49 protein-coding genes, 1 tRNA gene and 4 pseudogenes (1 of these 54 cut by a window edge) are annotated in these 56,335 nt (G+C 65.1%); 32 read left to right on the forward strand and 22 right to left on the reverse strand.

All coding sequences use genetic code 11. The annotated features are described in order from the left end of the window. Positions 1 to 117: 117 nt before the first annotated feature. Positions 118 to 354 (reverse strand): hypothetical protein, encoded by a 237-nt coding sequence (locus tag IVB27_RS03745; RefSeq protein WP_007596614.1) that lies wholly within the window; start codon positions 352 to 354, stop codon positions 118 to 120. Positions 355 to 945: 591 nt separating this feature from the next. On the opposite strand from IVB27_RS03745, the gene IVB27_RS03750 reads away from it, so the two are divergent. Continuing rightward, a complete protein-coding gene (locus IVB27_RS03750) occupies positions 946 to 1,752 on the forward strand; it encodes a lytic murein transglycosylase (RefSeq protein WP_247441513.1) in 807 nt (268 codons plus the stop codon). Positions 1,753 to 1,815: 63 nt separating this feature from the next. On the opposite strand, the gene IVB27_RS03755 is transcribed toward IVB27_RS03750, so the two are convergent. Continuing rightward, positions 1,816 to 2,646: an SDR family NAD(P)-dependent oxidoreductase gene (locus tag IVB27_RS03755; RefSeq protein WP_247441515.1), complete on the reverse strand. Its 831-nt coding sequence runs from the start codon at positions 2,644 to 2,646 to the stop codon at positions 1,816 to 1,818. Positions 2,647 to 2,778: 132 nt separating this feature from the next. On the opposite strand from IVB27_RS03755, the gene IVB27_RS03760 reads away from it, so the two are divergent. From IVB27_RS03760 to IVB27_RS03775, 4 genes and pseudogenes are all read left to right on the forward strand, one after another. After that, on the forward strand, positions 2,779 to 3,153 hold the full coding sequence (locus IVB27_RS03760) for a response regulator (protein WP_247441517.1): 375 nt from the start codon (positions 2,779 to 2,781) through the stop codon (positions 3,151 to 3,153). 55 nt (positions 3,154 to 3,208) lie between these two features. Beyond that, complete coding sequence (locus IVB27_RS03765; protein WP_247441518.1) at positions 3,209 to 3,820, forward strand: LysE family translocator; 612 nt, start codon at positions 3,209 to 3,211, stop codon at positions 3,818 to 3,820. A 568-nt stretch (positions 3,821 to 4,388) separates the two neighbouring features. Then, the gene (locus tag IVB27_RS03770; protein WP_247339351.1) at positions 4,389 to 5,600 is read left to right on the forward strand and encodes a GGDEF domain-containing protein; all 1,212 of its coding nucleotides are present in this window, start codon (positions 4,389 to 4,391) and stop codon (positions 5,598 to 5,600) included. A 38-nt stretch (positions 5,601 to 5,638) separates the two neighbouring features. Further along, a pseudogene (locus IVB27_RS03775) lies at positions 5,639 to 6,259 on the forward strand (peptidoglycan recognition protein family protein); the annotation flags it as partial. 551 nt (positions 6,260 to 6,810) lie between these two features. On the opposite strand, the gene rpoH reads toward IVB27_RS03775, so the two are convergent. Together rpoH and IVB27_RS03785 are read right to left on the reverse strand one after the other, a co-directional pair. Next, positions 6,811 to 7,710, reverse strand: a complete 900-nt coding sequence (gene rpoH / locus IVB27_RS03780) for an RNA polymerase sigma factor RpoH (RefSeq protein ID WP_247339355.1) — start codon at positions 7,708 to 7,710, stop codon at positions 6,811 to 6,813. 219 nt (positions 7,711 to 7,929) lie between these two features. Next, a complete protein-coding gene (locus tag IVB27_RS03785) occupies positions 7,930 to 8,937 on the reverse strand; it encodes an RluA family pseudouridine synthase (protein ID WP_247441520.1) in 1,008 nt (335 codons plus the stop codon). Between IVB27_RS03785 and IVB27_RS03790 the strand changes: the two genes are divergently transcribed. Further along, positions 8,936 to 9,280 (forward strand): hypothetical protein, encoded by a 345-nt coding sequence (locus IVB27_RS03790; RefSeq protein WP_247441522.1) that lies wholly within the window; start codon positions 8,936 to 8,938, stop codon positions 9,278 to 9,280. The genes IVB27_RS03785 and IVB27_RS03790 overlap by 2 nt on opposite strands. A 57-nt stretch (positions 9,281 to 9,337) precedes the next feature. Beyond that, positions 9,338 to 9,412, forward strand: a tRNA-Glu gene (locus IVB27_RS03795). 96 nt (positions 9,413 to 9,508) lie between these two features. On the opposite strand, the gene IVB27_RS03800 is transcribed toward IVB27_RS03795, so the two are convergent. The 3 genes and pseudogenes from IVB27_RS03800 to IVB27_RS03810 all read right to left on the reverse strand — a co-directional run. Beyond that, on the reverse strand, positions 9,509 to 10,534 hold the full coding sequence (locus IVB27_RS03800) for an alpha/beta hydrolase (protein WP_247441524.1): 1,026 nt from the start codon (positions 10,532 to 10,534) through the stop codon (positions 9,509 to 9,511). Positions 10,535 to 10,786: 252 nt separating this feature from the next. Beyond that, positions 10,787 to 11,179, reverse strand: coding sequence for a hypothetical protein (locus tag IVB27_RS03805; RefSeq protein ID WP_247441673.1), 393 nt, complete (start codon positions 11,177 to 11,179; stop codon positions 10,787 to 10,789). Between the two features lie 96 nt (positions 11,180 to 11,275). Then, positions 11,276 to 11,350: pseudogene (locus tag IVB27_RS03810) on the reverse strand (SEC-C metal-binding domain-containing protein); the annotation flags it as partial. A gap of 911 nt (positions 11,351 to 12,261) precedes the next feature. Here IVB27_RS03810 and IVB27_RS03815 point away from each other — a divergent pair. Further along, entirely contained in the window at positions 12,262 to 13,752 is a 1,491-nt protein-coding gene (locus IVB27_RS03815) for an amidohydrolase family protein (RefSeq protein WP_247339361.1), read from the forward strand. Between the two features lie 3 nt (positions 13,753 to 13,755). Continuing rightward, positions 13,756 to 14,706, forward strand: coding sequence for a CobW family GTP-binding protein (locus IVB27_RS03820; RefSeq protein ID WP_247441526.1), 951 nt, complete (start codon positions 13,756 to 13,758; stop codon positions 14,704 to 14,706). Positions 14,707 to 14,716: 10 nt separating this feature from the next. Here the strand turns inward: IVB27_RS03820 and IVB27_RS03825 are convergent, their stop codons facing one another. Next, the gene (locus IVB27_RS03825) at positions 14,717 to 15,094 is read right to left on the reverse strand and encodes a tautomerase family protein (RefSeq protein WP_247339363.1); all 378 of its coding nucleotides are present in this window, start codon (positions 15,092 to 15,094) and stop codon (positions 14,717 to 14,719) included. 110 nt (positions 15,095 to 15,204) lie between these two features. Here IVB27_RS03825 and IVB27_RS03830 point away from each other — a divergent pair, with 110 nt between their 5' ends. The 5 genes from IVB27_RS03830 to IVB27_RS03850 all read left to right on the forward strand — a co-directional run bounded on the left by IVB27_RS03830 (position 15,205) and on the right by IVB27_RS03850 (position 23,897). Then, on the forward strand, positions 15,205 to 15,804 hold the full coding sequence (locus IVB27_RS03830) for a TetR/AcrR family transcriptional regulator (RefSeq protein ID WP_247441528.1): 600 nt from the start codon (positions 15,205 to 15,207) through the stop codon (positions 15,802 to 15,804). Between the two features lie 190 nt (positions 15,805 to 15,994). After that, the gene (locus IVB27_RS03835; RefSeq protein WP_247441530.1) at positions 15,995 to 19,300 is read left to right on the forward strand and encodes an acetyl-CoA carboxylase family protein; all 3,306 of its coding nucleotides are present in this window, start codon (positions 15,995 to 15,997) and stop codon (positions 19,298 to 19,300) included. A 108-nt stretch (positions 19,301 to 19,408) separates the two neighbouring features. Beyond that, positions 19,409 to 21,280, forward strand: coding sequence for a sigma-54-dependent Fis family transcriptional regulator (locus IVB27_RS03840; RefSeq protein ID WP_247441532.1), 1,872 nt, complete (start codon positions 19,409 to 19,411; stop codon positions 21,278 to 21,280). A gap of 122 nt (positions 21,281 to 21,402) precedes the next feature. Further along, complete coding sequence (locus IVB27_RS03845) at positions 21,403 to 22,290, forward strand: LysR family transcriptional regulator (RefSeq protein ID WP_247441534.1); 888 nt, start codon at positions 21,403 to 21,405, stop codon at positions 22,288 to 22,290. Between the two features lie 176 nt (positions 22,291 to 22,466). Next, complete coding sequence (locus IVB27_RS03850) at positions 22,467 to 23,897, forward strand: FAD-binding protein (protein ID WP_247441536.1); 1,431 nt, start codon at positions 22,467 to 22,469, stop codon at positions 23,895 to 23,897. 43 nt (positions 23,898 to 23,940) lie between these two features. On the opposite strand, the gene IVB27_RS03855 is transcribed toward IVB27_RS03850, so the two are convergent. Together IVB27_RS03855 and IVB27_RS03860 are read right to left on the reverse strand one after the other, a co-directional pair. Further along, positions 23,941 to 24,495, reverse strand: a complete 555-nt coding sequence (locus tag IVB27_RS03855; RefSeq protein WP_247339374.1) for a flavin reductase family protein — start codon at positions 24,493 to 24,495, stop codon at positions 23,941 to 23,943. A gap of 55 nt (positions 24,496 to 24,550) precedes the next feature. After that, positions 24,551 to 25,648: an LLM class flavin-dependent oxidoreductase gene (locus tag IVB27_RS03860; RefSeq protein WP_247339375.1), complete on the reverse strand. Its 1,098-nt coding sequence runs from the start codon at positions 25,646 to 25,648 to the stop codon at positions 24,551 to 24,553. 240 nt (positions 25,649 to 25,888) lie between these two features. Here IVB27_RS03860 and IVB27_RS03865 point away from each other — a divergent pair, with 240 nt between their 5' ends. The 3 genes from IVB27_RS03865 (at position 25,889) to poxB (ending at position 29,266) form a co-directional block, all read left to right on the forward strand. After that, positions 25,889 to 26,803: a 2-dehydro-3-deoxygalactonokinase gene (locus tag IVB27_RS03865; protein WP_247441537.1), complete on the forward strand. Its 915-nt coding sequence runs from the start codon at positions 25,889 to 25,891 to the stop codon at positions 26,801 to 26,803. Positions 26,804 to 26,816: 13 nt separating this feature from the next. Further along, positions 26,817 to 27,449: a 2-dehydro-3-deoxy-6-phosphogalactonate aldolase gene (locus tag IVB27_RS03870; protein ID WP_247339386.1), complete on the forward strand. Its 633-nt coding sequence runs from the start codon at positions 26,817 to 26,819 to the stop codon at positions 27,447 to 27,449. 80 nt (positions 27,450 to 27,529) lie between these two features. Next, positions 27,530 to 29,266 carry a ubiquinone-dependent pyruvate dehydrogenase gene (gene poxB / locus IVB27_RS03875; protein ID WP_247441538.1) on the forward strand — a complete coding sequence of 579 codons (1,737 nt, stop codon included), beginning with the start codon at positions 27,530 to 27,532 and terminating at the stop codon, positions 29,264 to 29,266. Here poxB and IVB27_RS03880 read toward each other — a convergent pair. Both IVB27_RS03880 and IVB27_RS03885 read right to left on the reverse strand, forming a co-directional pair. Next, the gene (locus IVB27_RS03880) at positions 29,263 to 29,628 is read right to left on the reverse strand and encodes a hypothetical protein (protein WP_247441540.1); all 366 of its coding nucleotides are present in this window, start codon (positions 29,626 to 29,628) and stop codon (positions 29,263 to 29,265) included. The two genes, poxB and IVB27_RS03880, sit on opposite strands and share 4 nt — an antisense overlap. Before the next feature lie 67 nt (positions 29,629 to 29,695). Then, positions 29,696 to 30,604, reverse strand: a complete 909-nt coding sequence (locus IVB27_RS03885; protein ID WP_247441541.1) for a PaaI family thioesterase — start codon at positions 30,602 to 30,604, stop codon at positions 29,696 to 29,698. A 144-nt stretch (positions 30,605 to 30,748) separates the two neighbouring features. Here IVB27_RS03885 and IVB27_RS03890 point away from each other — a divergent pair, with 144 nt between their 5' ends. Together IVB27_RS03890 and IVB27_RS03895 are read left to right on the forward strand one after the other, a co-directional pair. Beyond that, positions 30,749 to 31,066: a hypothetical protein gene (locus IVB27_RS03890; protein ID WP_247441543.1), complete on the forward strand. Its 318-nt coding sequence runs from the start codon at positions 30,749 to 30,751 to the stop codon at positions 31,064 to 31,066. A 182-nt stretch (positions 31,067 to 31,248) separates the two neighbouring features. Continuing rightward, entirely contained in the window at positions 31,249 to 32,475 is a 1,227-nt protein-coding gene (locus IVB27_RS03895; RefSeq protein ID WP_247441545.1) for an LON peptidase substrate-binding domain-containing protein, read from the forward strand. 40 nt (positions 32,476 to 32,515) lie between these two features. Here the strand turns inward: IVB27_RS03895 and IVB27_RS03900 are convergent, their stop codons facing one another. Beyond that, the gene (locus IVB27_RS03900) at positions 32,516 to 33,985 is read right to left on the reverse strand and encodes an amidase (protein ID WP_247441547.1); all 1,470 of its coding nucleotides are present in this window, start codon (positions 33,983 to 33,985) and stop codon (positions 32,516 to 32,518) included. A 132-nt stretch (positions 33,986 to 34,117) separates the two neighbouring features. Beyond that, positions 34,118 to 35,221, reverse strand: coding sequence for a cyanuric acid amidohydrolase (gene atzD / locus IVB27_RS03905; protein WP_247441550.1), 1,104 nt, complete (start codon positions 35,219 to 35,221; stop codon positions 34,118 to 34,120). A 298-nt stretch (positions 35,222 to 35,519) separates the two neighbouring features. Here atzD and IVB27_RS03910 point away from each other — a divergent pair, with 298 nt between their 5' ends. The 4 genes from IVB27_RS03910 (at position 35,520) to IVB27_RS03925 (ending at position 40,526) form a co-directional block, all read left to right on the forward strand. Next, positions 35,520 to 37,853 (forward strand): Tex family protein, encoded by a 2,334-nt coding sequence (locus IVB27_RS03910; RefSeq protein WP_247441551.1) that lies wholly within the window; start codon positions 35,520 to 35,522, stop codon positions 37,851 to 37,853. A 295-nt stretch (positions 37,854 to 38,148) separates the two neighbouring features. Then, positions 38,149 to 38,673 (forward strand): hypothetical protein, encoded by a 525-nt coding sequence (locus IVB27_RS03915; RefSeq protein ID WP_247441553.1) that lies wholly within the window; start codon positions 38,149 to 38,151, stop codon positions 38,671 to 38,673. Between the two features lie 97 nt (positions 38,674 to 38,770). Then, on the forward strand, positions 38,771 to 39,463 hold the full coding sequence (locus IVB27_RS03920) for a response regulator transcription factor (RefSeq protein WP_247339401.1): 693 nt from the start codon (positions 38,771 to 38,773) through the stop codon (positions 39,461 to 39,463). After that, positions 39,450 to 40,526: a sensor histidine kinase gene (locus IVB27_RS03925; protein ID WP_247441555.1), complete on the forward strand. Its 1,077-nt coding sequence runs from the start codon at positions 39,450 to 39,452 to the stop codon at positions 40,524 to 40,526. Before IVB27_RS03920 ends, IVB27_RS03925 begins: the two co-directional genes overlap by 14 nt. Positions 40,527 to 40,538: 12 nt before the next feature. Here the strand turns inward: IVB27_RS03925 and IVB27_RS03930 are convergent, their stop codons facing one another. Both IVB27_RS03930 and IVB27_RS03935 read right to left on the reverse strand, forming a co-directional pair. Then, positions 40,539 to 40,910: a response regulator transcription factor gene (locus tag IVB27_RS03930; RefSeq protein WP_247339405.1), complete on the reverse strand. Its 372-nt coding sequence runs from the start codon at positions 40,908 to 40,910 to the stop codon at positions 40,539 to 40,541. Beyond that, positions 40,907 to 41,773: a S1C family serine protease gene (locus IVB27_RS03935; protein WP_247339408.1), complete on the reverse strand. Its 867-nt coding sequence runs from the start codon at positions 41,771 to 41,773 to the stop codon at positions 40,907 to 40,909. Before IVB27_RS03935 ends, IVB27_RS03930 begins: the two co-directional genes overlap by 4 nt. A gap of 183 nt (positions 41,774 to 41,956) precedes the next feature. On the opposite strand from IVB27_RS03935, the pseudogene IVB27_RS03940 reads away from it, so the two are divergent. The 3 genes and pseudogenes from IVB27_RS03940 to IVB27_RS03950 form a co-directional block, all read left to right on the forward strand. Continuing rightward, a pseudogene (locus tag IVB27_RS03940) lies at positions 41,957 to 42,167 on the forward strand (VOC family protein); the annotation flags it as partial. A gap of 94 nt (positions 42,168 to 42,261) precedes the next feature. Beyond that, positions 42,262 to 43,137 (forward strand): dihydrodipicolinate synthase family protein, encoded by an 876-nt coding sequence (locus IVB27_RS03945; protein WP_247441557.1) that lies wholly within the window; start codon positions 42,262 to 42,264, stop codon positions 43,135 to 43,137. A 115-nt stretch (positions 43,138 to 43,252) separates the two neighbouring features. Then, positions 43,253 to 45,571, forward strand: a pseudogene (locus tag IVB27_RS03950) (xanthine dehydrogenase family protein molybdopterin-binding subunit); the annotation flags it as partial. Positions 45,572 to 45,685: 114 nt separating this feature from the next. Here the strand turns inward: IVB27_RS03950 and IVB27_RS03955 are convergent. From IVB27_RS03955 to IVB27_RS03965, 3 genes are read right to left on the reverse strand one after another with little or no spacing between them, the layout of a single operon-like run. Continuing rightward, positions 45,686 to 46,882 (reverse strand): acyl-CoA dehydrogenase family protein, encoded by a 1,197-nt coding sequence (locus tag IVB27_RS03955; protein ID WP_247441561.1) that lies wholly within the window; start codon positions 46,880 to 46,882, stop codon positions 45,686 to 45,688. Between the two features lie 15 nt (positions 46,883 to 46,897). Continuing rightward, positions 46,898 to 48,046, reverse strand: coding sequence for an acyl-CoA dehydrogenase family protein (locus tag IVB27_RS03960; protein WP_247441563.1), 1,149 nt, complete (start codon positions 48,044 to 48,046; stop codon positions 46,898 to 46,900). Positions 48,047 to 48,051: 5 nt separating this feature from the next. Further along, entirely contained in the window at positions 48,052 to 48,906 is an 855-nt protein-coding gene (locus IVB27_RS03965) for an enoyl-CoA hydratase (RefSeq protein ID WP_247441566.1), read from the reverse strand. 185 nt (positions 48,907 to 49,091) lie between these two features. On the opposite strand from IVB27_RS03965, the gene IVB27_RS03970 reads away from it, so the two are divergent. From IVB27_RS03970 to IVB27_RS03980, 3 genes are all read left to right on the forward strand, one after another. Continuing rightward, a complete protein-coding gene (locus IVB27_RS03970; protein ID WP_247441568.1) occupies positions 49,092 to 49,694 on the forward strand; it encodes a LemA family protein in 603 nt (200 codons plus the stop codon). 138 nt (positions 49,695 to 49,832) lie between these two features. Further along, the gene (locus IVB27_RS03975; RefSeq protein WP_247441570.1) at positions 49,833 to 50,735 is read left to right on the forward strand and encodes a TPM domain-containing protein; all 903 of its coding nucleotides are present in this window, start codon (positions 49,833 to 49,835) and stop codon (positions 50,733 to 50,735) included. A 3-nt stretch (positions 50,736 to 50,738) separates the two neighbouring features. Further along, positions 50,739 to 51,236, forward strand: a complete 498-nt coding sequence (locus IVB27_RS03980) for a TPM domain-containing protein (RefSeq protein ID WP_247441572.1) — start codon at positions 50,739 to 50,741, stop codon at positions 51,234 to 51,236. 155 nt (positions 51,237 to 51,391) lie between these two features. Here IVB27_RS03980 and IVB27_RS03985 read toward each other — a convergent pair whose 3' ends face one another. Together IVB27_RS03985 and IVB27_RS03990 are read right to left on the reverse strand one after the other, a co-directional pair. Further along, the gene (locus tag IVB27_RS03985; protein ID WP_247348749.1) at positions 51,392 to 52,204 is read right to left on the reverse strand and encodes an MBL fold metallo-hydrolase; all 813 of its coding nucleotides are present in this window, start codon (positions 52,202 to 52,204) and stop codon (positions 51,392 to 51,394) included. Further along, the gene (locus tag IVB27_RS03990) at positions 52,201 to 52,572 is read right to left on the reverse strand and encodes a Crp/Fnr family transcriptional regulator (RefSeq protein WP_247441574.1); all 372 of its coding nucleotides are present in this window, start codon (positions 52,570 to 52,572) and stop codon (positions 52,201 to 52,203) included. Before IVB27_RS03990 ends, IVB27_RS03985 begins: the two co-directional genes overlap by 4 nt. Before the next feature lie 289 nt (positions 52,573 to 52,861). On the opposite strand from IVB27_RS03990, the gene IVB27_RS03995 reads away from it, so the two are divergent. The 3 genes from IVB27_RS03995 (at position 52,862) to IVB27_RS04005 (ending at position 55,681) form a co-directional block, all read left to right on the forward strand. Beyond that, a complete protein-coding gene (locus IVB27_RS03995) occupies positions 52,862 to 53,845 on the forward strand; it encodes a hypothetical protein (protein WP_247441665.1) in 984 nt (327 codons plus the stop codon). A 93-nt stretch (positions 53,846 to 53,938) separates the two neighbouring features. After that, entirely contained in the window at positions 53,939 to 55,489 is a 1,551-nt protein-coding gene (locus IVB27_RS04000; RefSeq protein WP_247441576.1) for a hypothetical protein, read from the forward strand. Positions 55,490 to 55,516: 27 nt separating this feature from the next. Then, a complete protein-coding gene (locus IVB27_RS04005) occupies positions 55,517 to 55,681 on the forward strand; it encodes a hypothetical protein (RefSeq protein WP_247441577.1) in 165 nt (54 codons plus the stop codon). Positions 55,682 to 55,690: 9 nt separating this feature from the next. Here the strand turns inward: IVB27_RS04005 and IVB27_RS04010 are convergent, their stop codons facing one another. Further along, positions 55,691 to 56,335, reverse strand: partial view of a glutathione S-transferase family protein gene (locus IVB27_RS04010; RefSeq protein WP_247441579.1) — the 3' portion only. It continues 3 nt past the right edge of the window; the window shows 645 of its 648 coding nt (coding positions 4–648); the start codon falls outside the window, past its right edge; the stop codon is at positions 55,691 to 55,693.

Consider the following 56,335-nt stretch of genomic DNA (forward strand, 5'->3'; position numbering starts at 1 on the left):
ATCTTCGCCCATTGGGCGTCAGTCAAAACGAATCGGTCCATCCCAAGCTTGAATCACAACCAAGCCCCGATGAGAATCCTGAATCCCAACAGACCCTAGGTGTCGCGCGAGCGGAGCCTATTTCTTCTTCGCCCCGACCCGCTCGAGGTTCTTGATCTCAAGCGCGGGCCGGCCGGATTTTTCGGCGATCTCGCGGTCCTGCTCCATAATGAAGGCGCGTGCAGGCTCGTCGCCGTCGAGGCCGCCCAGCAATTCGGCGGGCACGCGCCGGTTGGACCGTTGAGAGCCGTCTTCATAGAAGACGTTGAAAAAGGCGAATTCGCCTTTGGGATTGGTTCCAGGTTTTTTGGCCATGGCGGCTTGTCGTCGATCAGGGCGCCGCAGTCAAATGGTGAATTGCCCGTATTCACGCGGAGCGGGGTGCCGCGCGCGAATGAAATCGTTTTGCCGGCGGGGCGCCGGGCGCCCTCTTGCCGTCTGCCGAGACCCTTCCTCAATAAACGGCGGGCCGCGAAGCCCGCCGTTTATTTTTGGTCTTCAGTGTCGCCCGGGGCTGGCGGGGCGACAACCTATAATAGAATGTTATAGGCTGCGCCACGCCATGGCAAGGCAAATCAGGGCGGTGTCGATGTCGCAGCCGGCGGATCAGACATGCGTCGGATTTCGACGCTCATGAGTTCCCAAACGAACTGCTTCGATGCTTCGATGAGCAAATGAGTTTGTCCATCTATGCGCTGCCGCAACGCAGCTAGCGTTGTGTGCACTATGTAGAAAGCGCGTTGGTCTGCGCGTCTTCCCGTCGATGCGCAGAAGTGGCGAGCGCATTTCATTTGTCGCAGCCAAGATGCGACCGGTTCTGGCGAGGTTTGCCGCTTTGACGCGAATCCGGTTCCCGGGCATGATCGCGTGCCGCTTTCGCGTTCATTCTTCAAAGGATTTTCCCGTATGTCGAGACCCGCTTTGGCCATCGCCTTCATTGCCTGTCTGGCCAGCGGATCGGCCCAGGCCGCGCGCTGCGGCGGTGACTTCAACAGCTTTGTCGCCAGCATGACCGCGGAAGCGCAAGGAGCCGGCGTCTCGGCGGGCGTGACCAGCGCGGCGCTCAGCGGGGTGGCCCAGGATGGCGCGGTGCTCGCCTTCGACCGGCGCCAGCGCTACACCTTCAATAAGAGCTTCGAGCAGTATGTCTCGACCCGGGTCGGCCCCGGCCGCATCAATGGCGGCAAGGCGCTGTTGCAGCGCCATGCCGCGCTGCTCTCGCGCATCGAGCAGCAATTCGGAGTGCCCCGCTATATCCTGGTCGCGATCTGGGGCTTGGAAAGCGATTTCGGCAAGGGCGACATCGGCAAGCTGCCCGTGATCCGCACGCTGGCGACGCTCGCGCATGACTGCCGCCGCACGGAGCTGTTCCAGGGCGAGCTGCTTGCGGCGCTGAAGATCGTGCAGCGCGGCGACCTGCCGCTGCGCGACCTGATCGGCGCCTATGCCGGCGAGATAGGCCAGACCCAATTCCTGCCGTCCTCCTACATCAAATACGGCGTCGATTTCGACGGCGACGGCCACGTCGATCTCCGCCACAGCGTCCCCGACGTGCTCGCGTCGACCGCGAACCTGCTCCACACCAGCGGCTTCAAGATGGGCCAGCCCTACGGCGAAGGCACCGCAAATTTCGAGGCGATGCGCGAATGGAACAGGGCGGTGATCTATCGCAAGACGATCGGGTATTTTGCCGATCGGCTGGCGGGGCAGTGAGGGGCGTGATGTCTCTCCGCCTTCGCCGGGACGACGTTGAAAGTGAGGCGGCGGACCACGCGGCTAGGTCCCCTTCGCCATCTTCTCCAGCTTGCGCTGCAACGGCGCCCAGTACGTCCCCGGACGGAAGCGCTGCAACAGATCCATGAAGCGGGCGTCGTTGCCGATCAGGATACGCGGCTCGTTTCTCTCGATGCCCTTGATGATGCGCAGCGCGGCGTCCGTCGGCGTGGTCTTTGCCGCGTTCTCGAACCGCTCGATCGATTGCGACCGACGCGCGTTGTCGGTGACGCCGACCCCGGTGCGCGAATTGCGCGCGATGGCGGTGGCGACGCCGCCGGGGTGCACGACCGACAACCTCACAGGGCTTCCCGCCATCGCAAGCTCGTGCCGCACGCTCTCGGAAAAGCCGCGCACCGCGAATTTAGCCGCGGCATAAGCCGACTGTCCCGGCGGCGCGATGATGCCGAAGATCGAGGAGAGGTTGACGATGTGCGCCTCGCCCATCGTCCTCAGATGTGGCAGGAAGGCGCGCGTGCCATGCACCACGCCCCAGAAATTGATGTCGAACAGCCAGTCCATCTGCGCCTGGTCGATCTCCTCGAACGAGCCCATCAGCGCCACGCCGGCATTGTTGACGACGATGCCGAGCGCGGGATGCGTTGTTGTCGCCTCGCTCGCGAACCGCGCGATGTCGTCGGGCTCGCCGACGTCGACGCGGTGCAGGCTGACCTTGCATGCGGCTCCGATCTCGGCCGCGAGCGTCTTCAGCCCGGCCTCGTCGCGATCGGCGAGCGCGAGATCGCAGCCGCGCCGCGCAAGCTCGATCGCCAGCGCGCGGCCGATGCCGCTGGCCGCTCCCGTGATGGCGGCGGCGCCGCGAATCGCAGTCATGAATCCCCCAATCAAGCCCGTCGTGCGGAACTATGATTTACATTTTTTCATAATGGAACTGAACCGCATGGCTGTTCCCACCTTAACCTACGTTACTTGATAGAGACAGACAGGCAGCATTGGGAGCCGCCAATGGGACAAGCAAAGCCATTTCGAGCAACCGCACTGATTGTGGAAGACGACCTCATGCAGAGGGAGATGCTCAGTCTTCTTCTCGAAGAAAGCGGCTACGACGTCATTCAATGCGAGAGCGCCGAAGCAGCCGAGCTTGTGCTCGACGAGAGCGCCGGCGCGCTCTGCTTGATGATGACGGACGTCCAGCTTGCCGGCCGCATGAACGGGGTCGAGCTCGCGCACGTCGCCAAGGACCGAAATCCGAAGCTCGACATCGTCGTCACCTCCGGCCGCCCCTTGATGCAGCCCTTGCCGAACGGCGCAAAGTTCTGGGCCAAGCCATGGGCGCCGCTCGACGTGCTCCGCGAGGCCGAGCTCGCGCAGCTGTCCTGACGGCGATCCCGCGGGCCGGCTTTCTTGCCCCGAGATGCGGTGATAGGGTCTGTGCATGACCTTGTCTTTCCTGCTGACCTCGCTGATCGTGGTCGCCTCGCCCGGCACCGGCGTGCTCTACACGCTGGCCGCCGCGCTGACACGCGGCTCGCGCGCGAGCATCGCGGCCGCCTTCGGTTGCACACTCGGAATCGTGCCGCACATGATTGCCGCGATGCTGGGGCTCGCCGCCGTGCTACACACCAGCGCGCTCGCCTTCGCCGCGCTGAAATTGTGCGGCGTCGCCTATCTGCTCTACATGTCCTGGCAGGCGCTACGCGAGACCGGCGCGCTGGCGGTCGACGGCGAGATTCGCGAGCGTTCGGTCGGCCGTGTGATCGTGACCGGCTTCCTGATCAACATCCTCAATCCAAAGCTGTCGATCTTTTTCCTCGCCTTCCTGCCGCAGTTCATCGCGGCGGACGAGGGTCATGTGCTGGCGCAGATGCTGGAATTGAGCGGCGCCTTCATGGCGATGACGTTTGCCGTGTTCGTGGTCTACGGCCTCTGCGCAGCCTCGGTGCGCGAGCGCGTCATCTCCCGTCCGCGCGTCATGGCCTGGCTGCGGCGGAGTTTTGCCGCCGGCTTCGCCGCACTTGGGGCCAAGCTCGCGTTCGCCGAGCGGTAGTTTTCTTCACCCCATAAAAAAGCGGGCCTCGCGCCCGCCGCCTTCAATCTCTCGCCTCTGCCGAAGCCCGGGCGGAGCGAACTCCACCCGGGCAAAAAATAAGAAGCCTCGTTACTTCTTCTTCGCTGCCTTCTTGGCCTTCTTCTTTGTCGCCTTCTTCGCCTTCTTCGCTTTCTTAGCCATAGGATCCTCTTCAGGGTTAATGGTGAAACGCGACACGAGGGATGCTCGGCGGAGGGCCAGCCTCGCAACATCCTCGACCACAAGCTCAGCAGATTCGCGCCCATATGCCCCGCGCTGTCACATCCGTGTCATCGCGTTATCCACAGCTCAGATGCATTTCCGGTGCTTTTGGTTCTTGAATCCGCATCGCGGCCGACATGCCTAACGATCCGACAACCGCGCCGGCCGTTCATGAATCCAAAACCAAAGGCATGCTTTTAAAGTTTGCAGTGAGACTCCGTTAAGCGCGACGGCCGCATTGTTGCCCGCAAGAAAACGGGGACGGGGTCATGGACGGACGGCTGCCAGGGACGGAGGGCACGACACTGCGCGTGCGGCACGCGCCATGCTGAACGTGCCGACACTCTGGACGGTGTTCGTCGTCAACTTTCTGGCGCTCGGCCTGATCTGGGCCTATGTGACGCGCTCTTATCCGAAATTCGCAGCCGCGCGGTTCTGGATGGCATCGTCCTTCATCGGTGCGACCGGCGCGATGACGGCCCTGATCCGCCTGTTCATCGCATCTCCGCTGCCGCTTCTGCTTGGCGCGGCCGGCGTCATCGCGGCGAGCTGCCTTGCCGCCATGGGCATCCAACGCTTCTATCACCGGCCGGTCTCGTGGCGCATGATGACGGCGGCGGGAGCGCTGAGCCTCGCCGGCGTCGTGTTCTTCATGGTCGGCTTCGAGCACATGCCGCTGCGCATGCTCTGCTACACGCTCGGTCAGGGCCTGCCGCTGGTGCTGTCGCTGCGTCTGTTGCTGGCGCCGCCGGAAGGCCGCGTCAGCCCGGGCGCCCGGTTGTCCGGCATCGTCATCCTCGTCATTATCGCGATCCTCGCGGTCCGCACGGCGGGCAATCTGCTCGGCGGCGATTTCTCGGCGAGCGCCGGCGGCCAGGCTCATGCGGTCATGGTGCTGGGGCTGCTGTTCCTGTCGATGACGCTCAATTTCGGCTTCCTGCTGATGGCGATGGACCGCTTGCGCAACGAGGTGGCCGACCTCGCGCTGCTCGACGATCTCACCGGTGTCGCCAACCGGCGGCATCTGTTGCAGCGGCTGGGTGAAGAATGCGCCCGCTCGGAGCGCAGCAGCGAGCCGTTCTCGCTGCTGGTGATCGATCTCGACGGGTTCAAGACCATCAACGACACCCATGGCCATGCCGCGGGCGATGCCTGCCTGCAGCACTTCACCCTGATGGCGCAAACGCGGCTGCGGCCGGGCGACATGCTCGCCCGCACCGGCGGCGACGAATTCTGCGTCGTGCTGCCGTCGTCGTCCTTGCGCGAGGCGGCCGCGATCGCCCGCCGCGTGCTCGAGGTCTGTCGTCAGGATGCCGTCAGCTGCACCGGGGGCGACATTCCGATCGCGATCTCGATCGGGCTGGCGCAGTGGGATCGCGGCATCGGCCAATTTCCGGACCGCCTGATCGCGCATGCCGACCACGCGCTCTATGCGGCCAAGAAGAACGGCAAAAACGACTTTGCCGTCTACGAGCCGGCGCCGCCGCTCCTGCCTGAGCCGATCGGTCCAGGCGAGGCCTTGCGCAAATTCGCGTAAGGGCGTGCTAATGTCTGGTCCCGCATTGGACCCGCACGATGATTTCCCGCCTGCTCGCGGCCGTACTCGCCGCTCTCATTCTGATCGCGCCCGCAGACGCAACCGACGCCGATCTGGCCAAACTCGCGCGCGCCTCCGGCACGCCCGACATTCCCGGCCTGAAAATCGTGTGGCTGGCGCCATGGGGCGATGTCGGTAACGCAAGACCATGGCGCAACATCATCGTGCACCAGACCGAGGGGCCGACGGGCTCGGCCCGCGGCGGCGCCGAGGCGCAATCGAAGAATCCCACGCGTCGCGGCGTCACATTGTGGGTCGAAACCGATGGCACGGTCTATTGGGCGGTGGCGGAGGATCTGGTGCCGACCCATGGCGACGGCGCCAACCGCAACGACAACAAGTACATCGACAACAAGCCGACCTATCGCCAGGTGGTGCGCGACAATTCGATCGGCGTCGAGTTCGCCGGCAACTATCCCGACGTCACGACCGGCCCGACCGCGGCGCAGGTCGCGGCGTGGAAGATCCTCGTCCAAATCCTGCGCGCGCGCTACGGCATCCCGCTCGACCACGTCTATGCGCACAACTGGATCGACTACAAGGACGCGCGCTATTGCGAAGGCTGCTGGCTCGCGACGCTGGCGAGGACTTGGGGAAAGAATTTAGGGGCGAGTGACGAGCTACACCGGCTCCGACATCCATCCAAAGAGCCGCCGCATCAATCCCGGCCGCCGCGGCAATTGCGGTGGTTCATCCGCCGCCAGCACGCGGTTGATGAAGTAATCCAGGAACACCATGTCGTTCGGCTCGGTGACGGCGAATTCTTCCTCGCCGAAGAAGACGCTATAATTGAAGAAGAACGGGCCCATGATCGGGATTGTCGCGGTCGAGGCGTAGTCCTTCGAGATCACGAACTCCGACGGCTCGAGGCCGTGGTCGCGCATCGCCTGCTCGACCAGCGGCAACTTGCGCATGAACTGGGCGGAAAACCCGCCCACGGTAGATTGCAAAATGATCGACACGGTGCGTGTCCGTTCTCTTGATGCTGTCGGTCCGATGTTTTTGGTCGGCCGACCGGCAGTGCGGGTTCAAGGTGCCTGGCCCCGCGTCTCCAAGAACATGCTGCACCTCACACACAAAAAAGCCGGCGTTGCCGCCGGCTTTCTGTCTCTTGTCGATCCGCCAATCTCTGGCGCCGGAGCAACCTCGCTTAGAGCGCGGCTTCCAGCGCGGCCTGTTCGGCCTTTGCGATCGTGCCCTTGACCGCGGCCTGCACCTTTTCAAAAGCGCGGACCTCGATCTGGCGGACGCGCTCGCGCGACACGCCGAACTCGGCGGCAAGGTCTTCCAGCGTCATCGGTTCATCGGCGAGGCGGCGGGCCTCGAAGATGCGGCGTTCGCGCGGGTTGAGCACGCCCATGGCGCCATTGAGGGCGTCACGGCGGTGATCATATTCCTCGTGCTCGGCCAGCATGGCTTCCTGGTTGGGCGAATTGTCGACCAGCCAGTCCTGCCATTCGCCGGCTTCGCCGTCGTCGCGGATCGGAGCGTTGAGCGACGCGTCGCCACCGAGGCGGCGGTTCATGTCGACCACGTCCTGAGCCGTGACGCCGAGACGCTTGGCAATGATTGCCACCTGGTCGGGGCGCAGATCGCCTTCGTCCAGCGCGGAAATCTTGCTCTTCGCCTTGCGCAGGTTGAAGAACAGCTTCTTCTGGTTCGCGGTGGTACCCATCTTCACGAGCGACCAGGAACGCAGAATGTACTCTTGTATCGACGCCTTGATCCACCACATGGCGTAGGTGGCGAGACGGAAGCCCTTCTCGGGTTCGAACCGCTTCACCGCCTGCATCAAGCCGACGTTGCCTTCCGAGACGACCTCGGAGATCGGCAGGCCGTAGCCGCGATAGCCCATGGCGATCTTGGCCACGAGCCGGAGATGGCTGGTGACGAGTTGATGCGCGGCGTCGCGATCGTCGTGCTCGCGCCAGCGTTTGGCGAGCATGTATTCCTGCTGGGGTTCCAGCATCGGGAACTTGCGGATTTCGCCGAGGTAACGGGAAAGGCCGGATTCTCCATTAAGGACCGGCAGTGCAGCGGTACGGGCCATAGTTAAGCCCTCCAAAGGTTCAGGCCCCCGATAGCGGCGGGCCAGGCAGACGACCGCTTTGTTAAAGCCGGTCGTAGCTGCGATGTTCCGCGTTGGTCATTTCCAACGCAGACGCAATATACCCCATGGGGGGGCAAAAAGGGAAGGATTGCTGACGTCACGTCCCCGTGTGGCAGCTATAACTTTTTGTAAGGTAAGGGCTTTCTGAAACTGCCTGCGTCATAGCGCCGCTTTCAAAGCCCCCTGGAGGAGAACCAAATCCTCCGGCAGCGGCGTCTCCCAGTGGAGTAATTCTCCAGTCCTCGGGTGCTCCAATACCAGCAAATAAGCATGCAGGGCTTGCCGTCCGAGCGCGGCCAGCGCTGCTTGCGACTCGGGGCCGAGCTGGTTCGCCTTGGTCTTGAAGTGCGGGCCGTAGACGCCGTCGCCCAGCAGGGGATGGCCGATATGGGCGAGGTGGACGCGGATCTGGTGAGTGCGCCCGGTCTCGAGCTCGCAGGCGAGCAGGCCCGCGATCGGCTTGCGGTCCCGCCCGGCAAAGCTCTCCAGAAGCTCCCAATGCGTCACGGCCTCGCGGCCGCCCTGGCGCACCGCCATCTTCTCGCGCGCATGCGGGTGGCGGTCGATCGGCGCATCAACGGTGCCGCGATGGCGGCCGGGCAGCCCCCACGCGAACGCCATGTAGCCGCGCCGCATCGGCCCGGTGCGGCCGTGATCGGCGAATTGCGCGGTGAGCGAGGCATGCGCGAGGTCGTTCTTGGCGACCACCATCAGCCCCGTGGTGTCCTTGTCCAGCCGGTGCACGATGCCGGGCCGGCGCACGCCACCGATGCCCGACAGCGAGCCTCCGCAATGGGCGATCAGCGCGTTCACCAGCGTGCCGGTCTCGTGGCCCGCCGCGGGGTGCACCACCAGCCCCCTGGGCTTGTTGAGGACGACGATGTCGTCGTCCTCGAACACGATGTCGAGGGCGATATCCTCGCCTTTCGGCTCCGGCGAGACTGCTTCCGGCACGTCGATTGTGATCGTATCGCCGGATGCGACGTGATAAGCGGGGTCGCGGATCGCGGCGTCCTTGAGGCTCACCGCGCCCGCCAGGATCAGGGCTTTCAGCCTCGATCGCGACAGGTCGGCGAGGTGCGCCGCCAGCACGCGGTCGAGCCGGGTCGAGTCCTCGTCGCCGGTGACGACAACCTCCAACCTTTGCGCAGAGCCTGAATTTTCCATGACGACGTCTGATACCGCTGTTCCCGAACCGAGCCCCGAGCAAGCCGCGATTTTCGCGCGGGTGCGGCGGATGATGCTGATCGCGGGGTTGACCACGGCGCTGGCAATCTGCGCCGTGCTGATCGCGGTGGGCTACCGCCTTTTCAAGTCGGAGGGAAGGGCACCCGAGCCGGCAGGCGACGTCACCGCCACCCTGCCGAAGGGCGCCAGAATCGTCTCGACCGGGGTTGCCGGCGACCGCCTCGTGGTCACGCTCGATGTCGGCGGGGTCACCGAGATCCGCACCTTCGACGCCCACACCTTGAAGCCGGCCGGAAAGCTGAAATTTGCCAATGAGCCGTAAAAGGCCCGTTCGGGTCCTTGCGGCGGACAAATTTCGAGGTTATTGGCTAACCCTCACGCTCCCTTCGTCTAGCGGTTAGGACGCGGCCCTCTCAAGGCTGAAACAGGGGTTCGATTCCCCTAGGGAGCGCCATTCGCGTACGAGACTGGGCAGTCCAAACCCGGCCGTTTTGCCGCCTGAAGTCGCAACGAGCGTACGCAGGAACAAGCTCGGCGCGGGCGCGCCCTCTCACGCGGTCGTGCCGTCGATCGAGCGGCGGATCACCCGCTGCACTTCCGCATTCGACAGAAACAGATCATGGTTGATGAGGCCCCAGCCTTCCTGCGAGGCATCGACCACGCGCACACCGAGCTGCGCGATGGCGGCCTTTTCGGCGGCGCCGACCCTGGTCATTCCACCTGCGATTTGTCCCGACAGCGCAAGGGCGCGATCGTTCGTCGCGGCGATCACGGTGATCTTGCCGGCAAGCGGACCGATGCGGTGGATCGCCGACGAGAACACGTCCATGTCGATATCGGGCGCGGCAAACACCACCGCGCCGATCTTGCCCGTCACCGTGTCGCCGTAGCGCGCATAGAGCTGACGCAGGCTTTCGAGCGCCAGCATGGTTCCCATGCTGTGCGCAACGATGTGCACGCGGCCGGCGCCTGGAGCCGACACCAGCGCAGAGAGCACGCGCTCGAAATCGTCGCGGGACCACATCGCGCTGTCGCGGTCATAGGCATAATCGAACAGCCCTGCCTTGGACGGCCAGGCAAACACCATGGTCCGGCCGCGGAACTTGATCCCGTCGGAGAGATGTGCGGCATCGAGCACCGCCGTCTCGAATGTCTGCTTGAAGCCGTGCACATAGATCAGCACGTCGCCGCCGCCGGCCTGCGCAACGAGATCGCCAACGTCGACCGACACCGGTTCGACCCGGTCGAGGCGCCAATCGCCAAGTCCGACCGAGGCGAGAGAAAGTCGGCTCTCGTCCGGCGCCACCAGCTTCGCCCGCGCGACCGTCATGTTGGTCGCGCGCTCCGGGCCGAACCAGGGTTTCGTGCGAGCGCCGTTCGCGGGCTTGCGCGTGGTCGCGACGAGCAATGTGGGGTCAACGGAGAGCGACGATGCGTCGAAACGCGCCCCGGCCGCACCCAGGCCGGCGCATCCGCCGAGCGCGAGGGCACTTCCCGCCGACACAAATCCGCCGAGCAGAGCGCGGCGCGAAACAGAATGACCGGAGTCGCGTTGCAGGAGACGTTGGATGATCACACGGAACCTTTTGGGAACTTCGCCCACCGTAACGCCGCCCCGCCAATTCCCTGGATGACAATGGGGGCGAGAAGACGGCGGAGCCGCTTCGCGGTCGGTTGCACGGTCTCTTACCGCTCCGTTGGATCTGATTTTCCTCATCAGTGGTGCGAGCACTCTCGGCCGTTTCGAGGTCGAAGCGCAGCGTCTGGATGGGACTCACTGACGTCCGGCAGGGAGCGCCATTCCAGCCCGACTGTATTGACGGGCTGATCAGCCGGACTGAAGCCAATCGTCCGCGGTCAGAGCTTCCAGCTCGGCGAAATACGCCTCGTTCGGATCGGACCTCGTGTCGGGGTCGCTGCCCGATTCGGCTCCGTGGATCAGATCGTGCATGTGAGCGGCAAGCACCGAGCCGATCGCATGAATGGCTTCGTGGCGGTCGAGCCCTTCGGACATCAGCCGCTCGGCCGTGCCGCGCACCGGCAGCTCGGCATCGGCAATCTGGCGCTCGACGATGGCGTGAAAGATGGCGTGCGCTTGCTCGCGCGGAAAGCGGATCCCGGCGCGCCGGTGGTACGCGACGACGAGATCAATCTGTTCCTGCTCGTCCAGCGCAAGCCACTGATCCGGGTCCGGCTCCACGAATGGATCATACTCCAGCATCGCTTCATCTTCCTGCGGCCACCCGGCAACGTCCGGGGCCTGCGCATCGACTTGGGGCAATCCGGATGACGGCTCGTCCAGCCTTTGCGAGATGAGGCAGCACTTCTTGAACTTCTTGCCGCTGCCGCAGGGGCAGGGATCGTTTCGTCCCACCTTGTTTGAATTCATCATTACGAACACCAGCGACCGGGTCGACCGTAAAAATGCTCTGCCGAGCGAAGAGACAATATGCGCGCCGGCGGCGAGCTGAGCAACTCCCCGGCCGATCGCGCAGCAGCCACGCGGCCGCCATTGCGCGGTTGTGATCACGGGACGCTGCCGTCCTGTTCTCCAGGCGCCAACTGCCTTACGGGCAAAACACTCCGATCGCCGTCAACCCCTTCCGCAGAAATATTCTGCTTTACCTAAATTCGGATTTAGCGTATCTCTCGCCGATCCCAGCCCAGCAAAGGGGCGGTCGTACGTCGTCACGAACGCGGGCTGGAGTGCGGTGGACGCGGGCGGCGTTAAAGGCGGGCTTGTGCGTGCAGGGCGAGATGAACCTCGTGAGCATGGTACGAGCCGCGATAGACGGACGGCGCTCAAGTCTTGCGGACCCTTTGGCGACGCAAGGCAGCTCGCGTACGGCGAAACCGTGTGGTCCTGGCCGTCGTTGCTACGGTCAAGCCTTTGCGAAGGCGTTATCGCGTCAACCGGCGCGTTGCCCTGGATTTCGCGGGAGTGACGGAGGCAAGAAGGAACTCGTCTCCGGGGAGAGCGCGGCATAGGCCGTCAAACCATCGCGCAGGGAAGGCCTGGTCTCGGCTGCCCTGTGGCTCCCCTGTGCATTGCGTGTGCAATCAGTTCGCATGGGGGTTTTTATGGGTGCCAGCCGGCGCCCGGTCTTCCCTGCGCCCTTTCTTTGCGAAGGGGTGAAGCGAGAAGCATAGCTCGGGCAAAACATGCCGCGAGACTGCGAGCGCGTGTCTGCGACGCGCATGTGAATAGATCTCCCTTGCGAGCATGATGCGTCGGCATCGGTGGAGGTGGTCGGACCTCCCGGAATCTGCCTTGATGCGAATTCAGGATGCGGGAGTGACGATATGAGCGGCTTGGTGATCTCTGGCGGCCGGGTGGTGGATCCCGCCAGCGGAATGGACGCCATCGGGGATGTGGCGGTGGTGGACGGCAAGGTCGCCGCGGTCGGCTCCTCGCTCGGCGGCGCCGAGCGGGTGATTGACGCGACCGGGCTCGTGGTCGCACCTGGCTTCATCGATCTGCACGCACATGGCCAGTCGATCCCGGCCGACCGCATGCAGGCGTTCGACGGCGTGACGACGACGCTCGATCTCGAAGCAGGCGTGCTGCCGGTCGGGTCCTGGTATGAGCGCCAGGCGCGGAAGGGACGCGTGCTGAATTATGGCGCCGCCGCCAACTGGGCCTTTGCGCGCATCGGCGCGATGACCGGCTCCAACGCGGAAAGCTCGCTGGAGGCGTTCGGCAACGCCATGCGCGATCGTCGCTGGATCGACAACGTGGCGAGCGATGCGGAGGTCGCCGGCATCCTCGAGCGCCTCGCACGCGGCCTGAACGAGGGCGGCATCGGTATCGGCATCCTCAACGCCTACGCGCCGGGCGCCGGCGTGCAGGAGCTGACCGCGGTCTGCCAGCTCGCGGCTGCGCAGGACGTGCCGACCTTCACCCACGTCGCCTACATGTCGCGCGTCGACCCCGAGAGCGCGGCGGAAGCCTACATTCGCCTGATCGGCTATGCCGGCGCCACCGGCGCGCATATGCACATCTGCCATTTCAACTCGTCGAGCAAGACCGATGTCGAGCGCTGCCGCGTGCTGATCGCGAAAGCGCAGGCGCAGGGCCTGCCCATCACGGTCGAGGCCTATCCGTACGGCACCGGCTCGACCGTGCTGGCGGCTGCCTTCTTCAGCGACCCCGAATTCGTCGAGCGCAACGGCACCGGCTACGATTCCGTGCAGCGGGTCACCGACGGCCATCGCTTTAGCGATCGCGAGGAGCTCTTGAAGGCGCAGGCCGAAGAACCGTCTTCACTGGTGCTGTGGCACATCCTCGACACCGAGAACAACGCGCATCATCGCGACCTCCTCGACATGTCGGTGCTCTATCCCGGCGGCGCGATCGCCTCCGACGCGATGCCGTGGACGACCTCGGACGGCAAGACCTACACCGGCGATGCCTGGCCGCTGCCGGATGACGCCACCTCGCATCCGCGTTCGGCCGGCTGCTTCACGAGATTCATCCGCGAATGGGTGCGCGAGCGCAAGACCGTGTCGCTGCTGGAAGGCGTGCGCAAATGCGCGCTGATCCCGGCGGAGATCCTGTCGCAGAGCACGCCGGCGATGCGCGCCAAGGGCAGGCTTGCGAAGGACGCCGATGCCGACATCGTCGTGTTCGACTACGAGAAGCTCAGCGACCGCGCCACGTTCACGGCGATGAACCGTCCCTCGGAAGGTGTGCGGCATCTGATCGTCAGCGGCCAGCCGCTGATCACAGATGGTGTGCTGGACGTGGCCGCGCGGCCCGGCCGGCCCGTGCGCCGCACCGTTGTCGAGGGCTGACCCATGCCGGTCCCCATTCTTCTGGTGACAGGCTTTTTGGGAGCGGGCAAGACGACTGTCGTCAACCATCTGCTGGCGCATGCGGAGGGGCGGCGGATCGCCGCAATCGTCAACGATTTCGGGGCGATCAACATCGATGCCGAGCTGATCGCCGGCGCGAGCGACGGCGTGGTCAGCCTCGCCAATGGCTGCATCTGCTGCTCGCTCCAAGGCGACCTCCTGCGCACGCTCTCGACGCTGCTGCGGCGTGATCCGAAACCGGAATACATCGTCATCGAGACCAGCGGCGTCGCCGATCCCGCCGACATCGTCCGTAACCTGATGGATCCCGTGATCCTGCGCGAGGCGCCGCTCGAAACGGTGCTCTGCGTGATGGATGCGGCGACACCGCTGGCCGCCCTGGACGATGCGCTTCAGCGTTCGCAATTGCGCGTTGCCGACATCGTGGCGTTGAACAAGCTGGATCTGGCGGACGAGGGCGCGGGCGGGCGGATGCGCGAGGCCATCCGCGCGCAGCGCGTCCCCGCCGTGGTGGTCGACGCGCCGCACGGCGAGATTCCGTCCGCGCTGCTGTTCCCCGCGACCGTCGATCGCGCGTCCGCGCCGCGCGATCCCGGGCCGCGCCGGCCGGCAGAAGAGCGCTTCGAAACGCTGAGCTGGACCTCGGACCAACCGCTCTCGCTGCCGCGCTTGCAAAAGGCGATCGGCAAGCTGGCGCCAAAACTCGCGCGGGCAAAAGGGCTGTTCGAGACCGTCGAGCAGCCCGGGCGCCAGATGCTGTTTCAATTCGCCGCCGGCCGCGCCACGCTCGTCCCTGGCGATGCCGCGCTCGCCCCCTGCGATGCGCCGGCCGAAGGCGTGCCGCGCGCGCGGATCGTCTTCATCGCCGAACTCGGGGTGCTCTCGAAAGCGGAGCTCGATGGAATCATGGAGACGTGCGTTGCGGATCGGTGAAGCTGGCGCTTCAAGCGAATTGCGCGACGCCGTGGCCGACGGACCAGTTCTCTGCCGGCGCATCGAGCACGTTGACGAACACGTCTTCGGGACGGATGCCCGGATTTTCGCCGAGCAGGTCCGCGATCCGCCGGTACAGGGCCTTCTTCTGCTCAGGAGTGCGCGAGGCGAATACGGTGATCTGGATCAGCACGGCGTCGTCGCTGCGCTTGACGTCGTAGGCATTGCCGCAGCGGAAGTTTGCGGCGGCATGTTCGCTGATGGTCATGAACTCGTCGCCTTCCGGCACGTTCAGCGCCTCGCGCATGGCGCGGTAAAGGCCGTCGAGGATCGCCTGCCGGTAAGCTTCCGGCTTTCCGGCGCGCATCGAGATATGAAGGAGAGGCATCGCGAGTTCCTCATTGACGAAAGGGGGCGTCGGCCCCAATTTGTTTTTGACGCAGCGTCTAGAATGCATGTTTTTGACACCGTGTCAAATATACCGGACAGGAGCGAAGCTTGAGGCCGCGCGAGTTCAACCACGACGATGTCCTGCGCATCGCGTTCGATCAGTTCTGGCGCAAGGGCGTGCGCGGCACTTCGCTGTCGGACATCGCGCGCGACGCCGGTGTCCAGCGCGGTAGCCTCTACAACGCCTTCGGCAGCAAGGAGGCGCTGTTCCTCCTGGCCTATGAGCGCTATGCGGGCGACTATCTCATCGCCTTGCAAAAGGAGCTCGGTGCGGGCTCATTGCGAAAGCGTCTCACCGCGTTCTTTGACTTGACCATCACCAATTTCCGCTCCGGCTCACCGCCGCGGGGATGCCCGACCACGCGCGGATTGATGGAGCTCGGCGCGGCCGAAGGCGAGGGGCTGGATGAGGACGCGCGCCAGGCCTTCGCGAACCTCATCTCGCGCATCACTGCTCTGGTTCAGGATGCGTTGTCGGCGGGCGCAGAGCGCGGAGAATTCAGCGGCAACCCCGCAGCCGCAGCGCTGCACGTCATCACCGTGACGCGTGGCCTCGCCGTGATCGAACGTGCCTTCGGTGACGAGCCGCAGCTGCGCAAGATCGCCGCCCACACCATCGATCTTGTGCTCGACAAAAGGGGCCGCTAGGTGTCAGCAGAAGGCGAGCGCGATGCAGCAGGCCGTGCAAGGCAGCGCGCGCGACCAACTGATATTCCGGCTCGCGGGAACGGGCATCGCGACCGGCGTCCTCCACCCTTGACGGCCTCGGCTAAAGTGACGAAGCAGAACGATCGGACCTGCCGACCCGCGCTTGGGCACGCGGGCATGGAGACGCTGCATGTCGTTCAAAAAACTCCTGATCGCCAACCGCGGCGAGATCGCCATCCGCATCGCGCGCGCGGCGGCTGATGCCGGCATCGCGACGGTCGCGATCTACCCGGCCGACGACGCGCTGTCGCTGCATGTGCGGGTTGCCGATGAGGCGACCGAAATCCCCGGCCGCGGCGCGCGGGCCTATCTCGACATCGAGGCCGTGGTGAAGGCGGCGAAGAGCGGAGGCTGCGATGCTGTGCATCCCGGCTATGGCTTCCTCAGCGAGAACGCTGCGTTTGCGAAGGCCTGCGCCGATGCAGGCATCGCCTTCGTCGGACCGAAGGCTGCGGCGCTCGAACTGTTCGGCGACAAGGTCGCGGCGCGGCAATTGGCAAGACGTTGCGGCGTGCCGATCATCGCCGGCACCAGCGGGCCGTCCTCGCTGGAGGATATCGCGGCGTTCTTCACCTCGCTCGGCAGCAACGCGGCGATCGTGATCAAGGCAATGGCCGGTGGCGGCGGCCGCGGCATGCGCGTGGTCGAGAACGCATCCGATCTCGCGGAGGCCTATGCGCGCTGCCAGTCCGAGGCGAAGGCCGCGTTTGGCTTCGACGGCGTCTATGCCGAGCGCCTGATCCGGCAGGCGCGCCATATCGAGGTGCAGATCATCGGCGACCGCCACGGCGCAATCTCTCATCTCTGGGAGCGCGAATGCACCATCCAGCGCCGGCACCAGAAGCTGATAGAGGTAGCGCCGAGCCCGTCGCTCGGCGACGGCTTGCGTGGCCGTATCATCGAGGCAGCGAAGCAACTCGCCGCAGCCGCGTCTTACGACAGTCTCGGCACGTTCGAGTTCCTGGTCGACGGCACCGCCGAAGACAGTTTTGCCTTCATCGAAGCCAATCCGCGGCTGCAGGTCGAGCACACCGTGACGGAAGAGGTGCTCGGCCTCGATCTCGTCCGCTCTCAGCTCGCGGTCGCCGCCGGCACCTCGCTTACCTCGCTTGGCCTGGCGCAAGGTTCGATCCCGAAGCCGCGCGGCTATGCCATGCAGCTCCGCGTCAACATGGAGACGCTGGACGAGCTAGGCGCGACTCATCCGACCGGCGGCGTGCTTGCCGTGTTCGAACCGCCGTCGGGCCCCGGCGTCCGCGTCGATAGTTTTGGTTATGCCGGCTACAAGACCAGCGCCGCCTTCGACTCGCTCCTGGCGAAGGTCATCGTGCATACGCCGGGAGAGGCTTGGCACGACGTGGTTGCAAAAGCCTCGCGGGCGTTGCGCGAATTTCGGATCGACGGCGTCGTTACCAACATCGCCTTCCTTCAGGCGGTGCTGGCGCATCCCGATTTCAGGACCAACCGCATCGCGACCGACTTCATCGACCGCAATATCCCGAAGCTCGTGGAGGCCGCCGATGGCGCTGCAAAGCCGCTCTATTTTGCGGCGACGGAGCGAAGCGGCGGCCACGGCACCGCGGCGCATACCGCACAGATCGTGCCGGAAGGCGCGGTAATGGTCGCGGCTCCCTTGCAGGGGACCATCGTCGCCATCCAGGTCAAGGAAGGCGAGATCGTGCGCCCCGGCCAGCAGCTCGCCGTGATCGAGTCCATGAAGATGGAGCATCTCGTGATGGCCGAGCAGGGCGGTCGGGTCATGAAGCTCGTCGCCGGCGACGGTGTCACGCTGATGCATGGCGAGGCGATTCTCTACCTCGAGCCGCTCGACGTCGCCGCCGATCATTCGGCGCAGGAAGCGGATATCGATCTCGACCACATCCGTCCCGATCTCGCCGAAATGATCGCGCGCCAGGCCAACACGCTCGACGAAAATCGCCCGGCCTCGGTCGAGCGCCGCCGCAACACCAACCAGCGCACTGCACGCGAAAACGTCGCGCAGCTCGTCGACGACGGCTCGTTCATGGAGTACGGCAGCCTTGCGATTGCGGCGCAGCGGCGCCGGCGCAAGCTCGACGATCTCGTCAAGAACACACCGGCCGACGGCCTCGTCATGGGTGTCGCGACCGTCAACGCCGAGAAGTTCGGCCCTGAGGGCGGGCGCTGCATCGTCGTGGCCTACGACTACACGGTGCTCGCGGGCACGCAGGGCCACATGAACCACAAGAAGATCGACCGCATGCTGACGCTCGCGGAAGACTGGCGCGTGCCTCTGGTGTTCTACGCCGAAGGCGGCGGCGGCCGGCCCGGCGATACCGACCGGCTCGGCATGACCGGCCTCGACGGTCCGTCGTTCGTGCAGTTCGCAAGGCTCTCCGGCCTCGTGCCGGTCGTCGGAATCGTCTCCGGCTATTGTTTCGCCGGCAATGCCGCGATGCTCGGTTGCTGCGACGTGATCATCGCCACCAAGAACGCCTCGATCGGCATGGGCGGCCCGGCCATGATCGAGGGCGGCGGGCTCGGCGTCTATCACCCGGCCGAAGTCGGCCCGGTCTCGTTCCAGTCGCCGAATGGCGTCATCGACATCCTCGTCGAGGACGAGGAGGAGGCGACGCGCATTGCGCAAAAATACCTGTCCTATTTCCAGGGTGCGGTGACGGAGTGGCAGGCCGCCGACCAGCGGCTGCTGCGCCGCGCGATCCCCGAGAACCGCCTGCGGGTCTACGACATCCGCAGCGTGATCGACCTCGTCGCGGACAAGGATACCGTGCTGGAGCTGCGCCGCGACTATGGTGTCGGCATGATCACCGCGTTGATCCGCATCGAGGGCAGGCCGTTCGGCCTGATCGCCAACAATCCGCGCCATCTCGGCGGCGCGATCGACGCCGATGCCGGCGACAAGGCCGCGCGCTTCCTCCAGCTCTGCGACGCGTTCGACCTGGCGATCGTCTCGCTGTGCGACACGCCCGGCTTCATGGTCGGCCCGGAAGCCGAGAAGACCGCGATCGTGCGCCACGTCTCGCGCATGTTCGTGACAGGTGCGAGCCTCACCGTGCCGTTGTTCGGCATCGTGCTGCGCAAGGGCTACGGGCTCGGGGCGCAGTCGATGATCGGCGGCGGCTTCCATGCCTCGTTCTTCACCGCGGCCTGGCCGACCGGCGAATTCGGCGGCATGGGCCTGGAGGGTTATGTCCGCCTCGGCTTCCGCAAGGAAATGGAGGCGATCGCCGACCCCGCCGAGCGCGAAACCTATTATCGCAACAAGGTCGCTGAGCTCTATGCCAACGGCAAGGCGGTCTCGATCGCATCCGTGTTCGAAATCGACAACGTCATCGACCCCTCCGAGACGCGACGCTGGATCATGGCGGGTCTGCGGTCGGTGCCGAAGCCGCCTGCGAGGACGGGCAAGAAGCGGCCGTGCATCGATACGTGGTGAGGGCGGTGCAGCAATCTTGATTGCGGCACGACCGTTTCCGGTTCCCGATTGACATCCCCGCCTGCGGTGCCAGACTTTGCACAATAATACAGGGTGGAGACGTCCGCGATGGCCAGCCTTTCGGCCTCGAACCATGTCGCCCGTGTCTTGTCCGTCGCCAATCACGTGGCCGAGGTCGATGCCTCGTCGCGCATTGCCGATTCCTGGCGGCGCTGCCTGATCAGCCACAAGCTCGATCCCGCCCGTCAGGGCCCGCCGCAGACGCTGACCGAGGCGGAGGTCCGGCATGTCGCCGAGCCGATGGAGCAGCTGATCCGGCTTGCAACGCCGGAGCTGGAAGATCTCGCCCGCGTGCTGCGCCAGACCGGCTATTGCGTCAATCTCGCCGATCCCAGCGCCACGATGCTGTGGAGCCGGGTGCCCGGCGCGGCCGATGCCGAGATCTTCATGCGCTGGAAGGTCTATACCGGCTCGAATTTTTCCGAGGCCTTCGAAGGCACCAACGGGCTCGGCACCGCGCTTGCGGAGCAGAAGCCGATCCTGGTGCATCGCGACGAGCATTTTCGCGCGCAGTGGCACATGTTCTCGTGTGCCGTGGCGCCGCTGTTCGACCAGGCCGGTCGCCTCGCCGGTGCGGTGAACATCACCTCCTGCCGCGAGGACCTCGAACGCACCGCGCATCAGCTTGCGCTCGCGGTGACGATGGAGGCGACGCGGCGCATGGAGGGTGCGATCTTCCGCGGTCATTTCCGCAACGCCTGGATCGCGACCGTGCCGGGTGACGGCGGCAGCGGCCTGCTCGCCTATGACGACGATCGCCGCATCGTCGGTGCCTGCCGTTCGGCGCGCGCACTGCTGGGTCTCACCGACGGCTTGATCGCATCCGGCATCGATCTGTCGCGCTACGTCAAGTTCGATCATCCCGCCGCGCGCAACGCAGACGACACCGTCGAGCTGCGCCGGGCCGATGGCAGTCCGTTGGGGCATGGCCATGTCGCGCCGCCGCTGCGGGCGAGGTCATCGACCCGTCCGCTCGCGCCGCGCCGCGATGCACCTGCCGATCGCTTCGACGCGCTGCACCGGCTCGCCGGCCGCGACCCCGGCTTGATCAAGAGCGTGAAGCGGCTCAGGAGCATCGGCGATCACAATCTGCCGGTGCTGCTGCACGGCGAGACCGGCGTCGGCAAGGATGTGTTCGCGCGCGCCATTCACGCGGCCGGTAATCGCGCGCGCCACAACTATGTCGCGCTGAACTGCGCGGCGATGCCGGAAAGCCTGATCGATGCCGAGCTGTTCGGCTACGAGGCCGGCGCCTTCACCGGCGCGCGCCGCGACGGCTCGAAGGGCCTGATCGTGCAGGCCGACGGCGGCACGCTGTTCCTCGACGAGATCGGCGACATGCCGATCGCGCTGCAGACGCGGCTCTTGCGCGTGCTGGAGAATCGCGAAGTCTGGCCGCTCGGCGCGCCGAAGCCCGTGCCGGTCGACATTCGCCTGATCAGCGCCACCCATCGCGACCTCGGGCGCATGGCCGAGCAGGGCGCCTTCCGCGCCGATCTCTATTTCCGTCTGCGCGGCATGGAAGTGCGGCTGCCGGCCTTGCGCGAGCGCGCCGACCGCGACGACGTCATCCGCCAGATCGCGCGCGAGGAAGCGCCGAACTGCCGGCTCTCGGACGAGGCGTGGTCGCAGCTCGCGGCCTACCCCTATCCCGGCAACATGCGCCAGCTCCGGCATGTCCTGCGGCTCGCCGGCTGCACGGCGGAGGACGGCGTCATCACCGACGCCGACCTCGATCTGCCGCCGTTTGGTGGACGGGCGGCGGAGCCGGACCTCCAGGCGGCTGAGCGTGCGACGATCGTCGAGGCGCTGCGCAAGCATGGTGGTCGTGTGACTGAAGCGGCGCGCGCGCTAAAACTCAGCCGCGCCACGCTCTATCGCAAGATCAAGCAGTTGAAGATCGACTCGGGTTCATACTAGACCGGTTCGACATCCCGGCTCCGCCGAAAGCAGTCGGAAAATGCTGGCGCGCCTGGGTCTTCGCGCGGCGGACACGCCCTCGCGGACGTGCATTTCCAGAAATTGCGAAAGGAGAGGATTCGATGGAGGAGATCGAAGTCTTTCTGGCTGTCGTCGAGGCCGGCAGCCAGACCGCGGCCGCGCGACAATTGGGACGGTCGCTGCAGTCCGTCAACCGGGCATTGGCGGCGCTGGAACGCAACGTCGGTGTCGAGCTGGTGCGGCGGACCACGCGGCGATCGCTGGCGACGGAAGCGGGACTTGCGTTCTATCATCGCGTCAAGCCGGCCTTTGCCGAAATCAGCGAGGCGCGCCTGGAAGCGGCCAACCGCCGCGTCGAGCCGTCGGGTCTTCTCAGGGTCGCCGCGCCCGTCCTGTTCGGATCGACCCACGTCGTACCGGCGATTGCGGATTTCATGGCGCGCTTTCCGCGGATCGAAACCGATCTCCATGTCTCCGATCGGCCCATCGACGTCGTCGCCGATGGATTCGATCTGGCCGTGCGGATCAGGGAATTGCCGGATTCCTCGCTCAAGGCGCGGCGGCTCGGCGAGCTTCGCACGGTTGTCTACGGCGCACCCGGCTATTTCGCGCGCCATGGGCGTCCGCATCATCCCGACGACCTGACAGACCATCAATGTATTCTGCGCAGGACCGGCCCGGGTGACACGGAAGCGTGGCGGTTTCAGATCGGCGGCGAGGTGAAGATGGTGCAGGTGAACGGCCGCTTCCGGACCGATAATACGACGGCGGCGCAGGCGGCTGCCTGCCATGGCATCGGCGTCGGCTACGCGCCGTTCTGGCAGATACGCGATCGCGTCGATGATGGAGCGCTGGAGATCGTGCTGGAGGATTTCGAGGCACCGCGCATGCCGGTGTACGCCGTAGTCCCGCCGAGCGCGGCGCCGCCGGCCAAGACGCGCCTGTTCGTCGATCTGCTGGCGGGGCGATTGAAGCGCGAGCGGCTCTGAGAGCCCCGGCTCTCTTACCCGTTGGCCACGTGCATCGCCGGCGTGCGTTCCGTCCGCATTCTCCCGGTTTGCGGGAATGTGTATCCCGCGATGTGCCGGTTGTTCGGAGGCGCGGGCGATCGCAGTTTGCGGGCCACGGGCACTTATCCGCCCGGTCCGGCGTGAAGGACCGCACCATGACCCCCAATCGACGCGCGCTGCTGCATGCAGGTGTCAGCGCCACCGCGACGCTAGCTTCCCTCGCTCTTGCCGGCCCGTCGCGCGGCCCGGCCGATGGACCATTTGCCAGTGCCGCATCGAACTGCAACCCGGAAGCTTGCGCGGCCGCGGGTGAGGATTTCGGTCACATCATCCACAAGCAGCCGCGTGCCGTGTTCAGGCCGACGACGATTCCCGGGATCGCGGGGATTCTGCGATGGGCCGCGGAGCAAGGGCTGACGGTTGCCGCGCGCGGGCAGGGCCATAGCATCTATGGTCGTGTCATGACGGAAGGCGGCATTGTGATCGACCTCGGCGCGCTGGCCACCATCCATCGGATCGAGCCGGACCGTGTCGTGGTCGATGCAGGTGCGACCTGGCACGCGGTGCTGGAAGCGACCTTAGCCAAAGGGCTGGTTCCGCCGGTCCTGACCAACTACCTCGGCCTGTCCGTGGGCGGTACCCTCGCCATCGGCGGAATCGGCGGATCGTCGTCGCGACATGGCCTGCTGACGGACAAGGCTATCGAGCTCGATGTGGTGACGGGCGAGGGCCGGCAATTGACCTGCTCGCCAACGTCCAACGCCGAGCTCTATGATGCCGTTCGGGCCGGGCTTGCCCAATGCGCGATCATCACGAGGGCGACGCTTCGGCTGGTGCGTGCGCCCGAACGGGTCCGACGCTTCCAACTCTCTTACCCGGATCTCCCCTCGCTGACGGCCGATCAGCGCCGTGTCCTGGCGGAGGCGCGCTTCGATCAGCTGCAGGGAGCCGTCGTGCCAGAGGCGGCCGGTGGCTGGCGATACCTGCTGGAAGCAGGCGTGTTCCATGACGGCGATTCTCATCCCGACGACGAGGCGCTGCTTGCAGGTCTGTCGGATCGCCGCGGGAGCGCCGTCGTCACCGACTTTGCCTTCCGCGACGACGCCAATGCGTTTGCAAAGCTGGAAGCGCTTCTGAGGGCGAACGGTCAATGGTTCAATCCGCATCCATGGCTTCTCGTGTTCCTGCGCGGCAGCAACGCGCTGGAGATCGCGAGCGAGGTCGTTGCCGGGATGAAGAGTGAGGACATCGGTCCGTTCGGACGGATCACCTGCTATCCCATGATCACGGATGAATGCCGCACGCCACTGGTCCGGTTGCCCGACGAGCGGATCGTGTTCGTGTTCAATCTGATCCGTATCCCGGTATCGGCAGACAAGACGAATGCCGAACGGCTGGTCGCGCAGAACCGCGAGCTGTACGACCGTATTCGCGGCGCCGGCGGCGTGTTGTACCCGGCGAGCGCGTTTCCCATGTCGTCCCAGGATTGGGCCGATCATTTCGGGGTGCAGTGGCCGTTGCTGCGCGATGCCAAGCGGCGCCACGATCCAGGCAACCACCTCACGCCCGGCTACAATCTGCTCTAGCGGGAACGGATCCCGGCGGCCGCATTCGCATGGCGTCGCGAATTCAGGAGAAATCGCTCCAGCTCAGATGTCGCGAATCGAGGTCGCCGACTGAAACTGTGCCGCGGATTTCGTGCGGTACGTGGAAACTGCTGCGGAGATACACGAGCGCTGCGGCTGCGTCGGAATGCGACACGTAGCGCACCTCGCCGACGAAGATCGAGTGCGTCTTCGTTTCAAATTCCTGCGCCAGTACGCAGTCGAATGCGGCGACCGCATCGCTCAGCACCGGCGCGCCGGTCTCGCCGCGCTTCCATTGGCCGAACGCAAAACGGTCGTCGCCGTTGATGCCCTTCTGGCCGCTGAAGGTGAGCGCCAGCAGTGCATGGTCCTCGTGCAGGAAATTGATCGCGAAGGCGCCTTCCTCGCGGATGCGGGCATGCGCGCTGGCGTTGCGGTTGACGCAGACGATTAGCGACGGCGGTGAGTCCGATAGCGAGCAGGCCGAGGTCACCGTCAACCCCGTGCGCTTGCCGTGCTCGGCGCCGACCGTCACCAGCGCGACGGCGCCGGCGCATTGGCGCATGGCCTGCTTGAAATCCTTTGCGTCCACGCTCAAGCGATAATCTCCAGAAAGAACGGGTGCGGCACGATGGCGCCGCACCCGCATCGGGTCAAGCCGCCTTCATCGCGGAGCCGAGATGCTTCAGGCGCGGCATCACCTCGTTCCTCAGCAACGACAGCGAGTGATGCCAGGCTTCAGCCTTGTGCTTGTAGTCGAAGCCGAACACCAGCAGCACGCCGAAGCCGCCGACTTCGTCGTAGATCTTCTCGATCTTCTCGGCGACGGTCGCGGGCGAACCGACGATCCAGTTCCGCTTGGCGCAATATTCGACGGTGACGTCGCTATCGGGCACGTCGGGCGCGTGCTTCAGATAGTCCTTGAAGCCGAAATGGCCGAGCAGCGGCAGGAAGTACTCGCCCATCATCCGGCCCATCATGTCGCCGGTCGAGAGCTTCCAGGCCTCCTCGTCGGTGTCGGCGACGAACACCTCGCGAACCAGCCGCCAATCCGCGCGGTTCGGCTTGCGTCCGGTCTTGGCGGCACCTGCTACGACCGAATCCCAATGGCTGCCGACATAGGCCGGGTTGAGGTTGAGGCTCATCGGGATGAAGCCGCGCTCGCCGGCGAGCTTCAGCGTGTCCGAGTTCTTCGAGAGCCCGGCGACGCCGATCGGCGGATGCGGTGTCTGCAACGGCTTGATGTGAGGCTTGAGGAAGTCGAACATCGTGTCCGGCTTGGTCACCGTCCAGAATTTACCCTTGTAGGTCCAGGGCGCGGGATCGCTCCACATCTTCAGAATGATCTCCAGCGCCTCGCGGGTCATGTCGCGGTTCTGCCCGCTCATGCCGTCGACGTTGAACATCGCCCAGTCGCTCGGCAGGCCGCTGGCCGCGACCCCGAAATTGAGCCGGCCCTCGGAGAGATGATCGAGCATCGCGACGCGGTTGGCGAGCTCGGCCGGGTGGTGATAGGGCAGCAGGAAGCCGCCCGGTCCGATGCGCAGGCGCTTGGTCTGCATCAGCGCCTGTGCGATCAGCAGATCGGGCGTGGGATTGGGCTCCCAGGGCGCGGTGTGGTGCTCGCCGACCCAGGCCTCCTGATAGCCGAGTTCGTCGAGCCAGCGCATGACTTGCAGGTCCCAGTCGTTCCCTTCCTTCAGGCCGCACTCCGGCGGGTGCGAAGGCATCGTGAAATAGCCGATCTCCATGGGGTTCCTCATCTGATGTTGACGCGTCTTGTTGCGCGGTTCACGGACGTGAGCGGGGACACTTTAGCAAGCGGTGTGCCACCTCTTCGCAAGCCGTGTGCCAGCGCGAGCGGCACCTCAGACCCGCGAGAAAACGCTGGTTTGCAGCCGCAATAGCCGATATCCCGGGGCAGATTTGCGAGGCCTCGTCTCATTGTCGCGAGACGGCGTCTTGGCGGTGAGACGAGGATACGAATTGAGATGACCGAACCTGCCTATGTCGCGGTGGACTGGGGCACCAGCAGCTTCCGGCTCTGGTTGATCGACCGCGCCGGCAAGGTGCTGACTGAGCGCCGCAGCGACGAGGGCATGCTGGCGGCGGCGAAGGCCGGCTTTCCCGCCGTGCTGCAATCGCATCTTGCGGCGGTCGAGGCCCCGGATCATCTGCCGGTTCTCGTCTGCGGCATGGCCGGGGCGCGTACCGGCTGGGTCGAGGCCGGTTATGTCGACACGCCGGCGCCGCTCTCCGCCGTTCTGAAGCAGGCTGCGCGGGTGCCGGGCGAGACGCGCGATATCCGCATCCTGCCGGGCATCGCGCAGCGCGATACAAAAGCGCCGGAGGTGATGCGCGGCGAAGAGACCCAACTGCTCGGCGCGCTCGGTCTCGATACCGCCGGCGAGGCGCTGGTCTGTATGCCCGGCACACATTCGAAATGGGTGCGGGTGAAGGACGGAACGGTCGCGCATTTCTCCACCTTCATGACCGGTGAGCTGTACAGCGTCGTGTCGCGCGAGACGATTTTATCGCTCGCGGTCGCAGGCGCCGATGACGCCGAAGATGTCGCGAGCTTCAAGGCGGCGGTGAAGGCCGCGTACGAAGCTCCGGCCTTCGCGGCCAATCTTCTGTTCACCGCGCGGTCGCGTCAGCTCCTGTTCGAGGGCACACCGGCCGCGGCGCGCGAAACGGTGTCGGGCACGTTGATTGGTGTCGAGCTGGCAGCAGGGCTCTCCGGCGTGGTGCCGAAAGCAGGCGTCACGCTGATCGCCTCGGGGCGGCTCGCGATGCTGTACAGGCTGGCTTTCGAGGCGCTGTCAGTGACAGCCATGCCGATCGATGCGGATGAAGCCGTTCGCCGCGGTTTGTCGATGGCCGCTGCCGCGATCTGGGCGAAATGAGAGGACTATTGAGATGAGCGTTCCCTTTCCGGCGATGAAGCGACCACTTGTCGCGATCCTGCGCGGCGTGAAGCTTGAGGAGATCCAGGCCATCGTCGGCGTGCTGATCGAAGCCGGCATGACCGCAATCGAGATCCCCCTGAACTCGCCGGATCCGTTCCGTTCGATCGCCACGGCGGTGAAGCAAGCGCCCGCCGGCGTGCTGATCGGCGCCGGCACCGTGCTGACGACGGCAGATGTCGATCGTCTCAACGACGTCGGCGGCAAGCTGATGGTCTCGCCGAACGTCGACACCCAGGTGCTGGCACGCGCGCATCAGTACGGCATGATCACGATGCCCGGCGTGTTCTCGCCGACCGAAGCTCTGCTCGCGGCGCGATCGGGGGCATCGGGCCTCAAATTCTTTCCGGCCAGCGTGCTCGGTGCGTCCGGCATTGCCGCGATTCGCGCCGTGCTTCCGGCCGGCGTAACGATCGCCGCCGTCGGCGGCGTGTCCGATCAGAATTTTGCCGAGTACATCAAGGGTGGCGTGACGGCGTTCGGGCTGGGCTCCAGCCTCTACAAGCCCGGCATGACGGCAACGGACGTTGCCGCTCGCGCAAAGTTGACGATCACGGCCTACGATCGGGCGATTGCGAAAGACTGAGCCCGCAATAAACAAGCCGTGATGCCGTCACGGTCGCGCGTTATCCTATCTTGCTGCACCAGCGAGATCAGGAGACCGACATGGCGATCAACAACGTAGCCGATCTGTTCGTGGCAACGCTCGAACAGGCCGGCGTCAAGCGCATCTACGGCATCGTCGGCGACAGCCTGAACGCGCTGACCGAAGCGCTGCGGCGGCGCGGCACGATCGAATGGATCCATGTCCGGCACGAGGAGGTCGCGGCCTTCGCCGCTGCCGGGGAAGCGGAGATGACGGGCAGCCTTGCGGTGTGCGCGGGCTCGTGTGGTCCCGGAAATCTGCATCTGATCAACGGCCTGTTCGACGCCCATCGCAGCCGCGTTCCCGTGCTGGCGATCGCCGCGCAAATCCCGACCGCCGAGATCGGCGGCGGCTATTTCCAGGAGACGCATCCGCAAAACCTGTTCCGCGAGTGCAGCCATTATTGCGAACTGGTCTCCGATCCGAGTCAGCTTCCTTACGTGCTGGAAAACGCCATCCGCGCGGCGGTCGGCATGCGCGGCGTCGCCGTCATAGCCATGCCCGGCGATGTCGCCTTCCGCAGCCCACCCAAGCGCGCGCTGTCGACGGCGCGTGGCCTTACGCTGTCGGCGCCAAAGGTGGTGCCGCACGCCGATGAACTGACGGCGCTCGCGGACCTCCTCAACGGCGCCGAGCGCATCACCTTGTTCTGCGGCCGCGGCTGCGCCGGCGCGCATGCGCCGTTGATGCAGCTTGCGGAGGCCTTGAAGAGCCCGATTGTGCATGCGCTCGGCGGCAAGGAGCATGTCGAATACGAAAATCCATACAACGTCGGCATGACCGGCTTCATCGGCTTCTCCTCGGGCTATGCCGCCATGCACGCCTGCGACGCGCTGGTGATGCTCGGCACTGATTTTCCCTACAAGCAATTCTTCCCGACTGATTGCCAGGTCGCGCAGATCGACGTTCGTCCGGAAAATCTCGGGCGGCGCTGCAAGATCGATCTCGGTCTCGTCGGCGACGTCAAGCTCACCATCGAGGCGCTGCTGCCGCTGCTCAAGGCCAAGACGCAGCGCAAGCATCTGGACGATGCGATCGCGCACTACAGGAAGGCGCGCGAAGGTCTGGATTCTCTCGCCAAAGGTACGCCGGGCAGCAAGCCGATCCATCCGCAATATCTCGCAAAGGTCATCAGCGACCATGCGTCTGACGATGCCGTCTTCACCGCCGATGTCGGCACGCCGACGGTGTGGGCCGCGCGCTATCTCGACATGAACGGCCGCCGCCGGCTGATCGGCTCCTTCGTGCACGGCTCGATGGCCAACGCCATGCCGCAGGCGATCGGCGCGCAGGCCGCGCAGCCCGGCCGCCAGGTGATCTCGCTTTCGGGCGACGGCGGCTTCACCATGCTGATGGGCGACCTGATCACGCTGACGCAGATGAAGCTGCCGGTGAAGGTAGTCATCTTCAACAATGGCGTGCTCGGCTTCGTCGCGCTGGAAATGAAGGCGGCCGGCTTCGTCGACACCAATGTCGATCTGGAAAACCCCGACTTCGCGGCGATGGCGCGCGCGATGGGTATCTTCGCGAGGCGCGTCGAGGATCCCGGCGAGCTTCCAGGCGCGGTGAAGGAGATGCTGGCTCACAACGGACCGGCGCTGCTCGACGCCGTCACCGCGAAGCAGGAGCTGTCGATGCCGCCGACCATCACGCCCGAGCAGATCAAGGGTTTCAGCCTGTGGGTGCTGCGCGCCGTGATGAACGGCCGCGGCGATGAGGTGCTCGATCTCGCCAAGACCAATCTGTTACCGCGCTAGCCCCGTTTGACCGACGGCACGGGCAGCCGCTCGTGGCGGCGCTGGAAGCGTTGCCAGTGCAGCACGATGCCGATCAGCAGCGCCGGCACGAAGCCGAGTGCGATCAGGAAATGCGGCAGCTGCGTCGGCGAGATGAACGCGATGCCGATATCGGAGATCAGCCACAATGCGGCGAACATCACCACGAAATCCAGGCGCGGGCAGCGCAGATAGTAGAACACGGCGGTAATGACGATGGCGGGTCCGATGGCGATGCCGATCATTACCGCCGTCAGCTCCTTCGGCGTCAGTGCGTCGAGCACCATCGATGCCAGCAGCCAGAGCGCGGCGAACATGGCGACGATGTCGAGCGGATGCCGCAACCCAATACCTCTCGCAGAATCGCGCTATCGTTGTGGCCCGGACCCCGGCCGTCAAGGGAAAATGCGCCTATTCCTCGTCGTTTCCGGGCGTCGGCCGCAGCATGAAATGGCCGAAGGCGGTGGCGATCGGCTTGTCCGCGTCGTCCTGCCAGGCACGCGCCTCGAAGGCGACGACGCGCCGGCCCTGCTTCACGATCGAAACGTTGGCGAACGTGTCGAGCGCGCGGCCGGAGCGCAGATAGTTGACGGTCAGTCCGATCGGCTTGGGCAATGCGGCCGCGCCGAGCTCGCGCGCCACTCCGAAGATCGCGGTGGTCTCGAGGAAGGCGCCGGTCATGCCGCCATGGATCGCGGGCAGGATCGGGTTGCCGATGATCTTTGGCGAGAACGGCATCATCAGTGTGCCGTCGTCATTGACGCGGATGCCGAGACAGCGCGCGAACGGGCTGTTGGCGAACGGGCCCGCCGGATCGTCCGGCGCTTCCAGCGACGGGATGCTGGGCGAATCCGTCCTGCGATCCGCGAGCATGTTGGTGCGGTTGGCGCCGATCATGAAGCAGGCGGTGGCGGTCGCGACCGGATCGTCCTCGGAATCCTGATAGGCGGTGGAGCGCACGAAGGCGATCGAACGCGTGGTGCGGTAGCAGACCGAATGCGCCTTGATGTCGAGGCCCGGCGTTGCCGGCTTCTGGTAGTCGATGCGCAGATCAAGCGTCGCGATGGCGCTGGTGCCGTCGAGCGCGAGCTGCACCGCCATGCCGCAGCTCTCGTCCAGCATCGCGGTGACGACGCCGCCATGCAGCACGCCGGTCTCGGTGTCGCCGACGAAGACGGGCCGGTAGGGGAGGCTGGACCAGGCCTCGCCAGGCGCGAAGCGGTCGAGCTGGAGCCCGCTGATATGTCCGTAATCGGAGCGGCGCCCCCGGATCGCCTCGGCGAGTTCCTCGAACGGAAGTGTGGTCGGTGAGCTGGACATGACGACGTTCTAGACCAGTGTCGGGTGCGGCGCAAAACCCCGAATGCGCGTCCACGGCAGGTGTGCCGGGTTTGGCCTCGACAGAGCGGGCCGAAGCAACGATGGTGGACGCTTCGTCCTATCGACTAGCCGTAAGGAGTGCCCATGGCCGATCCCGAAACGCCCGCCACCAGCCAGGGGCCCGTCATCATTTCGACCTCGAGCTCGGAGCGGGCGCCGATCATCTATTTCGACGGCGCATCCTGCTTCGGCCACCACAACGGCGCGATCCAGATCGAGCTTGCGGCGAACCTGTTGATGCCGGTCGGCGCCGCCGTCAGGGTTGACGTCGTTCAGACCGCGCATCTGCGCTGCAGCGTGGCCGCCGCGCTGGCGCTGCGCGAAGCGCTCGAAAAGGCGCTGGCGATGTATCAGCAGGGCCAGCAGCAGCCGACAGAGGAAATTCCGGCGGTGAAGAACTGAACGGCAATTGACTTGACGCACTGTTTGCGTCACCTTTCACGCAGGTTGATACGACCTGCCGGTTGCCCCCTCCGTGGAATGGTGAACGTATCGAGCCCTGATCGGCCTCCCTTTGCCCGAGCGACCGGGTCAGCAACGCAACCACCTGACACACCTGGATCGCTCATGCAGAGGACGAACCGATGCGCGATTTTCGCGATGCCAAGGTTATGGCGCAGACCCTGCGCGAATCCCTGATCACCAAGGCCGTCACCATCAGTCACAGCGAGAGCCTCGAACTGGTGTCGAGGATGCTCGGCGTTGCCGACTGGAACACGTTGTCGGCGCTGCTCCACGCCGAGCGCCGCGACACGACTGCACCGCCTCCACGGATCAAAACGACAACGGCGTTCTATCCAGCCATTCCCTTGCGCGATCTCGTTCCATTTCCGAACGCGACCTACCCGCTGTTCGTGGGACGCGAGAGGACCGTCCAGGCCCTGAACCAGGCGTTCGACGGCGGGCGGGAGGTCGTGGTGGCGATCCAGCGGGAGGCGGCCGTCGATGATCCCGGATTTTCCGATGTCTACGAGATCGGCATCCTGGCCCAGCTGCTCGAACTCGAAACGCTCGGCGATGGCACGCTCAGGGTGTTGACGCGCGGGCTTCGGCGGGTTGCGCTGCGCAGCTTTGCCGCGGAAATGGCTACGTATCAGGCCGAGGTCGCTGACGTCAGCGAGGGAGCGACCCGCGATGCCCGCGATCTGATACGAAGGATCTATCAGCGCTTTGAGGATTACACGGCGGCTCACGGAATTCTCGTGCCGGACATCTGGCTGTTCTTCGATCAAGCCCGTGATCCCGGACGGATCGCTGACACCGTCGCCGCGCGTATGAAATTGCCCGTCAGAGACAAGTATGAGCTTCTGGCGACGCTCGATCCCGTGAAACGGCTCGAGGCGATTGAAACGTTGCTCGACATGCCTGCACGCCCGGTGTTGGCAAATTACGCGGCCACGAAGCGTCGGGCGCTCGATCACGCTGATCGGCGTCACCATCAATACGCGACCCTCGAGCATCTTTCGCTTGCCTTGATCGAAGACACGGAAGCATCTGCCGTGATGCAGGCCTGCGACGCTGATCTCGGCAGCCTGAGGCAGCGCCTTACGCAATATCTCGACAACGAGCTCAAGCACACCGTGATCGAGGTCGGGAGCGCCGAGCCCACGCCCGCGTTCAAGCGCGTCGATCAACGTGCCGCACTCCACGCCCAGGAGGTGGGTTACGCCGCGGTGACCGGCGCCAACGCGCTCGTCGCCCTGTTCGCCGAAATGCGAAGCCCCGCGGCACGTCTGCTCGCGGAGCATGGCGTCTCGCGCGGGCGGGCCGATAAAGCGATCGCGCGAGGTGTTGGCCAGGGCGCGAAGTAGAGCAGAGATGGTCGCATCTCAACGCGATCGCCGACCCTCATCAGCCCACATGCACCTGCGGCTTCCTGCCTTCGTTCCACTTGCCGTCGAGCGCGCGCTCGATCTGGGCGGCGAGTTGCAGGAGGAGGCCGTCATTGGCCTGCTTCGCAATCGCCTGGATGCCGAGTGGCAGGCCGTGTTCCTGCGTGGCCATCGGCATCGATATCGCCGGCATGCCGCAGAGATTGGCGAGCGGCGTGAAGGCGAAGAAGCGCCAGAGATTGCCGAACCAGTCGAACACGTCAGGATTGTCGGAGATGGTGAGATATTCCCTGGTGCCGACCTTCGGCGTCGGCAGCGCGGTGATCGGCGTCAGAATCACGTCCCACTGCTCGAAGAAGGCGCCGAAGGCGCGTGAAGTCGTGTTGAACACGCCTTGCATCTTCGCACGCTCGGCAAAGCTCGTGTTCCGGCCGGCTTCCCAGATCCGGATATTCATGGGCTCGATGAGATCTACCGGCGGCTTTTCCAGCCCGCGTGCGGCGAGCATGTTGGAGATCACCACGGCAAAATTCGAGATGTAGCAGGTGGTCTGCGCTTCGAACGCGGCGCGGAAGTCGAGCTCGGGTAGGGCGTAATCGACGTGATGGCCGAGGCCTTCGAGGAAGCGGCCAGCTTTCTCAAGCTCGGCGGCGATCTCAGGCGTCGCGGTGTAATCGCCCCAGGTGTGCGACAGCGCGATGCGAAGTTTTGACGGATCGCGCTTGATCATCTCGGAATAGGGCTGTGCCGTGGTCCAGAACGGCATGAATTCACCCGGCGCCGCTCCCCTTGCATGATCGACGAAGGCGGCGGTGTCGCGCACGCTACGCGACTGGCAGCCCTGGATCGAGACCAGCCCGGTGAGGTCCGACATGTGCGGGGCGAGCGAGAACACGCCGCGCGAGACCTTAAGACCGATATTGCCGTTGACCCCGGCGGGAATGCGGATCGAACCGCCGCCATCGGTTGCATGTGCGATCGGCACCACGCCGGCCGCGACCATCGCGGCGCTCCCCGCGGACGAGCCGCAAGTGGTGTAATCGGTATCCCAGGGATTGCGCGTGACGTAGACGGCCGGATTGTCGGCCGAGCTGCATACGCCGAATTCCGGCGTCGTGGTGCGTCCGATCAGGTTCAGCCCGGCCTGGCGGAATTTGCCGGTCAGGAACGTATCGGCCGCGGCGCGATTGCCGCGCATCAACAGCGAGCCCATTTCCTGGAGCCGGCCCTTCATGGTCGGGCCGAGGTCCTTCATCAGGAAGGGCAGGCCGGCGAACGGCCCGGCGAGATTGGCGCCGTCCTTGGCCGGATCGGCGATCACGTCCTCGAACAGCTCGACCACGCCCGACAGTGCCGGATTGACCTTGGCGACGCCCGCAGCGGCTTGGCGGGCCAATTCCTTCGCCGTCAGCTCGCCCTTGCGGACGCGCGTCGCCAGTCCCACGCCGTCGTGCTGCGCCCATTCATTCCAGCTCATCGGGAAAGTCATGCGATCCAAACCTCTTCGTGCGGCGCCATCTTAGTTTCGCACAGGAGCACTTTAAACAACTGAGGCGACGCGAAGGGCAGGGTTGCGCCGGATGGAGAGGTCGGCTGCAAACCCGCATTGCATGCGGATACATCAATTCGAGAGCTTTGCGATCACCGCGACCGGCCCGCCGCCGGCCGGCCCCTGATGCTCGGCGCCGCCGGAGACATAGACCGCGCCGGTGCCGGCGAGGCCGGCAATCAGGCCGCCAACGGCGGCACGGGCGTGGCGCGTCGAGCTGATGTCGGTATCTTCCAGCATGGTGTGGCGGAAGCCGCGCACGCTGCCATCAGGCGAAGCCTCGGCCTTGGCAAAGATGTTGACGAGCTCGCGGCCCGTCGTCGCGACGTCCAGCCCGACGCTCCCCAGCGCGGCAAGCACGGCGGCGGCGTCGATGGCATCGCTCATCAAGGCATGCCCGATCTCGAATTCGCTCGTCGATGACATCGCGTTGCCGAACACGATGACGACGTTGTGCATCAGCTCGATCCCGGACGAAGTCGAGGCGACCCTCGAGAACAGATCGTAACGTTGCAGCACGTCGTCGTCGCGAATGTCGGAGGCGATCTCGCCGAGCGCGACCGCAACCCCGAGCGCGGAGGCGCCGCGCGAATAGGCCATCGAGCTGTAAGCGCTGGTCGTCACCGTCTTATTGCCGCGCGCGTTCGCCGCCTCGACGCGATCGCTGGTGAGCAGCGGGCACTTGATCTGCACGAAATGGATGTCGGTGGGGTCAGCAATGCCGGCATCCTCCATCGCGGCTTTCACGGCCTTGGCCGTCTCCGTGATCTGCGCGGAGCGGCCGAGCTCTTCGGGCAGGAAATCCCGGGTGTGCGCCATGCCGATGCTCAGGCGTTTGCCGGACAAGCCTGCCGGTCGCTGCGGGACGTCCTGGCGCGTGAACACGGTGATGTGTGGGCTGAGCACGCCCTCGGTGCCGCCGGACATCACGAAAGCGATGCGCTGCTCGACTTCCCGCGGCGACAGGCCGAGCTGCGGCGCCAGCGCCGCGCACAGCGCGGCAACGGCATATTCCCGGGTAAAATCGTTGACGCCGCCATTGCCCTCGGTCTTGCCGAGGATGGCCAGGATGGATGTCGGATCGATCGCGCCGGAGGCGATCATGTCCAGGAGGCCGGAGACGTCGCCGGGGCCCTTGGTGGCGATCCTGATGACGCCGACCGATGTCGTCCGCATTGCTCGTCCTCATGGGAGTTCGATGGTCCGGCTCGTGAAACAGCCGTTGAACCGGGGCGCCTGTCAAGGTGTCGAGGCTATCCTCCGACGTCGTCCTGAACGCCAGGAAAACGGCGGAATATGTGCGTCGTCTTCGACACCCCCACGATTGTGGCGAGATCGCATCGCGTCGACAAAAAATCCCTTGTCGACGGCCGCTCGCCGCACCTTGATGAATCAGCCCCGGTTGGTCCATAAGCGGCGTCCCGCAGCCGGTGGTTCGCCGCCGCATTGCGTGCTTGGATAGAGGGGTTCTCGCGTGGCAAACATCAACCAGAAAATTGCGCAGGAGCTTGGGGTTCGGGCGGAGCAGGTCGAGGCGACGGTGACGCTGCTCGACGGCGGCGCCACGGTTCCCTTCATCGCCCGATACCGCAAGGAAGCGACCGGCGCGCTCGACGACGCGCAATTGCGCACTCTGGAGGAGCGCCTGGGTTACCTGCGCGAGCTCGAAGACCGCCGCAAGGCCATCCTCGAATCGGTCCGCGAGCAGGGCAAGCTCGATGCCGCGCTCGAAGCCTCCATTCTCGCCGCCGACAGCAAGGCGCGCCTCGAAGACATCTATCTACCGTTCAAGCCGAAGCGCCGCACCAAGGCGGAGATCGCCAGGGAAGCCGGCCTCGAGCCGCTCGCCAATCAGCTCATGGCAGAGCCCACCAACGATCCGAAGGTGGTGGCGGAAACCTTCGTCAATGCCGAGAAGGGCGTTGCCGACGCCGCTGCGGCGCTCGACGGCGCCCGGGCCATCCTGGTCGAGCGTTTCGACGAAGACGCCGACCTGATCGGGAGCCTGCGCGAGGAGGTGTGGACCAATGCGCGCATGGCCTCCAAGGTGCGTGACGGCAAGAAAACCGAGGGCGAAAAGTTCGCCGACTATTTTGAGTTCTCCGAGCCGCTGACCAAGCTGCCCTCGCACCGCATTCTCGCGATGTTCCGCGGCGAAAAGGAAGAGATCCTCGATCTTCAGATTCAGGCCGAGGCCGAAGCATCGCCGCCGGGCGTGCCGAGTGCCTATGAGCTGAAGATCATGAAGCGGTTCGGCATCGCCGACCTCAAGCGCGTCGGCGACCGCTGGATGATCGACACCGTGCGCTGGGCCTGGCGCACCAAGATCCAGGTGCATCTCAACATCGACCTGCGCATGCGGCTGTGGAATGCGGCCGAGACCGAGGCCGTGCGCGTGTTCGCCTCCAATTTGCGCGATCTATTGCAGGCCGCGCCCGCCGGCACCCGCGTCACCATGGGGCTCGATCCCGGCTTCCGCACCGGCGTCAAGGTCGCCGTCACCGACGCGACCGGCAAGGTGGTCGATACCGCTGTGATCTATCCGCACGAGCCGCAGCGGCAGTGGAACGAGGCGCTGGCGATCCTCGGCAAGCTCGCGCTGAAACATCGCGTCGAGCTGATCGCGATCGGCAACGGCACCGCCTCGCGCGAGACCGACAAGCTCGCGGGCGATCTCGTCAAGGGCCTCGCCGAACTGAAGATGACCAAGATCGTGGTGTCGGAAGCCGGCGCCTCGGTCTATTCGGCGTCGGCTTTCGCGTCGGAGGAATTGCCGGATCTCGACGTCACCCTGCGCGGCGCGGTCTCGATCGGCCGCCGCCTTCAGGATCCGCTCGCCGAACTCGTCAAGATCGAGCCCAAGGCGATCGGTGTCGGCCAGTATCAGCACGATCTCGGCCAGGCCAAGCTCGCCAAATCGCTCGATGCAGTGGTCGAAGACTGCGTGAACGCGGTCGGTGTCGACGTCAATACCGCCTCGGCGCCGCTTCTTGCCCGCGTGTCGGGCGTGGGCTCCGGTCTCGCTTCGAGCATCGTGGCGTACCGTGACGCCAACGGCCCGTTCAAGTCGCGCAAGGCGCTGAAGGACGTGCCGCGGCTCGGCCCCAAGGCGTTCGAGCAGTGCGCGGGCTTCCTGCGCATCGTCGGCGGCGAGGATCCGCTCGATGCCTCTGGCGTGCATCCGGAAGCGTATCCGGTGGTGCGCCGGATTCTCAGCGCCACCAAGAGCGACATCAAGGCGTTGATCGGCAGCAGCGAGATCGTGCGCACGCTGAAGCCGAAGGATTTCGTCGACGAGACGTTTGGTCTGCCCACCGTGACCGACATCCTGCGCGAACTCGAAAAGCCCGGCCGCGATCCGCGTCCGGCGTTCAAGGCCGCGGTGTTCATGGACGGCGTCGAGGAAATCAAGCACCTCAAGAAGGGCATGATCCTCGAGGGCACCGTGACCAACGTCGCCGCGTTCGGCGCATTCGTCGACATCGGCGTGCACCAGGACGGCCTCGTGCACATCTCGGCGATGTCCAAGACCTACATCAAGGATCCGCGCGAGGTGGTGAAGCCCGGCGACATCGTCAAGGTGAAGGTGCTGGACTTCGAGGTCGCGCGCAAGCGCATCTCGCTGACCTTGCGTCTCGACGACGAGGTCGGCGCCAAGGAGGCGCCCGGCATGCAGCGCGACAACAGCTCGCGCAACCCCTCCCGCATGACCTCGTCCGCACCGCGCCAACAGGAATCTTCCGGCGGCGGCGCCCTCGCCGAAGCGCTACGCCGTGCCGCCGAGAAGAACGGCGGCAAGCGGGCGTGACGTCTTAACTTCTCTCCCCGTCCTTCTGCGGGAGAAGTGAGCCGCTCGACGTATGGCGAGCTCCATCCGTGTCGTCATTGCGAGCGAAGCGAAGCAATCCAGTCTGCCTGCGTGGAGGCACTCTGGATTGCTTCGTCGCGAGGGCTCCTCGCAATGACAAGGAGAGAGCGCGGGTCCGCCTTCCTAACTCCCGCGTCAGAATCTGGCGCATTTGTAAGTTGAAGATGAGGGCGGCTTTTCCTCATCTGAGCCTCCGGAGTGGCGAGACCATCGCCGCGACAAGGAGGATACTTAGATGAACAACAGGCTTCTCACAGGCATCGTCGCAGCGGCAGTTGCTGCGACGCTGGCGGTCGCCTCGCCCGTTCTCGCCCGCGGGGGCGGCGGTGGTGGCGGACATGGCGGTGGTGGTTTTGGCGGTGGCGGTTTTGGCGGCGGGCATTTTGGCGGCGGGGGGATGCACGCCGGCGGCATGGGCGGCGGTGGCATGCACTTCGGCGGCATGGGCGGTGCTCACTTCGGTGGCGCCCGCTTTGCTGGCTCGCCGATGGCGGCCCACGCTGCCTTTGGGCCGCGCTTTGCCGGTGCGCCACTAGCGACCCGCGCCGCCTTCGGGCCGCGTTTCGCCGGCGCCGGCTGGCACGGCAGGCCCTTCATCGGCCGCCACGCGTTTTTCTTCCGCCACCATCGCTTCCACCGGTTCGCCTTCGTTGGCGCCCCCTTCTACTACGCCAATTATTATGACGACGGTTGCTGGCGCAGGAACTGGACGCCCTATGGGCGGCAATGGGTCAATGTGTGCGGGGACTCTTGGTACTAGCATCGCCGTACCGCACCATTGTCGCGATCGTCATCGGGCGGTTCCGCTCAGCCCCGGAACGGGATAGTCTGATGGCGATCGTCGCGCGGAGTTTGTCATGACCGGAGGTCACCGCCGCATTCTGGTCGTCGAGGACGATGCGGAAACCGCAGGCCAGCTCGTCGAGGAGCTGACGATTTCTGGCTACGACGTCGATCTCGCCGCCACGGGGCGCGAAGCCCTCAGCCACGGCGCCGCGCGCGACTATGCCGTGATCACCATCGACCGCATGCTGCCCGACATCGACGGCATCACCGTGATGCGCCAATTGCGCGACGACGGCATCGCCGCGCCGATCCTGATCATCTCCGCGCTCGGCGAGGTCGACGACCGCGTGCGGGGCTTGCGCGCCGGCGGCGACGACTATCTCGTCAAGCCGTTCTCTTTCGTCGAGCTTCTGGCCCGGCTGGAGGCACTCGGCCGCCGCAGCGACACGGTCGCCAAGGAGACGATTTTGCGGGTCGGCGATCTCGCCATCGACCTGATCGCGCGCAACGCCAGCCGCCGCGGCCGGAAGATTCCGCTATTGCCGCGCGAGTTTCAGTTGCTCGAATATCTCGTCCGCAACGCGGGCCGAGTCGTTTCCCGCGCGATGCTGCTCCAGCATGTCTGGGATCTGCACTTCGATCCCTCCACCAACATCATTGACGTCTATGTCGGCCGCGTTCGCCGCAAGGTCGACGATGCCCAGGCCTATCCGCTGATCCACACCATTCGCGGCATCGGATATTGTCTCCGTGCTCCTGGTTAAAACGCTCCGCTCCTCGACCTTCCGCTTGGCACTGATCGCGATCGCGGCATTCGGGCTGATCGTCGCGGCGATCATGGCCTATGTCTATTTCGGCACGATCGCCTATGTGCAGAGCCGTGTCGGCGATGCCGGCGATCACAGCGGCTTCACCGCGATGATCGAGCTCGCAATGGCCGCTGTCGCCGTGCTGATGCTGGTGCTCGCCGGGCTCGCCGCGGTGCTGGTGACACGGCGCACGGTCGGGCGAATCGAGGAGATCAACGCCACCAGCCGCGCCATCATGATGTCCGGCCTCGATCAGCGCATTCCCTTGCGCGGCAGTCACGACGAGTGGGACCGCGTCGCCGAAAACCTCAACCAGATGCTCGACCGCATCGAGACGCTGATGGGCGAGGTCAAGCAGGTCAGCGACAACGTCGCCCATGATTTGCGCACGCCGCTGACGCGCATGCGGGGCCGGCTGGAAAAGGCCTATCACGCCCCTCGCAACGGCGAGGCCGACGCGGCGCTGATCGGTGACACCATCGCCGATCTCGACGCAGTGCTCGGCATGTTCGCCTCCATCACCCGCATTTCGGAGATCGAGACCCGCGCCCGCCGTCGCGCGTTTCGCACCCTCAATCTCGCCGGGATCGCCGGCGAGGTCGTCGAGCTCTACGATGCCGCCGCCGAACAGGTTGCGACCCGGCTCAGCCTGGATGGCGACCGCGAGGTGGCGATCACGGGCGATCGCGACCTGCTGTTCGACGCCATCGCCAATCTCGTCGACAACGCGATCAAGCACGGCTGCAAAGGCGGGCAGGTGAGCGTCACCTGCCGCAGCGCCGACGGCGGTGCGACGATCGCGATCGCCGACGATGGTCCGGGTATTCCCACTGAGGAGCGCGATCATGTGTTCAAGCGCTTCTACCGGCTCGAACAGAGCCGCTACACGCCGGGCAACGGCCTCGGCCTGAGTCTGGTCGCGGCAGTTGCCGGCCTCCATGGCGCCGAGATTGCGCTGCATGACAATGCGCCGGGCCTCACGGTCCGGCTAAGCTTCCCCAAGACGTCGGCGCAATGAAGCCCGATCGTGTCAAAGCTCGATCACGCCGCGCCGTGCCGCATGCGCGACCGCATCGGTGCGGCCGGTGGCATCGAGCTTGTCGAGCAGCGAGCCGACATGGAACTTCACGGTGTGCACGGAGATGTTGAGCTGACGCGCGATCATCTTGTTGGAGCCACCTTCCGCCATCAGCGCCAGCACGTCGAGCTCGCGCTGCGTCAGCGCGATATCGTCGGGCATGATACGCGCATCGCGGGTGACAATCGTCGCCGTGGCCTTCTCGCCGGGTCCGGCGAGGCGAACCCCGGCGATATTGCCGAGCAGAGCCGCCAGGCGATCGGCGAGGGCGGGATCGTCGATCTCCAGGGACAGCACGATCTCGGGCGCGATGTCCTCGCTCACGCCTCGGGCCTCTCGCCGACCGTGACCTTGAAGCTGACCGGCTCGCCGCCGCGGCGCGCGGCCACGTCGACCACCGCTCCGACGCTCGCCGGACCCAGTGTCCGCGACAGCGCACGTACGCCTGACAGTTTCTGGTCGTTGACGGCGACGATGACGTCGCCCTGGCGGATGCCGGCCGCGGCCGAAGGTCCGGCCTTGTCGACGTTCATCACCATCGCGCCGACGCCGTCGTCGAGCCGGACCGGCTGGAGCCCGAGGCCGAGATATCCGCGCGCGATGCGGCCGCGCGCCTCTAATTGTGCTGCGACCCGCTCGATCGTCGCTGTCGGGATCACCAGCACACGCCTCGGGCCGAGCACGGCCATGCCGAAGGCGTCGCCCGATGCATCGAGCGCGAGGCCGCCCTGCTGGCTGGCGCGCAGGCGGACGTCGAGCTCGATCCGCGCGTCGATATCGCCGCCGCGCAGGCTGCGCCAGCTCGTGCCGGACAGCGATACCATCCCCAGCGCGGCGCTCGGCGTATCGCGGTTGGTGGCGATGACGACCGACAGCGCGCCGAGGGGCGGGACCGTTGTGGCCAGCTTGACCGGGGCAAGCGCAGTATCGGCGCGCAGCAGTGCGATATCCGTCGTATGGTCGCGGCCGGCAATCGTGGCGGCCGTGGCGCTGCCGTCGGGGAGGCCGATCTCGACTTCGCCCTCGTCGGCCAGCGCCTCGTCGGCGGTGACGATCAGGCCGGGTTTCCAGACGAAGCCGGTGGCGCGGGCGCGATGCGAACGCACGGCGACGACGGACGGCGCGGTGCGCGCCACCACATCCGCGAGTGCGGACGACAGTGAAGACAGCGGAGTGGGGTCGGTCATGGCAGGCTCCTGTAAGCTGCCCTAATCTGGGATGTCGCGGCGGATTGTGAAACTGGCCGGATGGCCAGGAAAGCTGATCTGGAAAGCTGGTCCGTAAGACCACGGCCGACGAATATGTGACTGGGAGCCGCTCACGCGAACGTGTTGCAATCGCGAAATTGCGCCGCCTCCACGATTTTCAGCGAGCCACGCAACGCCGCCGGCCTTTACCACACCGCATTGCTGATGCCGACACGCAAGGACCTCGCGCGCTGGCTGGTGCACGCCGCCTCGTATCGGGTGCCGATGTCGGGCTTCGCCGATCACCTCGTCAGCGAGTCGGTCTATCTCGACGACCCCCGAGGGTAACGGCATCGAGGTCTATGCCGACCGCGTGGAGGCCGTCGATCCCTGGGGCACACGGGCGCGGCTGATCAGGGTTTGATCGCCGGCGCGAGCGTTGGTAAGACCGGTCAGGCGTTAGCCAGTTTCCGGGATTCACACCTGCCATGTCCGACTTTCACGGCGTCTTTCCCTATCTCGTCTCGCCTGTCGATGCCGATGGCGCGGTGCGGACGAACGTGCTCAGCAGGCTCTGCGACGATCTGATCGGCGTCGGCGTGCACGGCCTGACGCCGCTGGGCTCGACCGGCGAGTTCGCCTATCTCGACGCCGTGCAGCGCACGGCGATCGTGCGGACCACGATCGAGGCGGCGAAGGGACGTGTGCCGGTCGTCGCGGGCGTCGCCTCCACCTCGACGGCGGACGCGGTGGCGCAGGCGAAAGCGTATCAGAAGCTCGGCGCCGACGGCATTCTGGCGATCCTGGAAGCGTATTTCCCGCTCGCCGATGCGCAGATCGAATCCTATTTCCGCGCCATCGCGGATGCCGTGGACATCCCCGTCGTCATCTACACCAATCCGCAATTCCAGCGCTCCGATCTGACCCTCGATATCATCGCGCGCCTCGCCGAGCATCCGCGCATCGGCTACATCAAGGACGCCTCGACCAATACCGGCCGGCTGCTCTCGATCATGAACCGCTGCGGCGATGCCTTGCGGGTGTTCTCGGCCTCCGCCCACATCCCGGCCGCGGTGATGCTGATCGGCGGGCTCGGCTGGATGGCGGGCCCTGCCTGCATCATCCCGCGCCAGAGCGTGGCGCTCTACGACCTCTGCAAGGCCGGCCGCTGGGACGAGGCGATGGCGCTCCAGCGCAGGCTGTGGCGCATCAATGAGGCTTTTGCCCGCTTCAATCTCGCCGCCTGCATCAAGGCCGGGTTGGCCATCCAGGGCTATGACGTCGGCGATCCCGTCCCGCCGCAGGCCGCTCTCACCGAAGATGCGCGCAAAGTCGTGGAAGCGGCGTTGCGGGAGCTGGGCTAGCCGCCATACCCGGCATGACGAAATCGTGGATATACCGCTCAAAACCGCGGCTGGCCTCGCATACCTCGATCCGCTAAAAGGCTGCCGCATTTGAGAGATTAAGGGACCCCACGGAATGAACATTCTTCCCGGCAATTTGCGTTTCGGAGCGGGGCAGCCCGTCAAGCGTTTGGAAGATCAGCGGCTTCTCACCGGGAAGGGGCAGTTCATCGACGACAAGCCGGAAGAGGGCGCGCTGTGGCTGTACCTGCTGCGCTCGCCGCACGCCCACGCGAAGATCGTCTCGATCGACACCGGCGCCGCCACTGCGATGCCCGGCGTGACCGCGGTCTATACCGGCGCCGACCTCGTCAAGGACGACGTCGGCGTCATCCCGACGCTGAGCATCTTCAAGCGCCCCGACGGCAAGCCGATGACGGTGCCGCCACGCCGCCTGCTGGCGCACGAAATCGTGCGCTACGCCGGCGAGGCCGTGGCCGCCGTGGTGGCCTCCTCGCGTGCTGACGCCCAGAACGCGGCCGAAGCGATCGTTGTCGAATATGACGTGCAGCCGGCGGTGGTCGATCCCGTCGAGGCGGTGAAGCCGGGCGCGCCCGTGGTGTGGGCGGAGGCACCCGACAACATCGTCGGCGCGATGGCTTACGGCGATGCCGCCAAGGTTGGCGAGGCTTTTGCCAAGGCGGCGCATACCGTCGAGCTCGATCTCGTCAGCCAGCGCCTTGTGCCGTCGGCCATGGAGCCGCGCTCGACCATCGCCGAGATCGACAAAAAGACCGGGCGGCTCCTCTTGCACGTGCAGTCGCAGACGCCCGCCTCGACCCGCGACGTGCTGGCCGAGGCCGTGCTGAAGCGTCCCAAGGACAGCGTGCGCGTGCTGGTCGGCGATATCGGCGGTGGCTTTGGCCAGAAGACCAATCTCTATCCGGAAGACGGCATCGTCGCCTATGCCGCGACCAAGCTGAACAAAAAAATCCGCTGGCGCGGCGACCGCACGGACGAATTCGTCGGTGGCACTCATGGCCGCGATCTGACCTCGACCGCTTCCTTCGCGCTCGACGAGAAGGGCAAGGTGCTGGCCTATCGCGTCAGCTCGATCGGCTGTACCGGCGCGTATTCCTCGGGCGCGGCCAACATCATTCCGCTGGTGCTGGGGCCGTTCGTTCAGACCGGCGTCTACGATTTGCCGCTGGTGCATTTCGAGGTGAAGTCGGTGATGACCCACACCGCGCCGGTCGGGGCCTATCGCGGCGCCGGCCGTCCCGAAGCGGTCTTCATCGTCGAGCGCCTGTTCGACGCTGCCGCGCGGAAAATCGGCATGGATCCGCGCGCGATCCGCAAGGCCAATTACATCAAGCCGGCGCAACTGCCCTACACCAATGCGGCGGGACAGGTTTACGATTCCGGCGCTTTCGCGCACATGCTCGACCGTGCCGTGAAGCTTGCGGACTGGGACGGCTTTGCCGCGCGCAAGAAGGCGGCGAGGAAGAAAGGCCTGCTCTACGGCCGCGGGCTCACCTCCTATATCGAATGGACCGGCGGCCGCGCTCATACCGAGAAGGTCAGTATGCATGCGACCGCGCAGGGCCGCGTCGTCCTGCATTCCGGCACCATGGCGATGGGGCAGGGGTTGCAGACCACCTACACCCAGATGATCTCCGACACGCTCGGCATTGCCATGGACAAGATCGACGTGGTCCAGGGCGACACTGATCTGGCAACAGGCTTTGGCAGCGTCGGCTCGCGTTCGCTGTTCGTCGGCGGCACGGCGGTTGCGGTCTCCTCCAACGATTTGATCCAGAAGGCGCGCGAGAAGGCGGCGAACGTGCTGGAGACCTCGGTCGAGGACATCGAATACCAGGGCGGCATGCTCACCGTGGTCGGCACCGACCGCCGCATCAGCCTGTTCGATATTGCCGAGAAGGAGAGCGGCGCAAAGCTCAGCGTCGATTCCGAAGGCGAGGTCGATGGTCCGAGCTGGCCGAACGGCACGCATATCTGCGAGGTCGAGATCGACCCGGAGACCGGCGTCTCCAAGGTCGTGCGCTACACTACGGTTGACGACGTCGGCGTCGCTGTGAACCCGATGCTGGTGACGGGGCAGATCCATGGCGGTGTCGCGCAGGGAATCGGCCAGGCACTGTACGAGGGCGTGTCCTATGATTCCGACGGCCAGCTTCTCACCGCGAGCTACCAGGACTATTGCATCCCGCGCGCCGACGACGTCCCGCCGATCGTGGTGACGCTCGACGATTCCGCGCCCTGCCGCACCAATCCGCTCGGCGCCAAGGGCTGCGGCGAATCCGGCGCCATCGGCGGCCCCCCTTGCGTCACCAACGGCGTGATGGATGCGCTCGCCGAGCTCGGCATCACCCAGCTCAACACGCCCCTGACGCCGCAGAAGATCTGGAAGGCGATCAGGGATGCGAAAGGTGGCGGGTTAATACCGTCATTGCGAGCGCAGCGAAGCAATCCAGAATCCCTCCGCGGAGGCAGCCTGGATTGCTTCGTCGCAACGGCTCCTCGCAATGACGGGTGAGAGGGGCGCGCGCTAAATCCCCAGCATCATCTTCGCAATAATATCGCGCTGGATCTCCGAGGTGCCGCCGAAGATCGTGTAGGCGCGGCCGTTGAGATATTCCGGCACCACCGTCAGCATCTCCTCCGGCATCGCCGGCTCGTGGTTGAGCCTGTAGAGCGGGCGCATCGGCTCGACCGCGAGCGCGTCGTGGCCGATCACATCGGCCCCCAGCCGGGTCACCGCCTGGCGGATCTCGCTGTTGCGCAGCTTGAGGATCGACGACACAGCGCCGGGATTCTGCCCGGTCTGCAGCGCCGACAGCACACGCAACTCCGTCATCTCCAGCGCGTCGATGTCGACCTCGACCTCCGAGATGCGCGTCGCGATGTCGGGACTGTCGATCGCGCGTCCCGTCAAATCCGACTCGGCAAGCTCCGCAATCGCCTTCAGCCCTTCGCGCAGCTTCGCCGACGCGATGCCGGAGCCGCGCTCGAATTCGAGCAGGTACTTGCCGTAGGTCCAGCCCTTGCCTTCCTCGCCGACGCGGTTGGCCACGGGAACGCGCACGTCGTCGAAGAACACCTGGTTGACTTCGTGGTCGCCGCCGATGGTGAGGATGGGGCGCGTCGTGATGCCCGGCGTATTCATGTCGATCAGGACAAAACTGATGCCGTCCTGCTGCCGCGGGCCGTCGCTGGTGCGCACCAGCGCGAACATGCGGTTGGCGTGATGGGCATGCGTGGTCCAGATTTTTGTGCCGTTGATGATGTAGTCGTCGCCGTCCCGCACCGCGCGCGTCTTCAGCGAGGAGAGGTCGGAACCGGAGCCCGGCTCGGAATAGCCCTGGCACCAATAGTCCTCGCCGGAGAGAATGCGCGGTAGGTAGAAGTTCTTCTGTTCAGGGCTGCCGAAACCGATGATGACGGGCCCGACCATCTTCACGCCCATCACGTTGACGTTCGGCACGCCGGCGCGCGCGCTTTCGGTCTCGAAGATCCAGCGCTGCGCCGGCGTCCAGTCCGGCCCGCCATGCTCGACCGGCCAGCCCGGCGCGCCCCAGCCTTGCTTGTGCAGCGTGCGCTGCCAGGCCATGCCGATATCGGGGTCGGAGAACACCGACGGTGTCAGCGCCGTCGCGCGTTTCATCTCCTCGGTGAGGTTTTTCGCAATGAAGCCGCGCACCTCGTCCTGGAAGGCGCGCTCCTCAGTGTTGAACGACAGGTCCATGATGCGCTCCTTGTGTCAGGCAGGCACGACGTTGCGGCCGAGCTGGGCGTGGCGGCCATAATGGTGAGCGCTGCCGCCGAACAGAGTGTCGAAGGCGACCAGCCGCTTGAAATAGGCGCCGACCTCGAGCTCCTCGGTGACACCCATGCCGCCGTGGAGCTGGATCGACTGCTCGCCGATAAAGCGCGCACATCTGCCGATCTTCGCCTTCGCGCCCGACGCGGCCCGCGCGCGCTCGACTGGGTTGGCATCGACCTTCAGCGCGGCGCGCAGCGCCATCGAGCGCGACTCGTCGACCTGCACCGCCATGTCGGCGAGGCGGTGGCGGATCACCTGGTTGGCCGAAAGGGGCCGGCCGAACTGCTTGCGGATTTTTGTGTACTCCAGCGTGGTCTCCAGGAGCACCTGCATGATGCCTACGGCCTCGGCGTCGAGCGCGGCCATGGCGCGATCGACGGCCCATTCGATTGCGGGGAGCGCGTCGTGTCCGTCACCGAGTAAGGCGGCTTGCGGCAGTTGCACGTCCGACAGTTCGATATTGCAGGCGCGCCCGCCGCCCAGGCGCTCATAGTCGCTGACGGCAACGCTCGGCGTCTTTGCCGGCACCAGGAACAGGCCGATGCGGCCGGAGGGGCCCTGATGATCATGGATATGCGCGGAGACGATGATCTCGCCGGCGGCGTGGCCGTCGAGCACCGCAACCTTGCTGCCGGAGAGTCGCCAGCCTTGCGCCGTCTTGTTGGCAATGGTCGCGACCTTGGCGAGATCGAACCGCGCCGCGCGCTCCGAATGCGCAAAGGCGAGTTTCAGCGATCCGTCGGCGACCTTCGGCAGGATTGCCTGCTTCTGCACCGTGCCGCCGCATCGCTCGACCAGTGCTGCGCCAAGCACCACCGTTGCGATATACGGCTCCGACACCAGCCCGCGGCCAAAGGCTTCCGTCAAAATGCCGATCTCGACCGCGCCGCCGCCGAGCCCGCCAAACTCTTCCGCGATCGGCAACGCCAGCCAGCCCAGCTCGGCGAATTGCTTCCACACCGCGGGGCTGAAGCCGAGCGGATCGTTCGCCATCTTGCGGCGGTGATCGGCATCATAGCTTCCGGCCACGAAGCGCTCCGCGCTCTCGCGCAGCAGACGTTGCTCGTCACTGAGATTGAGATCCATCCTGTCTACTCCGCGGCTGCCGGCGGCTTGCGCACGGAGGGATGCAGGCCGGATGGATCGACCACCATGCCGAATTCCTGAAGATTATGCGCGTGGCAGAGCTGATGCAGCGCAAAGGCCTGGTCGATCGCCGCCGGCTGGCCCATCACATCGACCGAGCGGTTCACGGCTTCCTTGGTCAGCTTCAGCGCAAAGGACGGTTTTGATGCGATTTTGCGCGCCAGCGACAGGACGGCGGATGAAAGCTCTGCGCGCGGCACGACCCGGTTGACCATCCCGAGTTGATGCGCCTCCTGTGCACTCCAGCTATCGGCGGTGAACAGAAACTCCTTGGCCTTGCGCGGGCCGAGCTCCCAGGGATGCACGAACCATTCGACGCCGCAGACGCCCATGGTGACCACGGGATCGCAGAACTGCGCATCGTCACTGGCGACGATGAGATCGCAGGCCCAGGCCAGCATCAGGCCGCCGGCGATGCACTTGCCGTGCACCTCCGCAATTGTCGGCTTGGCGAGATTGCGCCAGCGCCGCGTGATCTGGAGATAGATCTCCTGCTCGCGCGCGAAGCGGCCATGGGCGTTTCGTTCAGCGAAGCCGCCCCAATTTCCAATCGGCGGAAAATCGACACCCGCAACATTCTTGCCGCCGGGGCGCAGATCATGCCCTGAGGAGAAGTGCGGACCGTTGCCGGCGAGAATGATCACCTTGACCGCATCGTCCTGCACCGCCTCATCGAACGCGGCGTTCAGATCGTAGGTCATTTGCAGGTTCTGCGCGTTGCGCGCGTCGGGCCGGTTCATCACGATCCTCGAGATCGCCGGCTCCGGCCTCTCCACGAGGATGGTCTCGAACGAGGTCATCGCGTTCCCCCCGGCGTTTCCGTCTTGGTATTATTGTTCTCTTGAGTTGACTATTACAGCCGGGATTAAGCAAGAGGCTTGCGTAAATCGGCTGCTTTTCGCAAGCCTCAGCCTGGATGCAAGATGTCTGGCATCTCGCGCACGCAATCTGGTAGTTTGCGCCCGATTCCACCGGGAGAAATTTGATGCGCAAGATCCTGACCGTGCTGGCGGCGCTGGCCTCGCTGAGCCTCACCAATTGCGGCTACAACGCCATCCAGAGCGAGGACGAGCAGATCAAGGCCAACTGGTCCGAAGTCGTGAACCAGTATCAGCGCCGCGCCGATCTGGTGCCCAACCTCGTCAACTCGGTGAAGGGTTTTGCGCAGCAGGAGAAGGACGTGCTGCTCGGCGTCACCAATGCCCGCGCCAAGGTCGGCAGCATCCAGGCGACGCCCGAGGTACTGAACGATCCCGCCGCATTCCAGAAATTTCAGGCCGCCCAGGGCGAGCTCTCCGGCGCGCTGTCGCGACTGCTCGTGGTCACCGAAAACTACCCGCAGCTCAAGTCGGATGCGCTGTTCAAGGATTTGATGTCGCAGCTCGAAGGCACCGAGAACCGCATCACGGTGGCGCGCAATCGCTACATCAAGGCGGTGCAGGATTATAACGTCACCATCCGCTCATTCCCGAACAACCTCACTGCGATGATGTTCAGCTACAAGGAGAAGCCGAACTTCTCGGTCGCAAACGAGAAGGAAATCTCGACCGCACCGAAGGTCGATTTCAATCCGGCGCCCTCGAAGTAAGTGCGTTCGATTTCGCGCATGCGCCCAACCCCGACCACAGCCGTCATTCCCCGCGAAGGCGGGGAATCCAGTACGCCGCGGCTCCTCGGTTCAAGCGCTGCTGCTTCTGGAATACTGGATCGCCCGCCTTCGCGGGCGATGACAGCGATATTGTGGCGTGCCGCTTCGGGCTTCTCATTGTTCGTCTTCGCACTGCTCTTCGCCTTTGCTTTCCCGGCCTCAGCCGATGTCGCCGTGCCGCAACTGACCGGCCGCGTGGTCGATCAGACCGGCACGCTCTCCAGCGCCGACATCGCCGCGCTGTCGCAAAAGCTGCGGGACTTCGAGACGCGCAAGGGCAGCCAGCTCGTCGTCCTGATCGTGCCGACGACGGAGCCGGAGACGATCGAGCAGTTCGCGATCCGCGTTGCGGAGGCCTGGAAGATCGGGCGCAAGAAGGTCGACGACGGCGCGATCCTGGTGGTCGCCAAGGGCGACCGGCATTTGCGCATCGAGGTCGGTTACGGCCTCGAGGGCGCGCTCACTGACGTCACCTCGCGCCGCATCATTGACGAAGACATCACGCCGAAATTCAGGAGTGGCGATTTCGCCGGCGGCATCGCGGCGGGCGTCGATCGCGTGATCCGCGTCATCGACGGCGAGCCGCTGCCGACGCCCTCGCGCAGCGTGAATTTCGGCAACTGGAACGACATCGAGCCGCTTTTCTTCTTCCTGCTGTTCGGCCCGCTGGTCATCGGCGGCATCCTGCGCTCCATGTTCGGGCGGCTATTCGGTTCGGGGATAACTGGAGCGATCGTTGGTGTCCTCGCCTGGTTCGTGATCGGCTCTGCGGTCATCGGGTTGGGCGTCGGTGTGCTTGGCGCTATCCTGACGTTTATCGCCGATCTGTTTGGGGCGGGATCGGGCACGGGGTCCTCGCGCGGCCGCTCCTGGTCGAGCGGCTCGTCATCCGGCGGCTGGAGCAGCGGATCGTCGTCGAGCGGCGGCTTCAGCGGCGGTGGCGGCAATTTTGGCGGCGGCGGCGCCTCGGGGAGCTGGTAGGTCATGAGCATCAAGCGCATCACCCGGCATCTGCTCCAGCACCATTGGCGTGGAAAGCTGGTGTTTTCCAAGGGCGTGCTCGACCGCATCGAGCAGGCGATCAAGCGCGGCGAAGCCATGCATTCCGGCCAGGTCCGGTTCGTCGTCGAAGGCGCGCTCGACGGCGGGCCGCTGTTTCGCAATCAGCCGGCGCGCGAGCGCGCGCTCAACGTGTTCTCGCATTTGCGCATCTGGGACACTGCGCACAACAACGGGGTCCTGATCTATCTCCTGCTCGCCGACCGCGATGTCGAGATCGTCGCCGATCGCGGCATCGACGCGAAGGTTGATGTGAAGCGCTGGGAACAGATCTGCCGCGCGATGGAAGCCGAGTTCAGGTCGGGGCATTTCGAACGCGGCGTGATCGGCGGCATCGAGGCCGTGTCGCAGGAGCTGGCGCGGCATTTCCCGCCGCAGGGACCGCATCGCAACGAGCTGCCGGACGCGCCGGTGGTGATGTAGCCCCGGCTGATAGCCCACACTCCGTCATTGCGAGCGCAGCGAAGCAATCCAGACTGTCTCCGCAGTGGGACTCTGGATTGCTTCGCTGCGCTCGCAATGACGACGTTGAAGCGCCGTGTTTCTTTGCAAAGAGGCACACGCAGCCGAAAGCCCACCTAATCATCCAGCTTGTTCAAATCGCGCACCGACTGCATGATCGGCTCGAAGTTCGAGCGCGCATCCAGTGCGTCGAACAATTGTGCGGTGTCCTCCAGTAAGCCGTGTGACCTCGCAATCGCAATGCGGACGTCCTCCTGTGGCGTGTCCGACAGCCGCCCGTGTCCCGACAGCAATATCTTCGAATTCAGCCCCTTGAGCCGCTCCAGTGACTGGATGTAGTCGGCGATGCTGCCCGAGCCGAACACGCCGCCCATCACGCCGCCGGGCATGAGCGTATCGGCGGCAAACAGCAGGCCTTTGTCCTGGTCGTACAGCGTGATGCAGGCCGAGGTGTGCCCCGGCGTGTGCATCACGTTGAGACGGAAATTGCCGAGGTCGATCAGATTGCCTTCCTCTAGCCAGATGTCGATATTGATCGGCACGTTCGGCTCGTTGAACATCTTCCGCAGCATCGAGAAGTCGTCGCGCAGCATGATCTTGTTGGCGGCAAGCCGATGGGCGGCGACAAAAGTGCGGCGCTCGTTGAAGTGCCAGGCGGCACCGATGTGGTCGAGATGCTCATGGCTCAGCACCACCATGTCGATCTTCTCCGGCGGGCAGCCGGCGAAGTTGAGACATTCCACCATCGCAGGATAATTCGACGACAGCCCGACATCGATCAGGATGGTGCGCGCCGAGCCGCGAACGAGATAGACGTTGGCGGCGCGGTTGGAGAAGCGAATTTGATAGACGTCGTCCGCCGCCTGGATCAGCGAGCAGATGTCGTTCTTCATCAGGATTGGAAACGAAGTGGGCTTGCGCTCGCTCATGACTGCGCTGCCCGGTAGGTGACATCATTGGACGCGCGCAGGCGTTTGGAGAGTGCATCCATCACCATCAGCGCAAAGGCCGGTTGCTGGCTGACGAGATAGACGAAGCGGGCGTGATTGATTCTCATCACTTTCGTGCTCGGCGCTGCCGCGATCGCGGTCGCCGAGCGCGCCGAGCCGTCGATCACGGCCATCTCGCCAAAGAATTCGCCCCTGCCGAGCTTGACGATGGTGGTCTTGCTGACGCCGCTCAGCTTGGCGATCTCGACTTCGCCGTCGAGCACGACGAACAGCTCCCGGCCGGTCGAGCCCTCCTCGAAGATGATGTCATCGACGCCAAACTCGTTGATGCACTTCTCGATCGCCATGACACCCCCAAGGGCCTTCTGCAGCCGTTCTGGCTGACAGGACAGTCATGTTAGCCGGGTAACAGGGGCGGGCAAACAGCCCGTTCGAAGAGAGCGTGGCCTGCCGCAGGGCAGCATCCGCTGACGATTTGTTGCACGCCGCCACACCGGTTCCACTTTGCCGGCCAAATTCGGCCCCGGATGAGTTCCTAAAATTTTGGTAAGCGGGTCCGCAGGTAAGGAATTCGCAAGCAATGAAAGTTACCAAAAAGTCAACCGAGACTGGAGTATTTGAGCCGTGAGCGAACCAATGCCCGAGCAGGCCGTCCAGGATACTGGCGCCGTTGAAGCCGCAGCGACCGTGCCGCAGGCCGTCGCGGCTGCTGCCGGTATCGAGGCCCCCTCGATCGCCCCCGACCACGAGACGCCGCCCAAGCCTGATCCAGTGAAGCCTGATCCGGTCAGAGTCGAGCCGCCAAAAATCGAGGCATCGAGGCTCGATGTGCCGAAGCTCGAACCCAAGGCAGAGACCAAGCCCGAGCCAAAGCCCGGCAAGCTCATCGTCATGGCGCCCGCGGAGCGGTCCTGGGACCGCGAAGAATTTGCCCCGCATGTGAAGGCCGACGAGCCGCGCGAGGCCGGCGGCAAGCGCCGCCTGTCGGCTATGGCAGCTGTGGTGGCGATCGCGGCCAGCGTCGGCGCGATCAGCGGCGCGCTCGCGACCGCCGGCATGATGCACTTCGCAAGCCCCGCGCCGGCGCAGGTCGCCGACATCAGCGCGCTGGAATCCTCGGTCGCCCGGATCGACGCCGATGTCGTCGCGCTCAAGGCGAATGTCGAGCACACCTCCAAGACCGGTCTGGGTCAGTTCAACCGGACCAACGACCGCCTCGACAAGCTCGAGAAAGCGCAGGCCGAGCCGATGGCCAAAATCGCAAAGCTGTCCGAGTCGGTCGACAAGCTCCGTGCCACCCCGCCCGCGGCGCCCACCCAGGCCGCGGCCGCCGTGCCCGCCAGGGAGACCACCGGCTCGATCGCGCCGAACCAGGTTGCGACCGCCGCAGCCGCGCCGGCTCCTGCCGCACCCAAGACCGAGATCGGCCGGCTGCCGACGGTTGAGGGCTGGGTGCTGCGCGACGTCTCCAACGGCGGCGCGCTGGTCGAGGGCCGCAATGGCCTCTACGAGGTCTATGCCGGTGACCCCATCCCCGGGGTCGGCCGCGTCGATGCGATCCGCCGCCAGGACGGCCGCTGGGTGGTCGTCACCAGCAAGGGGCTGATCGTCGCGCGCTGAGCGACTGATATCCGACTTCCGAAGAGGCGCTTCACCACGATGTGAAGCGCCTTTTTGCTTGAATAGCCGTCCCCGCGCGGTGTTACCTAAGGCATGAACCGCGCGTTGCGAATTCTCGTTGCTGCCGTCGTATTTTTTGGCGGCGTTGTTTCGCTTTTGGCGGCAGAGACCGCGTCACTCACGCGCGGCACGGCGATCACCGATCCCGATCTCCTGCGCAAGCTCGACCAGCACGATGCACTCACGATCTCGCGCCTGCTGTGGCCGGAGCGGAACGCGAACTTTCCGCTGACGACCGATCTGATGTTTTCGTGGTTATCGCAGCTCAAGGAAATTCCCCCAGCAATCGACGCGGAACTCGACCGCTACGTGGCCCGGCAAAAGGCGGCCTATCCGACCGAGACCATCGGCGTCGGCGAAGGCTTTGACGTGCAATTGTTCGATCGGGCCAATCTGAAATCCCGCGATACCCGGTTCGTGCTGGCCGGCATCGTCAACCGCATGGACCGAGCCTACGTCGCGGAAGACTCGTGCGGCGAGATCAGGCTGATCTACCGTCTTGTGCGTTTCGAGACCAAACCGGACGGCACTAGGGCAGCAACGCGGCTGCCGATGACGCTCAATCTGGTGATGAAGGCGCGCGATGCGCGCCAGACGGACGAGAGCGGCAAGCCGGTCACCTGCGCCGAGGTCGCGCGACGCTGGCTCGACAATGGCGACTGGCAGGGGCTGATCGGTGGCAGCTTCTATCCTGACGATGCGATGCTCGACCGCATCGAGACCAACATTCAGATCTCGGTTGCGGCGAAATCGGCGCTGCATGATTTCCGCTCCGACTATCTGCTCAAGGTGTTCAAATACGACGCGACCACAAAGCGGTTCGAGGAATCGACGCTGGAGAACCAGATCGACCGTGACCGCATCCTCGCCGACCACGATCTCCGGCGCGACCTCCGGGATTGGCTGCTCGCGCCCGATCATCTTCGCGACTTCGACCGCGGCACGGTGCTGATCCCCGAAAAATTCCTGGCCAAGGCTGCGGTGGTGCCGACGCCCACCGGCCTCGATGCTTCCTCGTTGCAGCCGGAGTTCGGCATGATGCAAGGGGAGGGCAAGGAAGAGGGCAAAGGCGAGCCTGTTTTCACCGACAATGACGTGGTCGGTGCGCTGAAGCAGGCGGCTGCGCGCGGCATCGACTTGCAGAACGTCCGCTCGGTCGCAGGCTTCCAGCGCCGCCTCAACGACGTCACCTGTGCCGGTTGCCACCAGACCCGCGGCATCGGCGGCTTCCATTTCCCAGGCGTCGATTGGCTTGCGGACAAGCCGTCCAACTCCGTCATCGTGCCGGCCTCGCCGCATTTTCTCGGCGACCAGGTGCGCCGCCGCGACATCCTGACCGCGTTTGCCGCGGGCAAACGTCCTGATTTCTCACGTGGATTTGCCAGCCGGCCGCAAACCCGGGGCAATAGCGAGTTGGCCGGGACCGAGTATCAGGACGGCTGGGGCGCGCATTGTTCCCTGGAAAATGCGGGATCGGGATCGGCCGACAGGAGTTTTTCGTCATGGAGCTGTGCTAAAGGTTTGACCTGTCAGGCTGCCGCGGCCTCGCGCCGCATCGGCATGTGTTTCATCAAGACGCGTTAGCGCTATCTCCAGCCGGTTTGGATGACCATGACGGACTCCAGCGAAGCCAACAAGGAGCGCAATCGCGAGATCGCGCGCAATGAGGAAGCCAAGCAGGTCACCGGCAGCGTCCGCGTCAGTATATGGGCTGTCGCGGTCGTCGTCATCGTCGGCGGGATTCTGTTCACGCTCGGCTGGCTGGCGCTGCGATAGCGAGCGTCCTCACTTCGCGTAATTCGTCATTCGCTTGCCGGGCAGCAGCTCGTAGGCCGGCTGCCAGCCGGGGAGTGCGGCCATGCGGCCGAGCCAGGCGTGGATGGCGGGATAGCTCGTCGCGAAATCAAAACCATGCTCGTCGCTCGGATAGTGCAGATAGGCCATCATCGAGATATCGGCGACCGTGGGCCTGGCGCCGATCGCGAATTCATTGTGCTGAAGATGGCCGTCGAGAATGCCGAGGAAATCTTCGAGCCGCCGGCGAAAGTGCTTCAGCACCTGCGGATCGTTGTTTTGCGTGAAGGCGCGCATGAAGCGGTAAGTCGCCATGTACCCGGTGAGCTTGTGATTGTCCCAGAACAGCCAGCGCAACAGATCAAATTTTTCCTCCGCCGTCTCCCCGCCGAAACGGCCGTATTGTTCGGCGAGCTTGAGCAGGACCGGCGCGGTCTGCGTCATCTTCACGCCGTCGACTTCGAGCACAGGAATCTCGCCCATCTCGTTCACGCTCTTGCGCCATTCCGGCGTACGCGTGACGCCGCCGCCAAAGTCGGTCCAGACCGGCTCGAATTTCTCGCCGCAAAGCGTCAGCATCAACGCCAGCTTGTAGCTGTTGCCGGATTCGGGGAAGTAGTGCAGGCGGTAGCTGGG

The organism is Bradyrhizobium sp. 197 (assembly GCF_023073375.1).
Lineage (GTDB): Bacteria > Pseudomonadota > Alphaproteobacteria > Rhizobiales > Xanthobacteraceae > Bradyrhizobium.

Coding starts and splice junctions, on each gene's coding strand:
- IVB27_RS03760 (WP_247441517.1), top strand. CDS start 2,779: ATGGGACAAGCAAAGCCATTTCGAGCAACCGCACTGATTGTGGAAGAC.
- rpoH (WP_247339355.1), bottom strand. CDS start 7,710: ATGGCCCGTACCGCTGCACTGCCGGTCCTTAATGGAGAATCCGGCCTT.
- IVB27_RS03765 (WP_247441518.1), top strand. CDS start 3,209: ATGACCTTGTCTTTCCTGCTGACCTCGCTGATCGTGGTCGCCTCGCCC.
- IVB27_RS03900 (WP_247441547.1), bottom strand. CDS start 33,985: ATGACTTTCCCGATGAGCTGGAATGAATGGGCGCAGCACGACGGCGTG.
- IVB27_RS03990 (WP_247441574.1), bottom strand. CDS start 52,572: ATGGCGATCGAGAAGTGCATCAACGAGTTTGGCGTCGATGACATCATC.
- IVB27_RS03965 (WP_247441566.1), bottom strand. CDS start 48,906: ATGACCTCGTTCGAGACCATCCTCGTGGAGAGGCCGGAGCCGGCGATC.
- IVB27_RS03785 (WP_247441520.1), bottom strand. CDS start 8,937: ATGGAAAATTCAGGCTCTGCGCAAAGGTTGGAGGTTGTCGTCACCGGC.
- IVB27_RS03845 (WP_247441534.1), top strand. CDS start 21,403: ATGGAGGAGATCGAAGTCTTTCTGGCTGTCGTCGAGGCCGGCAGCCAG.
- IVB27_RS03945 (WP_247441557.1), top strand. CDS start 42,262: ATGTCCGACTTTCACGGCGTCTTTCCCTATCTCGTCTCGCCTGTCGAT.
- IVB27_RS03975 (WP_247441570.1), top strand. CDS start 49,833: ATGACAGCGATATTGTGGCGTGCCGCTTCGGGCTTCTCATTGTTCGTC.
- IVB27_RS03895 (WP_247441545.1), top strand. CDS start 31,249: ATGCGCGATTTTCGCGATGCCAAGGTTATGGCGCAGACCCTGCGCGAA.
- IVB27_RS03985 (WP_247348749.1), bottom strand. CDS start 52,204: ATGAGCGAGCGCAAGCCCACTTCGTTTCCAATCCTGATGAAGAACGAC.
- IVB27_RS03835 (WP_247441530.1), top strand. CDS start 15,995: ATGTCGTTCAAAAAACTCCTGATCGCCAACCGCGGCGAGATCGCCATC.
- IVB27_RS03995 (WP_247441665.1), top strand. CDS start 52,862: ATGCCCGAGCAGGCCGTCCAGGATACTGGCGCCGTTGAAGCCGCAGCG.
- IVB27_RS03815 (WP_247339361.1), top strand. CDS start 12,262: ATGAGCGGCTTGGTGATCTCTGGCGGCCGGGTGGTGGATCCCGCCAGC.
- IVB27_RS03750 (WP_247441513.1), top strand. CDS start 946: ATGTCGAGACCCGCTTTGGCCATCGCCTTCATTGCCTGTCTGGCCAGC.
- IVB27_RS03790 (WP_247441522.1), top strand. CDS start 8,936: ATGACGACGTCTGATACCGCTGTTCCCGAACCGAGCCCCGAGCAAGCC.
- IVB27_RS03870 (WP_247339386.1), top strand. CDS start 26,817: ATGAGCGTTCCCTTTCCGGCGATGAAGCGACCACTTGTCGCGATCCTG.
- IVB27_RS03980 (WP_247441572.1), top strand. CDS start 50,739: ATGAGCATCAAGCGCATCACCCGGCATCTGCTCCAGCACCATTGGCGT.
- IVB27_RS03745 (WP_007596614.1), bottom strand. CDS start 354: ATGGCCAAAAAACCTGGAACCAATCCCAAAGGCGAATTCGCCTTTTTC.
- IVB27_RS03920 (WP_247339401.1), top strand. CDS start 38,771: ATGACCGGAGGTCACCGCCGCATTCTGGTCGTCGAGGACGATGCGGAA.
- IVB27_RS04005 (WP_247441577.1), top strand. CDS start 55,517: ATGACGGACTCCAGCGAAGCCAACAAGGAGCGCAATCGCGAGATCGCG.
- IVB27_RS03915 (WP_247441553.1), top strand. CDS start 38,149: ATGAACAACAGGCTTCTCACAGGCATCGTCGCAGCGGCAGTTGCTGCG.
- IVB27_RS03850 (WP_247441536.1), top strand. CDS start 22,467: ATGACCCCCAATCGACGCGCGCTGCTGCATGCAGGTGTCAGCGCCACC.
- IVB27_RS03960 (WP_247441563.1), bottom strand. CDS start 48,046: ATGGATCTCAATCTCAGTGACGAGCAACGTCTGCTGCGCGAGAGCGCG.
- IVB27_RS03885 (WP_247441541.1), bottom strand. CDS start 30,604: ATGTCCAGCTCACCGACCACACTTCCGTTCGAGGAACTCGCCGAGGCG.
- IVB27_RS03805 (WP_247441673.1), bottom strand. CDS start 11,179: ATGCTGGAGTATGATCCATTCGTGGAGCCGGACCCGGATCAGTGGCTT.
- IVB27_RS03825 (WP_247339363.1), bottom strand. CDS start 15,094: ATGCCTCTCCTTCATATCTCGATGCGCGCCGGAAAGCCGGAAGCTTAC.
- IVB27_RS04000 (WP_247441576.1), top strand. CDS start 53,939: ATGAACCGCGCGTTGCGAATTCTCGTTGCTGCCGTCGTATTTTTTGGC.
- atzD (WP_247441550.1), bottom strand. CDS start 35,221: ATGCGGACGACATCGGTCGGCGTCATCAGGATCGCCACCAAGGGCCCC.
- IVB27_RS03970 (WP_247441568.1), top strand. CDS start 49,092: ATGCGCAAGATCCTGACCGTGCTGGCGGCGCTGGCCTCGCTGAGCCTC.
- IVB27_RS03755 (WP_247441515.1), bottom strand. CDS start 2,646: ATGACTGCGATTCGCGGCGCCGCCGCCATCACGGGAGCGGCCAGCGGC.
- IVB27_RS03820 (WP_247441526.1), top strand. CDS start 13,756: ATGCCGGTCCCCATTCTTCTGGTGACAGGCTTTTTGGGAGCGGGCAAG.
- IVB27_RS03890 (WP_247441543.1), top strand. CDS start 30,749: ATGGCCGATCCCGAAACGCCCGCCACCAGCCAGGGGCCCGTCATCATT.
- IVB27_RS03865 (WP_247441537.1), top strand. CDS start 25,889: ATGACCGAACCTGCCTATGTCGCGGTGGACTGGGGCACCAGCAGCTTC.
- IVB27_RS03860 (WP_247339375.1), bottom strand. CDS start 25,648: ATGGAGATCGGCTATTTCACGATGCCTTCGCACCCGCCGGAGTGCGGC.
- IVB27_RS03770 (WP_247339351.1), top strand. CDS start 4,389: ATGCTGAACGTGCCGACACTCTGGACGGTGTTCGTCGTCAACTTTCTG.
- poxB (WP_247441538.1), top strand. CDS start 27,530: ATGGCGATCAACAACGTAGCCGATCTGTTCGTGGCAACGCTCGAACAG.
- IVB27_RS03840 (WP_247441532.1), top strand. CDS start 19,409: ATGGCCAGCCTTTCGGCCTCGAACCATGTCGCCCGTGTCTTGTCCGTC.
- IVB27_RS03955 (WP_247441561.1), bottom strand. CDS start 46,882: ATGGACCTGTCGTTCAACACTGAGGAGCGCGCCTTCCAGGACGAGGTG.
- IVB27_RS03935 (WP_247339408.1), bottom strand. CDS start 41,773: ATGACCGACCCCACTCCGCTGTCTTCACTGTCGTCCGCACTCGCGGAT.